At 45.4% G+C, this 56,573-nt stretch carries 63 protein-coding genes, 2 pseudogenes and 1 riboswitch (2 of these 66 running past the window's edge); of the genes and pseudogenes, 58 read left to right on the top strand and 7 right to left on the bottom strand.

Features of this window, described 5'->3' with window-relative positions:
• Nucleotides 1-466: pseudogene (locus tag DESYODRAFT_RS27765) on the top strand (IS1634 family transposase) (its annotated part extends 43 nt beyond the left edge of the window); the annotation flags it as partial.
• A 310-nt stretch (nt 467-776) separates the two neighbouring features.
• On the top strand, nt 777-1,025 hold the full coding sequence (locus DESYODRAFT_RS26100; protein WP_007787636.1) for a hypothetical protein: 249 nt from the start codon (nt 777-779) through the stop codon (nt 1,023-1,025).
• Nucleotides 1,026-1,145: 120 nt separating this feature from the next.
• On the opposite strand, the gene DESYODRAFT_RS27760 is transcribed toward DESYODRAFT_RS26100, so the two are convergent.
• Nucleotides 1,146-1,340, bottom strand: coding sequence for a DUF3102 domain-containing protein (locus DESYODRAFT_RS27760; RefSeq protein ID WP_242833518.1), 195 nt, complete (start codon nt 1,338-1,340; stop codon nt 1,146-1,148).
• A gap of 389 nt (nt 1,341-1,729) precedes the next feature.
• Between DESYODRAFT_RS27760 and DESYODRAFT_RS29440 the strand changes: the two are divergent.
• Nucleotides 1,730-1,950 (top strand): annotated as a pseudogene (locus tag DESYODRAFT_RS29440) (DUF1659 domain-containing protein).
• A 300-nt stretch (nt 1,951-2,250) separates the two neighbouring features.
• Nucleotides 2,251-2,727 (top strand): hypothetical protein, encoded by a 477-nt coding sequence (locus DESYODRAFT_RS26095; RefSeq protein WP_007787635.1) that lies wholly within the window; start codon nt 2,251-2,253, stop codon nt 2,725-2,727.
• A 3-nt stretch (nt 2,728-2,730) separates the two neighbouring features.
• On the opposite strand, the gene DESYODRAFT_RS26090 is transcribed toward DESYODRAFT_RS26095, so the two are convergent.
• The 3 genes from DESYODRAFT_RS26090 to DESYODRAFT_RS26080 all read right to left on the bottom strand — a co-directional run bounded on the left by DESYODRAFT_RS26090 (nt 2,731) and on the right by DESYODRAFT_RS26080 (nt 6,133).
• Complete coding sequence (locus DESYODRAFT_RS26090; RefSeq protein ID WP_007787634.1) at nt 2,731-3,426, bottom strand: DUF421 domain-containing protein; 696 nt, start codon at nt 3,424-3,426, stop codon at nt 2,731-2,733.
• Nucleotides 3,427-3,575: 149 nt separating this feature from the next.
• Nucleotides 3,576-4,838 (bottom strand): Nramp family divalent metal transporter, encoded by a 1,263-nt coding sequence (locus DESYODRAFT_RS26085; protein ID WP_007787633.1) that lies wholly within the window; start codon nt 4,836-4,838, stop codon nt 3,576-3,578.
• Nucleotides 4,835-6,133 carry a magnesium transporter gene (locus DESYODRAFT_RS26080; protein ID WP_007787632.1) on the bottom strand — a complete coding sequence of 433 codons (1,299 nt, stop codon included), beginning with the start codon at nt 6,131-6,133 and terminating at the stop codon, nt 4,835-4,837. The genes DESYODRAFT_RS26085 and DESYODRAFT_RS26080 overlap by 4 nt, the downstream gene beginning before the upstream one ends.
• Before the next feature lie 184 nt (nt 6,134-6,317).
• Nucleotides 6,318-6,483, bottom strand: a riboswitch (M-box (ykoK) riboswitch).
• Nucleotides 6,484-6,755: 272 nt separating this feature from the next.
• Between DESYODRAFT_RS26080 and scfA the strand changes: the two genes are divergently transcribed.
• The 7 genes from scfA (at nt 6,756) to DESYODRAFT_RS28875 (ending at nt 13,464) form a co-directional block, all read left to right on the top strand.
• On the top strand, nt 6,756-6,896 hold the full coding sequence (gene scfA / locus DESYODRAFT_RS27755; protein WP_007787631.1) for a six-cysteine ranthipeptide SCIFF: 141 nt from the start codon (nt 6,756-6,758) through the stop codon (nt 6,894-6,896).
• A gap of 102 nt (nt 6,897-6,998) precedes the next feature.
• The gene (gene scfB / locus DESYODRAFT_RS26075) at nt 6,999-8,486 is read left to right on the top strand and encodes a thioether cross-link-forming SCIFF peptide maturase (protein WP_007787629.1); all 1,488 of its coding nucleotides are present in this window, start codon (nt 6,999-7,001) and stop codon (nt 8,484-8,486) included.
• A 110-nt stretch (nt 8,487-8,596) separates the two neighbouring features.
• Entirely contained in the window at nt 8,597-9,262 is a 666-nt protein-coding gene (locus tag DESYODRAFT_RS26070) for a tetratricopeptide repeat protein (RefSeq protein ID WP_007787628.1), read from the top strand.
• An 81-nt stretch (nt 9,263-9,343) separates the two neighbouring features.
• On the top strand, nt 9,344-10,153 hold the full coding sequence (locus DESYODRAFT_RS26065; protein ID WP_007787627.1) for an MBL fold metallo-hydrolase: 810 nt from the start codon (nt 9,344-9,346) through the stop codon (nt 10,151-10,153).
• 19 nt (nt 10,154-10,172) lie between these two features.
• The gene (locus DESYODRAFT_RS26060; RefSeq protein ID WP_007787626.1) at nt 10,173-11,318 is read left to right on the top strand and encodes a S1C family serine protease; all 1,146 of its coding nucleotides are present in this window, start codon (nt 10,173-10,175) and stop codon (nt 11,316-11,318) included.
• Nucleotides 11,319-11,491: 173 nt separating this feature from the next.
• On the top strand, nt 11,492-13,147 hold the full coding sequence (locus tag DESYODRAFT_RS26055) for a glutamine--tRNA ligase/YqeY domain fusion protein (protein WP_007787625.1): 1,656 nt from the start codon (nt 11,492-11,494) through the stop codon (nt 13,145-13,147).
• A 155-nt stretch (nt 13,148-13,302) separates the two neighbouring features.
• The gene (locus DESYODRAFT_RS28875; protein ID WP_007787624.1) at nt 13,303-13,464 is read left to right on the top strand and encodes a hypothetical protein; all 162 of its coding nucleotides are present in this window, start codon (nt 13,303-13,305) and stop codon (nt 13,462-13,464) included.
• 331 nt (nt 13,465-13,795) lie between these two features.
• Here the strand turns inward: DESYODRAFT_RS28875 and DESYODRAFT_RS26050 are convergent, their stop codons facing one another.
• On the bottom strand, nt 13,796-14,881 hold the full coding sequence (locus tag DESYODRAFT_RS26050) for a putative NPN-dependent ornithine cyclodeaminase (protein ID WP_007787623.1): 1,086 nt from the start codon (nt 14,879-14,881) through the stop codon (nt 13,796-13,798).
• Nucleotides 14,882-15,198: 317 nt separating this feature from the next.
• Between DESYODRAFT_RS26050 and DESYODRAFT_RS26045 the strand changes: the two genes are divergently transcribed.
• Nucleotides 15,199-15,873 carry a C40 family peptidase gene (locus DESYODRAFT_RS26045; RefSeq protein ID WP_007787622.1) on the top strand — a complete coding sequence of 225 codons (675 nt, stop codon included), beginning with the start codon at nt 15,199-15,201 and terminating at the stop codon, nt 15,871-15,873.
• 108 nt (nt 15,874-15,981) lie between these two features.
• Here DESYODRAFT_RS26045 and ybaK read toward each other — a convergent pair whose 3' ends face one another.
• Nucleotides 15,982-16,458, bottom strand: a complete 477-nt coding sequence (ybaK, locus tag DESYODRAFT_RS26040) for a Cys-tRNA(Pro) deacylase (RefSeq protein ID WP_007787621.1) — start codon at nt 16,456-16,458, stop codon at nt 15,982-15,984.
• 184 nt (nt 16,459-16,642) lie between these two features.
• Here ybaK and DESYODRAFT_RS26035 point away from each other — a divergent pair, with 184 nt between their 5' ends.
• On the top strand, nt 16,643-17,782 hold the full coding sequence (locus DESYODRAFT_RS26035; protein WP_007787620.1) for an MGDG synthase family glycosyltransferase: 1,140 nt from the start codon (nt 16,643-16,645) through the stop codon (nt 17,780-17,782).
• Nucleotides 17,783-17,979: 197 nt separating this feature from the next.
• Here the strand turns inward: DESYODRAFT_RS26035 and DESYODRAFT_RS26030 are convergent, their stop codons facing one another.
• Nucleotides 17,980-18,855 (bottom strand): radical SAM protein, encoded by an 876-nt coding sequence (locus tag DESYODRAFT_RS26030; RefSeq protein WP_007787619.1) that lies wholly within the window; start codon nt 18,853-18,855, stop codon nt 17,980-17,982.
• A gap of 251 nt (nt 18,856-19,106) precedes the next feature.
• Between DESYODRAFT_RS26030 and DESYODRAFT_RS26025 the strand changes: the two genes are divergently transcribed.
• The 45 genes from DESYODRAFT_RS26025 to DESYODRAFT_RS29675 all read left to right on the top strand — a co-directional run.
• Complete coding sequence (locus tag DESYODRAFT_RS26025; protein ID WP_007787618.1) at nt 19,107-19,688, top strand: DUF1836 domain-containing protein; 582 nt, start codon at nt 19,107-19,109, stop codon at nt 19,686-19,688.
• A 36-nt stretch (nt 19,689-19,724) separates the two neighbouring features.
• Nucleotides 19,725-20,207, top strand: coding sequence for an NfeD family protein (locus DESYODRAFT_RS26020; RefSeq protein WP_007787616.1), 483 nt, complete (start codon nt 19,725-19,727; stop codon nt 20,205-20,207).
• A gap of 35 nt (nt 20,208-20,242) precedes the next feature.
• The gene (floA, locus tag DESYODRAFT_RS26015) at nt 20,243-21,238 is read left to right on the top strand and encodes a flotillin-like protein FloA (protein ID WP_007787614.1); all 996 of its coding nucleotides are present in this window, start codon (nt 20,243-20,245) and stop codon (nt 21,236-21,238) included.
• 8 nt (nt 21,239-21,246) lie between these two features.
• Nucleotides 21,247-21,765, top strand: coding sequence for a hypothetical protein (locus DESYODRAFT_RS26010; RefSeq protein WP_007787613.1), 519 nt, complete (start codon nt 21,247-21,249; stop codon nt 21,763-21,765).
• 210 nt (nt 21,766-21,975) lie between these two features.
• Nucleotides 21,976-22,107, top strand: coding sequence for a hypothetical protein (locus tag DESYODRAFT_RS29680; RefSeq protein WP_282433043.1), 132 nt, complete (start codon nt 21,976-21,978; stop codon nt 22,105-22,107).
• A gap of 217 nt (nt 22,108-22,324) precedes the next feature.
• Entirely contained in the window at nt 22,325-23,017 is a 693-nt protein-coding gene (gene sleB, locus DESYODRAFT_RS26000) for a spore cortex-lytic enzyme (protein ID WP_007787612.1), read from the top strand.
• 10 nt (nt 23,018-23,027) lie between these two features.
• On the top strand, nt 23,028-24,389 hold the full coding sequence (locus DESYODRAFT_RS25995; protein ID WP_007787611.1) for a PepSY1/2 domain-containing protein: 1,362 nt from the start codon (nt 23,028-23,030) through the stop codon (nt 24,387-24,389).
• 179 nt (nt 24,390-24,568) lie between these two features.
• Nucleotides 24,569-25,006, top strand: coding sequence for a YwiB family protein (locus tag DESYODRAFT_RS25990; protein ID WP_007787610.1), 438 nt, complete (start codon nt 24,569-24,571; stop codon nt 25,004-25,006).
• Nucleotides 25,003-26,685: an arginine--tRNA ligase gene (gene argS, locus DESYODRAFT_RS25985; protein WP_007787609.1), complete on the top strand. Its 1,683-nt coding sequence runs from the start codon at nt 25,003-25,005 to the stop codon at nt 26,683-26,685. Before DESYODRAFT_RS25990 ends, argS begins: the two co-directional genes overlap by 4 nt.
• 93 nt (nt 26,686-26,778) lie before the next feature.
• Nucleotides 26,779-27,186 carry a DNA-directed RNA polymerase subunit delta gene (rpoE, locus tag DESYODRAFT_RS25980; protein ID WP_007787608.1) on the top strand — a complete coding sequence of 136 codons (408 nt, stop codon included), beginning with the start codon at nt 26,779-26,781 and terminating at the stop codon, nt 27,184-27,186.
• A 269-nt stretch (nt 27,187-27,455) separates the two neighbouring features.
• Nucleotides 27,456-29,045, top strand: a complete 1,590-nt coding sequence (pyrG, locus tag DESYODRAFT_RS25975) for a CTP synthase (protein ID WP_007787607.1) — start codon at nt 27,456-27,458, stop codon at nt 29,043-29,045.
• A 159-nt stretch (nt 29,046-29,204) separates the two neighbouring features.
• Entirely contained in the window at nt 29,205-30,287 is a 1,083-nt protein-coding gene (locus tag DESYODRAFT_RS25970; RefSeq protein ID WP_007787606.1) for a lipid II:glycine glycyltransferase FemX, read from the top strand.
• Nucleotides 30,288-30,291: 4 nt separating this feature from the next.
• The gene (gene alr / locus DESYODRAFT_RS25965; RefSeq protein ID WP_007787605.1) at nt 30,292-31,479 is read left to right on the top strand and encodes an alanine racemase; all 1,188 of its coding nucleotides are present in this window, start codon (nt 30,292-30,294) and stop codon (nt 31,477-31,479) included.
• A gap of 19 nt (nt 31,480-31,498) precedes the next feature.
• Entirely contained in the window at nt 31,499-31,870 is a 372-nt protein-coding gene (locus DESYODRAFT_RS25960; protein WP_007787603.1) for a response regulator, read from the top strand.
• A gap of 305 nt (nt 31,871-32,175) precedes the next feature.
• Complete coding sequence (locus DESYODRAFT_RS25955) at nt 32,176-32,862, top strand: hypothetical protein (RefSeq protein ID WP_007787602.1); 687 nt, start codon at nt 32,176-32,178, stop codon at nt 32,860-32,862.
• Complete coding sequence (locus tag DESYODRAFT_RS25950) at nt 32,853-33,707, top strand: class II fructose-1,6-bisphosphate aldolase (protein ID WP_007787601.1); 855 nt, start codon at nt 32,853-32,855, stop codon at nt 33,705-33,707. The genes DESYODRAFT_RS25955 and DESYODRAFT_RS25950 overlap by 10 nt, the downstream gene beginning before the upstream one ends.
• 22 nt (nt 33,708-33,729) lie before the next feature.
• Complete coding sequence (gene fsa / locus DESYODRAFT_RS25945) at nt 33,730-34,368, top strand: fructose-6-phosphate aldolase (RefSeq protein ID WP_007787600.1); 639 nt, start codon at nt 33,730-33,732, stop codon at nt 34,366-34,368.
• Nucleotides 34,369-34,575: 207 nt separating this feature from the next.
• Nucleotides 34,576-35,547, top strand: coding sequence for a class II fructose-bisphosphatase (glpX, locus tag DESYODRAFT_RS25940; RefSeq protein ID WP_007787599.1), 972 nt, complete (start codon nt 34,576-34,578; stop codon nt 35,545-35,547).
• 112 nt (nt 35,548-35,659) lie between these two features.
• Nucleotides 35,660-35,857 carry a 50S ribosomal protein L31 gene (rpmE, locus tag DESYODRAFT_RS25935; RefSeq protein ID WP_007787598.1) on the top strand — a complete coding sequence of 66 codons (198 nt, stop codon included), beginning with the start codon at nt 35,660-35,662 and terminating at the stop codon, nt 35,855-35,857.
• A 200-nt stretch (nt 35,858-36,057) separates the two neighbouring features.
• Nucleotides 36,058-37,128, top strand: coding sequence for a peptide chain release factor 1 (gene prfA, locus DESYODRAFT_RS25930; RefSeq protein ID WP_007787597.1), 1,071 nt, complete (start codon nt 36,058-36,060; stop codon nt 37,126-37,128).
• Nucleotides 37,129-37,190: 62 nt separating this feature from the next.
• A complete protein-coding gene (gene prmC, locus DESYODRAFT_RS25925; protein WP_007787596.1) occupies nt 37,191-38,036 on the top strand; it encodes a peptide chain release factor N(5)-glutamine methyltransferase in 846 nt (281 codons plus the stop codon).
• Nucleotides 38,037-38,041: 5 nt separating this feature from the next.
• A complete protein-coding gene (locus DESYODRAFT_RS25920; RefSeq protein ID WP_007787595.1) occupies nt 38,042-39,088 on the top strand; it encodes an L-threonylcarbamoyladenylate synthase in 1,047 nt (348 codons plus the stop codon).
• Between the two features lie 61 nt (nt 39,089-39,149).
• Entirely contained in the window at nt 39,150-39,734 is a 585-nt protein-coding gene (locus DESYODRAFT_RS25915) for a manganese efflux pump MntP (protein WP_007787594.1), read from the top strand.
• A gap of 16 nt (nt 39,735-39,750) precedes the next feature.
• Complete coding sequence (locus tag DESYODRAFT_RS25910) at nt 39,751-40,188, top strand: low molecular weight protein arginine phosphatase (RefSeq protein ID WP_007787593.1); 438 nt, start codon at nt 39,751-39,753, stop codon at nt 40,186-40,188.
• A gap of 143 nt (nt 40,189-40,331) precedes the next feature.
• On the top strand, nt 40,332-40,781 hold the full coding sequence (gene rpiB, locus DESYODRAFT_RS25905) for a ribose 5-phosphate isomerase B (RefSeq protein WP_007787592.1): 450 nt from the start codon (nt 40,332-40,334) through the stop codon (nt 40,779-40,781).
• An 84-nt stretch (nt 40,782-40,865) separates the two neighbouring features.
• Complete coding sequence (locus DESYODRAFT_RS25900; protein ID WP_242833725.1) at nt 40,866-41,402, top strand: TIGR01440 family protein; 537 nt, start codon at nt 40,866-40,868, stop codon at nt 41,400-41,402.
• Nucleotides 41,403-41,446: 44 nt separating this feature from the next.
• The gene (locus DESYODRAFT_RS25895) at nt 41,447-42,703 is read left to right on the top strand and encodes a serine hydroxymethyltransferase (protein ID WP_007787587.1); all 1,257 of its coding nucleotides are present in this window, start codon (nt 41,447-41,449) and stop codon (nt 42,701-42,703) included.
• Nucleotides 42,704-42,715: 12 nt separating this feature from the next.
• On the top strand, nt 42,716-43,345 hold the full coding sequence (gene upp, locus DESYODRAFT_RS25890; protein WP_007787585.1) for a uracil phosphoribosyltransferase: 630 nt from the start codon (nt 42,716-42,718) through the stop codon (nt 43,343-43,345).
• Nucleotides 43,345-43,818, top strand: a complete 474-nt coding sequence (locus DESYODRAFT_RS25885; RefSeq protein WP_042339172.1) for a deoxycytidylate deaminase — start codon at nt 43,345-43,347, stop codon at nt 43,816-43,818. The genes upp and DESYODRAFT_RS25885 overlap by 1 nt, the downstream gene beginning before the upstream one ends.
• 56 nt (nt 43,819-43,874) lie before the next feature.
• Nucleotides 43,875-44,996 (top strand): non-hydrolyzing UDP-N-acetylglucosamine 2-epimerase, encoded by a 1,122-nt coding sequence (wecB, locus tag DESYODRAFT_RS25880; protein WP_007787581.1) that lies wholly within the window; start codon nt 43,875-43,877, stop codon nt 44,994-44,996.
• A gap of 178 nt (nt 44,997-45,174) precedes the next feature.
• Nucleotides 45,175-45,405: an AtpZ/AtpI family protein gene (locus tag DESYODRAFT_RS25875; RefSeq protein WP_007787579.1), complete on the top strand. Its 231-nt coding sequence runs from the start codon at nt 45,175-45,177 to the stop codon at nt 45,403-45,405.
• The gene (locus DESYODRAFT_RS25870; RefSeq protein WP_007787578.1) at nt 45,392-45,763 is read left to right on the top strand and encodes a hypothetical protein; all 372 of its coding nucleotides are present in this window, start codon (nt 45,392-45,394) and stop codon (nt 45,761-45,763) included. The genes DESYODRAFT_RS25875 and DESYODRAFT_RS25870 overlap by 14 nt, the downstream gene beginning before the upstream one ends.
• Nucleotides 45,756-46,499 (top strand): F0F1 ATP synthase subunit A, encoded by a 744-nt coding sequence (gene atpB, locus DESYODRAFT_RS25865; protein ID WP_042340147.1) that lies wholly within the window; start codon nt 45,756-45,758, stop codon nt 46,497-46,499. Before DESYODRAFT_RS25870 ends, atpB begins: the two co-directional genes overlap by 8 nt.
• Nucleotides 46,500-46,591: 92 nt before the next feature.
• Nucleotides 46,592-46,822 carry a F0F1 ATP synthase subunit C gene (gene atpE, locus DESYODRAFT_RS25860; RefSeq protein ID WP_007787575.1) on the top strand — a complete coding sequence of 77 codons (231 nt, stop codon included), beginning with the start codon at nt 46,592-46,594 and terminating at the stop codon, nt 46,820-46,822.
• Nucleotides 46,823-46,932: 110 nt separating this feature from the next.
• Nucleotides 46,933-47,430: a F0F1 ATP synthase subunit B gene (gene atpF / locus DESYODRAFT_RS25855; protein WP_007787569.1), complete on the top strand. Its 498-nt coding sequence runs from the start codon at nt 46,933-46,935 to the stop codon at nt 47,428-47,430.
• On the top strand, nt 47,427-47,993 hold the full coding sequence (gene atpH / locus DESYODRAFT_RS25850) for an ATP synthase F1 subunit delta (protein WP_007787567.1): 567 nt from the start codon (nt 47,427-47,429) through the stop codon (nt 47,991-47,993). The genes atpF and atpH overlap by 4 nt, the downstream gene beginning before the upstream one ends.
• Before the next feature lie 4 nt (nt 47,994-47,997).
• Nucleotides 47,998-49,506 carry a F0F1 ATP synthase subunit alpha gene (gene atpA, locus DESYODRAFT_RS25845; RefSeq protein ID WP_007787565.1) on the top strand — a complete coding sequence of 503 codons (1,509 nt, stop codon included), beginning with the start codon at nt 47,998-48,000 and terminating at the stop codon, nt 49,504-49,506.
• Nucleotides 49,507-49,530: 24 nt separating this feature from the next.
• Nucleotides 49,531-50,376 carry an ATP synthase F1 subunit gamma gene (gene atpG / locus DESYODRAFT_RS25840; RefSeq protein WP_007787564.1) on the top strand — a complete coding sequence of 282 codons (846 nt, stop codon included), beginning with the start codon at nt 49,531-49,533 and terminating at the stop codon, nt 50,374-50,376.
• 36 nt (nt 50,377-50,412) lie between these two features.
• The gene (gene atpD / locus DESYODRAFT_RS25835) at nt 50,413-51,810 is read left to right on the top strand and encodes a F0F1 ATP synthase subunit beta (protein WP_007787563.1); all 1,398 of its coding nucleotides are present in this window, start codon (nt 50,413-50,415) and stop codon (nt 51,808-51,810) included.
• Between the two features lie 3 nt (nt 51,811-51,813).
• Nucleotides 51,814-52,227 carry a F0F1 ATP synthase subunit epsilon gene (locus tag DESYODRAFT_RS25830; RefSeq protein WP_007787562.1) on the top strand — a complete coding sequence of 138 codons (414 nt, stop codon included), beginning with the start codon at nt 51,814-51,816 and terminating at the stop codon, nt 52,225-52,227.
• A gap of 179 nt (nt 52,228-52,406) precedes the next feature.
• Nucleotides 52,407-53,075 (top strand): hypothetical protein, encoded by a 669-nt coding sequence (locus DESYODRAFT_RS25825; protein ID WP_007787561.1) that lies wholly within the window; start codon nt 52,407-52,409, stop codon nt 53,073-53,075.
• 104 nt (nt 53,076-53,179) lie between these two features.
• Nucleotides 53,180-54,442, top strand: a complete 1,263-nt coding sequence (gene murA, locus DESYODRAFT_RS25820; protein WP_007787560.1) for a UDP-N-acetylglucosamine 1-carboxyvinyltransferase — start codon at nt 53,180-53,182, stop codon at nt 54,440-54,442.
• 166 nt (nt 54,443-54,608) lie between these two features.
• The gene (gene spoIID / locus DESYODRAFT_RS25815) at nt 54,609-55,547 is read left to right on the top strand and encodes a stage II sporulation protein D (protein WP_007787559.1); all 939 of its coding nucleotides are present in this window, start codon (nt 54,609-54,611) and stop codon (nt 55,545-55,547) included.
• Nucleotides 55,548-55,624: 77 nt separating this feature from the next.
• The gene (locus DESYODRAFT_RS25810) at nt 55,625-56,335 is read left to right on the top strand and encodes a M23 family metallopeptidase (RefSeq protein ID WP_007787558.1); all 711 of its coding nucleotides are present in this window, start codon (nt 55,625-55,627) and stop codon (nt 56,333-56,335) included.
• Nucleotides 56,336-56,506: 171 nt separating this feature from the next.
• Nucleotides 56,507-56,573 carry the 5' portion of a hypothetical protein gene (locus DESYODRAFT_RS29675; RefSeq protein ID WP_282433041.1) on the top strand. The gene runs 65 nt beyond the window's last position, so the window shows 67 of its 132 coding nt (coding positions 1-67); it begins with the start codon at nt 56,507-56,509; its stop codon lies beyond the right edge, outside the window.

Genomic DNA, 56,573 nt, shown 5'->3' with positions numbered 1-56,573 from the left:
ATGTCGTGGATGAAGCAGCAACGATTAATGAAGAGAGAAGCTAAAGCAGGCAACGTTATTTGATGGACTGTATATTCTGCAGACCAATACTCAGTTGCCAACGGCAGAAGTAGCTACGGCTTATCGCAGCTTATGACAAATTGAACGTGCCTTTAGACATCTTAAAAGCACCTTAGATTTACGGATTGTTTTCCATTGGACAGAGAAACGAATTGCCGGCCACATCATGCTTTGCTTCTTAGCCTTGGTTGTTCAGATTAAGTTTCAAAAGCTCCTGACCGATTGTAACAGCGAATACGGATACACTGAAGTCATTCGGGAATTACGTAAGGTGCATATCGTGAAATTAAACACCAAAAACAAGGAACATTTAGTTCGTACGGAAGTCCATGGCGCTGCTGCAGTAGCGTTTAAAGCCGTAGGAGCCAGAGTTCCGGATCGAGTTCAAACCTCAATGCACAGCTAATTACTATAAAAAGCTAATTGTAGTGGCACGCCCATTTTTGATTTTCTTGAACCCTTGTGTAACAAGGGTTCAAATTAATTGACTGTCAAACACCAGTCTAGTTGTAGGCTAATCGTTTAGAAGATAAAGAATCTAGCAATGGTCTTGTACGGCCTATTTCAATAATCTTAGTAACTTTTAGTTTGTTATGAATTAAAATAAATCTCCTTTACTGGAAGGAAATTTACAGAAAGCGTTGTATAATTAAATGTTTTGTTTTAAGAAAATTTCGCTAATTTAAAATCAAAAATTGAAAAATAATTCCATAGACATGGGAATTGTCGATCCTGACCTAGCTTATGACTCAGATCAGGTTGGTGAAAATGGGTTTCCAGTTCCTGAATCAGAATTAACTGAAATTGAGAGTATCGTAGGAGAAAAGATGAGAAAACAAAACAAACATAAAATAGGCATTAAGGTTTTTAGAAAAATGCCACAAAGAACGTTCATTGAACGACCGCATACACCAGTTGAAGAAAAAGAATATGACGAAGAAGGATATGAAATACTACATTACTAACCATTTGGCAGACAGTTGACTCATTATGTGTAGCAAGCGTTTGCCTGGCCGCCCTCGGCCATTATCAAGCCTGGGATATTTTATCCGAACCCCTCAGAATCCGCCATGATACCCTCCTGGCTAGAGCCTCAAAGATCCATAAGACCATGGTAGAAGCCTTAGAAGCAGACCCCTTCGCCGTTCAAATTCGGAACCGATTCCGAATTTGGACTGTCCTCTGGGTCGGCAGTCAGCTTGGCCCCATACTCCATGATTGACCATGGATTTAGCCTCCGTCAGGTGCCCTCCGATCTTGACTGAGATGTAAAGCAGCACTCTGCCGTTCTGATCTTTAATACGGTTAATTTGACCGCGATAATCTGCGGCCTTCGCTCAGTTAATCCGTTTGCCATGGTTTCGAGCTTCTCTTCTTATTCATAAGCTTTTCCTAAGGAAAAGCTCCCATAAGACAAGACGGATTTGAACAATCTTACTCATAGCCTATGTGTTCAAGCCCTCACTTGTGACAAAAATAAGGGCAAGACCGTAAAGAGTATATCACACTTTGCGGTCTTGCCCTTATTTTGTCACAAGTATCCCGGACAAGGGTAACCCCTGCCGGACAAGGTGCATAAGATGAAAAGACCGGCCAAAGGCTTGGTCAGGTAAAATCCAAAACAAGGAAATTATTAAAGTTTATCATTTCGTTAGGGGCGGAAATCGGGATGATTGTCCGTTATCAGACCGGTATGGCCAACGGTTTCCCGGTTATCCGTCAAAAGGCGTTTTCGGGCTGAAAATGGGCATTTCTGATGAGAATCTCAATTTGCTGGAATATCCGTTGGTATCCATGACTTGGAATAACCGCTTTGACCTGACTGGCAAACGAGATATCAAAATCACGGATTCAACAACAACCGATTTGTATGATCCGCCCCTGTATTAAGACCCGCCGGACGGGAAATGCACCGCCTGCCGATGGCCGTTGATTTTTTGCGGCCCGGCTCCGACCATGGCAGTTCAAATTCGGAATCGATTCCGAATTTGAACAGAGATCAGACGGCGATCCTCCCCACTCTCGAACAGGCATTAACAACATTTGAACGAAGTGGAATCATAAAGTCTATATTTCGGACAGTCAACGAACGATTAAGAAAAAATCCGGGGATTATCCATAGAAATGGAATAAATTATTAGCTCAACGGAAAAATAATTGAGTGAATAATTTATAGAAGAAGGTGATACGGTGGCATTTGATCTGAATTTTATATTTTGGCCGGGTTTAGCCATTGCGTTTGGTATTCCGACATTAATATTTATCCCCAGAGAAAACTATAAGAAGTTCTTATTATTTGGATTTGTTCTAGGTGGGTTTATTGATGTATTTACAATTATTATTTTAGGAAATTTTCTTGGAGAATTTACTTACATTGCCGGCCCGCTTGAAGCGTTTGGGATACCTGTTTTTGTGCCGATAGCCTTTACATTTGTTTGGATGCTTTTTTTCTTTTTCTTACCCGTTAGAGTGGAGTTTCTAATCCCTTACATATTAGGATTTTCCGGGTTTGCAGTAATGCTTGGCTTTATAGAACAAAATCTGGGATTTTTTAAATTCAATCACGGTGATACTCGTGGAGCGATAGTCACAATCATAACATTTATCCTCTGGTTTGCAGGCTCTGCATTAGTTTATCGAAGTTACGACAACAAACTTCCTGAGTAGGACTTAACGGCCATTGTTTAACTGATTTTTTTCTATAACATATAAACCGTCTTCCTCTCTCCATTCAGCATAGAAAATGTTATCTGGATTATCATGCCCTTGCTGTTTTAGCTCAGCCTCAAGCCAAGCCGTGCTTTTGTTGATATTCAGCAAGGCTTGGTTGATTATTTTTCCATCACTGATAAGAAGCTCAGGCAGGGACTTTTTAGTGACAGCAATATTGAGATCTTTAAGTGTAGGGGTATCGAATTCAGGTTTCCGCAAAACGGTTAAAGACCCATTGGGTTCGAGTATAGCGTACTCAACTTCTCGAACGGAGAAAATATCCTTATCCCTTAATAAGGTTAAAAGCTCATTAATATTCGTACGATTTTTTTTAAGCTCTTGGCGGTTAATGACCCCTTTTTGAATGACTAAGGAAGGTTTGCCTTCGAAAAGATTTCTTAATGTAATGGACTTTTGTCCCACGACCTGTATGGCAAAGATCAGGAGGCCCCAAACAGCGATGGCAAATAGAATTTTCGTGACTCCCGTGTCATCATCATAGATGGCATTACCTAGAAGCTCACCCATAATTAAGGCTGAGATAAAGTCAAAAGCCGTAAGCTGGGTAATTTGAGTTTTACCTAAAATCCTGGTCATAAATAATAAACTAAAAAATCCTATAACAAGTTCTAATGCTAATTGCCCTAAACCCATATTAATTCACTCCTTAGTTTACGTCTTTAGGTAGAGTAAACGTTATTCTAAGGAATATACATATGAATTTAGTTTAAGAAGGGAAAAGGGACAAGGTTGGCCGGAAAGAATCCTATTAAAAAAACAAGCTGCCGAAGCAGCTTGTCATTTTAAAATTCTAATAACTCCAAAAAGCTGGTAATAAACTCGGGGAATAACGTTGATAGAAGCAAAAGCAGAGAAAGCAGCACTAAGATCAAGGTAAATGTCCAGGATATAATATTAAAAAACTTGCTATTAGCGTAGTCTCCCATAATACTTTTCTTACTGGCGATCAGGACCATGAAGATGAGAATCGGGGGCAAAAGAATGCCATTAACGACTTGAGTTGTCAACATGACGTGGTATAAGGATAAACCCGGCCATAAAACGATCGCCGCCCCTAAGACGATCAGAACCGTATATAAGCTGAAGAAGACAGGGGCCTCTTTATGGGATTTACTGATTCCATGTTCAAAGCCAAAGGCTTCACAAACAGCATAGGCAGTACTCAGCGGCAGTACAAAAGCCGCCAGCATAGATGCCCCAAGCAATCCAAAGCCAAAAAGCAAACTGGCATACTCGCCAGCCAAAGGTTTTAGGGCGAGGGCAACATCCTTGGCAGTTTCAATGGGAATATTATTCTCAAAAAGCGTAGCCGCAGTGGACACAATAATAAAGAAGGCAATGAACCCGGTAAAAAATGTTCCGATCAGAACATCCCAGCGTGTGTAGCGATAATCCTGGGCTGTGATCCCCTTATCCACGACGGAAGACTGAACATAGAACTGTCCCCAAGGAGTAATGGTCGTTCCAATCACGCCGACCACCATTAGCAGAAAGGCAGGGGTACCCAAAAGGGTGGGCGTAATGGATTCTACGAAGACATGAGGCCAGGGGGGTTTGACCATAATGCCCGAAATGACATAACTAAAGAAGGTCAAGCAGAGGAACAACAGAATTTTCTCCATTTTGGCATAGTCGGTCTTGATAACAAGCCACCAGATAATAAAAGCCATGATTGGAACGGATATATATTTACTCACACCAAAAATTTCAAAACTAGTGGCTATCCCGGAAAATTCCGAGGCAGTTGTCCCCAGGTTGGCTATCAGGAGGACACTCATTGCAAAAAATGCCCATTTCACTCCATAATTTTCCCGTATTAAGTCGGAGAGTCCCCGGCCGGTAACGGCTCCTGTACGAGCGGAGATTTCTTGGGCTATGGCCAGAAGTACAGTGCTGATAAGCATGGTAAAGATAAGTGAATAGCCATATTTAGCGCCTGCAGCGGCGTAAGTTGCAATTCCGCCGGCATCATTATCCGCAAAGGCGGTGACCATTCCTGGCCCCATGATGGCAAAAAACAAGGTGAAACGTGCTTTTAGGTTCATTCACCATGCCCTCCTTTCGCTTGGCGTCGGCGGGCAATCAAGGTGGAGTAAATTTCCACACGAGGACGATCCGGCATCAATAATTCCAAGACATCATCCACTGTGATGATCCCTAAGATCTGATCCTCGGAATTCACGACAGGCACAGCCAGTAATCCATATTTATGGATCAGATCGGCGACTTTTTGGTGGTCGTCATAGGGAGAGATCTTCACTATTTTGGTGTGCATTAAGTCTTTTAAGGTAGTTTCAGGAGAAGCAATAATTAGTTCCCGCAGAGACAGGACCCCTTCCAGGGTTTCTTGTTCGTCCACTACGTAAAGATAATAGATAGTTTCAGCTTCCGGAGCCAAGCGTCTCAATTCATTGATAGCCTGTTCAGCAGTAATCCAAATGGGTAAGCCGATATATTCAGTTGTCATAAGAGAACCGGCGGTGTTTTCTTCATACTGCATTAACTCCCGAACATCTTCTGCATCGTCCGATTCCATCAAGCTTAGAAGTTCTTCGGATTTTTCTGAGGATAATTCGCTCAAAATATCTGCGGCTTCATCGGGGGGCATCTCTTCTAAGATATCAGAGGCCCGCTCCTCATCCATTTGAGTAATCACTTCAACCTGAGTATCTAATTCCATCTCAGCCAGGGCATCGATTGCTTGTTGGGAATCCAGCACATTAAGGAAATCCGCCCGCTGCTTATAGTCCATGTCTTCAATAAGATCTGCAATATCTGCGGGATGAAGCTGACGAAGCTGTTCTTTTTCCCTGGTGAGCTGAAGGGCTGAGGTTCGATTTTCGAGAGGTTTGATATACTGGCTGCCCACAAACTTATTCTCGATTCGGCTTAAGAGAAATTCAACCCCCAAGCGGCGGAATAAGCCTCGTACACCAATATCAACTGCCAGCAGAACCATATAGTTCTGCTGTTCATGAGACACCCAAGATAACGAAATATCATTCACCCGTACCAATCTTGAGCCTTCTAAATCAATGATCTGTTTATCTAATAGCCATTTGCCGATAAATGTTTCATCCTCCTGAAGAGGGCATGTAAGCCGGGGATCAAAGGTGATATTCAGACGCATGTCATTTTGATCCCAAGAAGAGACTAATTTAATGGGAATTAAGTCGTGAATCCCTTTGGTATATCGAATTCCTGTAACATGAGGGGAGACACCATCCCAACGTATAGCCAGGTCCAGCAAGCGGCCAATTCGACGGCCTTCTGCATCCCGAATAGGCTTATTCAGCAATTGACTGAAATAAAATTCTCCCAGAACTTTTAAGTCCTCCATTTAATTTCCTCCTCTCACGACGGAGTCTGGCACCTTTTGTCCCATTGACTCAGTCCGGTATAAATAATAGAACGACACGAATGATAAGGGCCAGAATCCATAAACTCACCTCCTAGTTTCCGAATGGAATTCGGGAAAATAAAAAGACCTCTACGGCAAAATAGAAGGTCTGCAAACAAAAGTTTGACCTCCCTACTCGTTGAGCTTTAGCACTGCATGGCGTAGAGTATTCTCAGCCACCTTAAGTAAAACCTTATGTCGGCAATACCTGTTCTACCCAATTGGCGTCTCTCGACATTTCTGGGCAGTGGCCTATGTCTATGCAGGAGCCTCACCTAACAGAGATTTATTTAGACACTTTATTATATGTATAATCTAGTAAATTCGTCAACATTTTATACAAATAATTGATGCTTTCTGGAGAGGGAGTTAGATAGGCAGCATTTTCTTAATCAATCTGCTTGCTTGTGCAACGATTTAAGGGGTTAGGGAATTATTTAAGATAAAATGTACTCAGAAAGTGCTATTTGCTGAAGGTTGGGCTTTGCCTTTCTTCTTGTCTCTGTGTTATAATCGAGAATGAAATTAGAAGACGTGATAGTTTCGAGAGGAGGGTGTTTGAATGGCAAAACACATTCAGACAATTGTTAAAGCAAATCTAAGTGCTACCGTGAAAACCGGTGGGTGTGGCAAGTGCCAGACCTCTTGTCAGTCTGCTTGTAAGACGTCGTGCACAGTTGGAAACCAAGTGTGTGTTAAATAAGTCAGCCGGCTTAATTTCAACATAGGATCTCAGAACCCACCCCAAAATACGGGGCGGGTTCTGTTTCTGTTTACTAAGAAAAAGAGAGGATCTGGAGTGTGAATGTTAGATTTATTGTATTTTGAGAACTATCCCTTAAAGAAAAATGTCCATAGTTACTGTCAAGGAGATCGCTTGATCGCTCATGATGTAAATTCCGGATCCTTACATGTTCTGGATGAGGGGACCTTTAATGTTCTCAAGAGCATTGAAGAATTGCAGGAGTTATCGGGGAGTCTTAGTGTAGCGGGACTTAGCCGGGTTCTTAGGCAAGCAGGCAAAACAGTAAAGGAAGAAGAACTCACTGAGATTTTAGAAGAACTGGAGGAACTCCGTAAGGAAGGAACCCTTTTTTCGGCGGAGGCGGAAGGCGTGCTCCCTGTTTATCCCGCTAAGCCGATTGTTAAGGCTATTTGCCTTCATGTGGCTCATGACTGCAATCTGCGCTGTGAGTATTGCTTTGCGGGAACAGGTGCTTTTGGCGGAAGCAGAACGATGATGGATTTGGAGACAGGTAAAAAGGGGATCGACTTTGTTTTAGAATCATCGGGACATAGGAACCATTGTGAAGTCGATTTCTTCGGAGGTGAACCCCTGCTCAATTTTGGGCTGGTTAAGGCCCTGGTGGAATACGGCAGAAAGGCAGGGGCAGAGCGGGGTAAAACCATTAAATTCACGCTGACGACCAATGGAGTATTGCTGACTGATAAAATTCAGGAATTTCTCGAACAAGAGGATATAAGCGTTGTTTTGAGCTTGGATGGCCGCCCGGAAGTACACGATCGGATGAGGCCTTATGCAGATGGCCGGGGGAGTTATGCCAAAGTTACGCCGCTGATTAAGCAATTCGCAGCGAAACGGCCGGAAAGCTCAGCCTATGCGCTGGGAACCTATTACTATGTGCGGGGGACCTATACCCATTTTAATTTGGATTTTGATCAGGATGTTTTGCATATGGCGGATTTAGGAATCAAACAAATTTCCGTGGAGCCCGTCGTAGCAGGTCCTGAGGCTGCTTATGCCTTTCAAGAGGGAGATCTGGATAAACTAGGTGAAGCCTACGATCGTCTTGGCGAGGAGCTGTTATTACGCCGTGCCCAAGGACGGGAGTTTAACTTCTTCCATTTTAACGTTGCTTTGGATCAGGGCCCCTGCATGGTCAAACGACTTTCGGGATGTGGAGCCGGTCATGAGTATGTGGCAATTTCCCCCGAGGGGGATCTATACCCCTGTCACCAGTTTGTGGGGCAGGAGATCTACAAACTTGGTTCACTCTATGACGAAAACCCGCTTCAATTAAAGGAAGACCTGGTTAAGGACTTTCGTTCCGCCCATGTCTACGCTAAGCCGTCCTGCCGGGAGTGTTGGGCACGCTTTGTCTGCAGCGGAGGATGTCATGCAGCCAATGTTTCCTTTACTCAGAACCTGACAGAGGTTTATACCTTGGGATGTGAGCTTCAGAAAAAGCGTTTGGAAGTCGCACTTTATGTAAAGATTAAAGAACTTCAAGACAATCTTGAGCCGGCGCCTGTTCAGGATATCCGCTGTTAGCACACCCATTCCCGCTGGGAGAAGTCATACATTAAATATTTGAGGTTGGACGGGTTGAGAAGACATGGTACAATGTTATTTGGGATTAAATGGGCAAGGGGGAGAACTGTTTGAATAAACGATCACAAAGAATTTTTGCGGGTGTACTTGCTGTTCTTGTTAGTATTGCTATGGTTGGTTCGGCATTTATCGGTTATTTTATTGGCGGGGATACACCGTCTGCCAACCCAGGTGCTTATAATACTGCCCAGGCTGAAGCAGAATACCAAGACCAGAAGCAGCGTATAGATGCCATGGTTCAGCAAGCTAAAGTAGACCCTGACAATGTACAATTACAAACTGCCCTTGGAAATGAATACTATGATGCTGCAATAAAAGCTCAAGTTGCAGCGCCCGGTGAGATGCAAGATAACTTCAAAAAAGCGGTTGAGGCCTACCAACAGGTTTTGAAAACAAATAAAGATCCGAATATCATGGTGGATATGGCGACATCTGCTTTTTACAGCGGAGATTATGATTTAGCGGAAAAGAGCTATAATGAGGCCATAGCCCTTCAGCCTGATTTCATAAATGCACTGTTCAACTATGGTATTTTCCTTTCCCAAGCCAAGCAGGATTGGGCCGGGGCTCTTAATCAGTGGCAAAAGGCTCTGCCCTTGGCCCGGAATGATCAAGAAAAAGAGGAGATCCAAGCCATGATTAATATGGCTCAAAGTCAGCTCCAAGCTAAAACCACAGACGGTGTGTCAAATCCTAATTTACAGAAGGGCGAGTGAGGCAGGGCATTTTAGCAGGATGCTGCTTCTCTTCAATGTTTATTGAATCGCTTAAATGCTGCCGGAAGGGAGGGAATATAATTGCATTTTACAACCTTGGCGAGCGGAAGTTCCGGAAATGCAATTCTTGTTGGGGAAGATAACCGGCATCTGCTTGTGGATTGCGGAATTAGCGGGAAGAGTTTATTACATAACCTTTCCCAGGTTAACCTATTGTGTTCGGAAATTGAAGGAATTGTAGTTACCCATGAACATGTGGATCATATTCGTGGAGTAGGGATACTGGCCAGGAAGTTAAAAATACCAATTTACGCTACTGCGGGGCTTTGGAAGGTTATGAGTCCTTCCTTGGGAAAGCTTGCAGAAAATCAACGTATAGAAGTTCGGGAGTCTTTTTCTTGTGCAGGCCTTAATGTTTTGCTCTATCCTACCTCTCACGATAGTCGTGAAAGCTACGGACTAAAGGTTTCACGTCCCAAGCAAAAGGATAAGAGGGACTTGGCAATCGGAATTGCCACTGACAGCGGTATGATCACTGAAGAAATGCACCGGCATTTGCAAGGGTGTGATGCCCTTGTCGTAGAGGCTAATTATGATAAAGACCGCTTGCAGAATGGGCCGTATCCAGCCTATCTAAAACGACGGATCAGCGGAAACTACGGGCATTTGGATAATAAACAGCTGGCAGAAGGACTCCTTGAGTGGATTAACGAAAATACTCAACGGGTCATGCTGGCCCATCTAAGTGAGGAAAACAATACTCCGGAAATCGCTTTGTCTACGGTTTTGGGTATCCTTAGAAACTCGAAGAGAGCTAAAAAGTACTCTGATGTCCATGTACATGTTGCTCCGCGTCATTCACCGCATGAATTGATGATGTTAATGGAATAATAGGCAGAGGAGGTTAGTTATGGACTACTATAAAGATAATAATTATTCACGGAGAGGGCACGGTTTTTTTTCGACCATTGTAATAGCTTTAATTAGTGCCGTGCTGGGTGGAATCGTTGCCGTGGCATTAGTTCCATCAGTGTACGGGAACAAGCAAGTGACCTCTGCAAACCAAGTCGTTTTAAATGAAGGACCAACGACCCAGGCTATCGAAACAGACGGAGTCAATTTCCCGGTAACTCAAATTGCTAAAGTCACTGGACCGGCAGTTGTCGGAATTGCTAACTTTCAATCACGGGGGGCCTTTTTCGGAGGAAGCAGTTTTGCTGAAGTGGGAAGTGGCTCAGGTTTTATTATTGATGCTAAAAATGGCTACATTGTCACCAATAATCATGTGATTGCCGGAGCAGAAAAACTGATTGTGAGTCTGGCTGATGGCCGCAATCTTGATGCAAAACTTGTGGGCGGTGATGAACGTACTGATTTAGCCGTGGTTCAGATTGCAGATACCAAAGATCTTGTAGCGACCCAACTGGGAGATTCTTCAAAACTCCAAGTCGGTGAACCGGTAGTAGCTATCGGAAATCCCGGCGGACAGGAATTTGCCCGCTCTGTGACGACAGGCGTTGTATCTGCAACCAATCGTATCTTGAATATTCCGGGAGAAGCAAGCTTTAATCTCATTCAAACAGATGCTGCTATAAACCCTGGAAACAGCGGAGGCCCGCTTGTCAATTACCAAGGTCAGGTGATTGGGATAAATTCCGCCAAGAATCAGGAACCTGGATTTGAAGGAATGGGTTTTGCTATCCCGATTTCAGATGCTTTACCAACCATTAAACAATTGATTGAGAAAGGATATGCCAGTCATCCCGGACTTAATGTTCAAATCGATCCCCGCTATACGGCCGAATATGCCAGTCAGCGAGGATGGCCGGAAGGAGCCTATATTTCTAAGGTCACTCCGGGCGGTCCGGCAGAAAAAGCAGGAATTCGGACCGGGGATGTTTTGACAAAGATTAATGGTATAGCAATCAAGAATTCTTTGGAATTAACCCATCAGTTATTGAAATATAAGCCGGGAGATACGGTTACAGTCACGATTTACCGGGATAACAAGGCTATAGATGTTTCATTAGTACTTACGGAAATTAAGTCACAATAACCAACAAACTTGGCAGGCCTGTAACTTAGCGGTTAAGCATACTAAGTTACAGGCTTTTTAGTATAAACCATATTTTTGGGGCTGAAGTTGAACTCTGACCATGAATGAAGTATTATTGAGGGTAAAGATAAAATTGGCAGAAACAGGATTATCTAGCGAGAAAGGTTGATACGATGGAAAACAAGTCCACCTCAAATTTTCTTAAGAATATTGTTAATGAGGATCTAAAAGCCGGTAACGTAGATCAGATTATCACACGGTTCCCACCGGAACCCAATGGTTATTTACATATTGGACATGCCAAATCGATTATTTTAAATTTTGAATTGGCGGACGAATTCAAAGGCAAGACCCACCTGCGCTTTGATGATACGAATCCCACCAAAGAGGACACAGAATATGTAGAATCCATCAAGGAAGATGTAGCGTGGCTGGGATATGAATGGGATAACTTATTTTTTGCCTCAGATTACTTTGAGGAAATGTATAAGCGTGCCATTTTGCTGATCAAAAAAGGCAAGGCTTATGTTTGTGATTTAACGGCTGAGGAAATCAGGAAAATGCGGGGCTCTCTGACAGAGGCGGGACAAAAAAGCCCGTACCGCGATCGGTCGGTTGAAGAAAACTTAGAGTTGTTTGAGCGTATGCGTCAAGGGGAATTCAAAGACGGACAAAAGGTCTTGCGCGCTAAGATAGATATGGCTTCTCCCAACATTAATATGCGGGACCCTGTCCTTTACAGGATTGCGCATGCCAACCACCATAATACGGGGGATAAGTGGTGTATTTACCCCATGTATGATTTTGCCCATCCCTTAGAGGATGCCATAGAAGGAATCACTCATTCGATTTGTACGTTGGAGTTTGAGGATCATCGTCCCTTATATGATTGGGTTGTCCGGGAATGTGAAATGGAGAAGGTTCCTCATCAATATGAATTTGCCCGCTTAAACATTACGAATACGGTGATGAGTAAGCGGAAGCTAAAGCAATTGGTTGACGAAAAGGTCGTAGACGGTTGGGATGACCCCCGGATGCCTACGATCTCGGGACTTCGGCGCAGGGGGTATACAGCAGAGGCGATTCGAAACTTTGCCCGGGAAATCGGAGTGGCTAAAGCAGATAGTGTTGTTGATAGCAAGATGCTCGAACATTTTATCCGGGAAGACTTAAAACTTAAGGCACCGAGGACCATGGCGGTGCTTGAGCCCCTTAAGGTGGTTATTACAAATTACCCCGAAGGTCAGACAGAGATGCTGGAGGCTGAAAATAATCCGGAAAATCCCGAGATGGGTTCCCGGCTAATTCCTTTTTCACGTGAAATTTATATTGAGCAAGATGATTTTATGGAGAATCCGCCGGCCAAGTACCATAGGCTTTTCGTGGGTAATGAAGTCCGGCTGAAAAACGCTTATTTTATTAAATGCAATGATATTATTAAAGATGAGGGCGGAAACGTCATTGAACTTCACTGTACCTATGATCCGGAGACGAAGAGCGGATCAGGGTTCACGGGGCGGAAAGTCAAAGGGACGATTCATTGGCTGGAGGCCTCCCAAGCAGTATCTGCGGAGTTCCGATTATATGAACCCTTAATTTTGGATCAGGATAAGGATGATGAGACCTCCTTTCTGGATAACATAAATTCCAAGTCTTTAGAGATCGTACAGGGTTTCGTTGAGCCAAATATGAAAGACGCCAAGCCCCAGGATAAGTTTCAATTCTTTAGACATGGGTACTTTAATGTTGATCCTTTGAGTTCAGAACAAGGCAAGCTTATTTTTAATAGAATTGTATCATTGAAGAGTTCGTTTCAGTTGCCGAAATAATTCGTTCGGCTAAGCCTGAGCATTGAGCTTCGGGCGGGGGGACTGTTTAATTAAACAAAGAATTCTCCGGCTGAACGCTGGGGAATTCTTTGTTTACGGTAATGAGTTTTTTCGTTCCTTCGGGAATACTAGAAGAAATTTCTAGGGGGTATGGTATGCAAAACGAAGGAATTGAAGGAGTTGCGCCTACTCAGGGTCAAATCAATGAGAATGGGAGCGACAATAACGAAGGTTTGACGAGCCGGCTGGATGATTCTATCGGGCTTAGTGAAAAGAAACTAAGAAATTCTGAGATAAAAGAGCTAACCTTTTCTTAAGAAGTCCTAAGTTCGGAGACCTAGCGAATAGGAATAGAGGCTGAATGGAATTCAGCCTCTACTCCTATTTATATTGGATGTTAGATATTATGGTCGGTTAACCATTGAATAACTGTCGCGGCAGTTTTCTCGTACTATCAGACTCCCATGCCGCTGTGCGGCACCACTGATGAATGGAAATAGGTCCCTCGTGTTGGGCATCTTCTCCCACATCCTGTAAGAAAAGCTAATTCGTGCGAAGACAGTGTCTCGTGGGCAGCGCCAGCCAAGTTTTCTTTATCGGAGCAGTAGGAATCAAGGGAGGATCAGCTCAGGAGGAAGTGTTTCCTGATTAAACTAAATTATTTTTTAGATGAACCAGGAAATCCTGAACATTGGTTACCAGAGTAGTTACTTCTAAGGAGCCCCTATCCCTAAGCTTGTTGACAGCAAATTCCGCAATGTCGATGCAGTAAATATAGACGGGTCGAATAGTCCCATTTTTTTGAATGTATGACGGGGTCATATTTCCTGCGGCAATGGTATGAAGCTGTGTGGCAAGACAGATGAGTGTTGTCGCTTTACGAGTGTGTTTGCGCATTTCATCTTGAGCTTGATAAACATCAGGGATGACCGGGGGAAGGGGGCCGTCGTCCCGAATTGAGCCGGCAAGGATTAAAGGAACCTTATTTTTAATGCTGGAATACACAATTCCATCCTGAATAGATTCTTTTTCTATAAGGGTCTTTAGAGAGCCCGCTTCCCGGGCTTTGTTAATCAGGTCCAGGTGATGATAATGCGCATTAGGCGGAGATTGTTGGTTATAGGTATTTTGGCCTAAGGCAGTTCCAAACAAAGCAGCTTCTAAATCATGAGTTGCCATAGCATTACCGGCCAGGATCGCATGAGCATACCCCTCGGAAATCAGGGCGGAGAGTGCCTGCCTGGAATCATAGTCAAAGACAACAGCCGGGCCTAAGACCCAGACGATATAGCCGTTATCTCTTTCATAGTTTAAGAGCTCATAAAGTTCGTTATAGTCCTTAGAGTAAGCGGTCTCTCTGGAGCGGCCGGAACGAAAAGCAAACAGATCAGAATTAGGATCATGCGAACGAAAGCCATTGGCATAGACATAGATTCCCTCATGGCCGTCTTCTGTCCGGCCGACGATTACCTGATCACTAACCTGGAGATTTCTAAATTCAACAACCTGAATAGTACCGTCTGTTCTTAAGACAGGGACTCCGTCCATCCGGCTTTCGCTTGCTAAAATCCATTCACCATTAAGTTTAAAGTACTCCGGATAAATGGAAAGGCCATGATAGTTCTGGGGTGCCACCCCTTCCTTTTCTACCACAACAATTTGGGCATTTGGTGCGGATCGAAAGGGTTCTTGTTCAAAATCAGGGTGCTTATAGCTTGGTAATTGAAAGGCCATCCAGCGTCCTCCTTAAAGGTTTTTTTTATTCTGCCCAAATAAACGAAATAAAGTAGTCCTTTTAGAAGTTCACTTAAGGATAGTGTGACAAAGGGGACGTGGTTGCCGGCACATTGATCAATCTGCCGGCAACCACGTCCCCTTGTTACGCCCTGGAATGTAAATAAGTTGAAAAGCTGCTACATTTTAATGATAGACACCTGTCCCGGACTATTGAATAATAGAGGCAGGGGACAGGTCTGTCATATTACAGGGCTGGGACTTATGAGAGAAAGCGAACATCTCGAACATCTAAAATGAATACGAGGAGGAAAAGAATGAAAAACAAAGTTATGCTTGCCCTTGTTTTAATTTGTTTCATGCTTTCTTTTACTGCCATCGCCCAGGCATCACTTGGAGATAGTTTGCTGAAGGTTGGTTCAAGAGGAACGGATGTTGTAGAGCTGCAGACAAAACTTAATAATTTGGGCTACAACGTTGGAAAAGCCGATGGAATCTTTGGTCCCATGACCAAAGAAGGTGTCATGAATTTTCAAAAAGCACATAGCTTGGCCGTTGACGGAATCGTTGGTCCTATGACAGTAAAGTCCCTGAATAATGCTTACTTACCAAAACAGCCCCAGGCAAAGGTTACAAACATTATAAGCACCGCAAAAAAGTATCTTGGGGTTCGGTATCAATGGGGAGGGTCTACACCTCAAACTGGTTTTGACTGTTCCGGATTTGTTGCTTATGTATTCCAACAAAATGGGATAACCCTGCCGAGGGTCTCGCGTGATCAATACACGGTAGGAACAAAGGTTTCATTTGATAATCTTCAACCTGGAGATTTAGTGTTTTTCTCGTTTGCTGGAAACGGGGTTGTGGATCATGATGGGATCTATCTGGGCGGAGGAGAATTCATTAATGCTTCGTCATCTAAAGGAGTTACCATCTATTCGTTGGGACCATACTGGAAATCTGTTTATGTTGGGGCTAAACGAGTCATTTAAGTTGATTTGTAAAGTAAATTTTTAATAAACCCTTAATACATAGAAAAAAATTTATTGTTTGGGGTGCCGGTGGGCACCCTTTTTCTGTGCGTCAGGCAGGCACCCCTGTCATTCTGTTGAGATATTTCCCAGTTTTGCCTTGGTCACATTGATTAAATCCTGGGGATTTAATAAGAGCTGAAGCCCGCGTAAACCTGCGCTGACTGAAACTTTTTCTAGTTTTGTTAGGGCAGAATCCATGAAAACCGGATAGTTTTTCTTCATTCCGATGGGAGATACACCGCCTCGGATATAGCCGGTCAGCGGTTGAACTTCCTTAAGAGGGACAACCTCAACTTTTTTATTGCCGCTAAGTGCAGCTAATCCTTTGAGATAGAGCTCATGATCTCCTTGGATACAAGCGACGATGACCCCTGTTTTGTCACCGCGGGCTACTAAGGTTTTGTAGACTTGTTCTATGTTCAGGCCAACCTTTTGAGCAGCAGTAACGGCGGATAAATCAGATTCATCGAACGCGTATTCTTTTAATTCATAGGGTATTCTACTCTTATCTAAAATACGTGCCGCGTTTGTTTTATGAGACATTCATGTATACTCCTTCTAAGCTTATAAAGGCTGTTGTTTCGGGGTAGTTCGGATGGAAATAGCTAATTATCCGCTTTCCTTTTAAGAAGGATATCCCTATAATAGAATTTATAACCTTCTAACTTGTCCTGATTTGGTTTTTAATGGGTATTTATTATAAGGCTGAAAGGGGGATGTAACAGCTTTGAAACAATTAAAGGTTCTCGTATTCTCCGCATCGTTTGGGAATGGACATTTGCGGGCGGCTGAAGCCGTTATTGAGGGGATACGAATTCAGGAACCTTCCGCTAAAATTATACACCTTGATTTTGGGGATTTTTTGAATAAAACGATTAATACAATGATTAAAAATATTTATGGAGAAATTATTAATCATATCCCCAAACTCTGGGGGAGATTTTATTATAAAACATCGATGGTTCAGCCACAATCAGTGAGCCAGCGTTTTTTGAATAAATTAGGCAGAAATGAATTTCTTAAATACATTCGAGAGCTTGAGCCGGATTTTATTGTCTGTACTTATCCCACGGTTTCTTCCGTCTTAGCCCAATTAAGATATGAAAAGCTTCTGCAGGTTCCTGTGATCACGGTCATTACGGATTATACGCTACACAGTCATTGGGTGCATCCTAGTGTTGATCTCTATATTGTGGCTTGTTCAGAGGTCAGGGATAGTTTATTAGCCTGGGGAATTGAGAGTTCACGTATAAATGTGACAGGGATACCGGTAAGCTTAAAATTCGAAGAAAAAATTGAGCGGGAGGACATCCTGGCTGAATTAGGTCTAAAATTGGATCGTCCTACTTTTTTAGTAATGGGAGGGTCATATGGAGTTTTAAAAAGTGCCAATAGGATTTGCAAAAAGTTGGCAGATTCCTCTGTCCCGGTTCAGGCAATTATTGTATGTGGCAAAAACAAAAATTTATATCATTCTCTAAACGCCGTAATCTCCCAGGCGCGTAACCCGATTAAACGGTTAAACTATGTTCATAATGTGGAGGAATTAATGACGGCTTCTGACCTGATTATTACTAAGGCGGGTGGGTTAACGGTTTCTGAGGCCTTGACCAAGCAGCTGCCGCTGATTATTTACAAACCAATACCTGGTCAGGAAGAGGAAAATGCTCACTATGTTCAAAAGATTGGCGCAGGGATCGTCGCCGAAACCGAAGCGGAATTAGGCCGGCTTATAAACTATTTTTTAAGGAATCCTGAGGAAGTCGAGAAAATGCGAAGGAAAGCAGTCGGCGCTTTGCCAGGCCATTCTACGGAACGTGCTGTGGAAGGGATGTTTAGATTGGTCAATAGAAGAAGGCTTGGCTAGAGTATCAGGGTATCCGGAAAGGTTGTCCAGGTGTAAGCCCCAACCATTCAAAGGGTTTCAAATTAGTTAAGTCATAATGGATCCATTGAATGGGGAGAGTAAGGCTGTAATATACGCTGAAGAAGTTATAAAACATAAAAGCAAAAGCAAAAATTGAGTTGATCAATTTTTGTTTTTTGTTTTCTCAGTCCGCAGTTCTAGAGCCCCCTCCAATAATCCGGGCGAAGACGCTCTGTGGCTTGATCGTTTATCACACTATCAAGTGTTTGCAAAATATGATCGCGGTCTTGGGGAAGGGTTGCCCGCAGCGGCAAGTAATTAGAGGCATGGTTGCTCCTAAACACGCAGTGGGATACATTAAGCGCTCCGAGGAGGGTCCGAAGCTCGGTTAAGGATTCGAAGGGAGTAAGGAGCTGGAAAGTACCTTTTTCAATGGCTTTAGCCAAGGGTGCCTGCGGCTCTATCATTAAGGTTAAAGCCCCTAAGTATTCAGGGTCTATCTCACTGATAACCTTAGCGGTATCAAGGGCATGCTCATGTGAGCGGGCTTTTCCTCCCAGTCCAAGAATAACAGTGCATGATAGAATCAGACCGCTGGCTTTAGCCTTTTGCCCGGCTTCTACCATTTGCTGAGCAGTAACCCCTTTGCAAATCGATTTCAAAATGTCTTCGTTGCCGCTTTCGACGCCCAAATAAACAATTTGAAGACCGTGGGCTTTTAATTCTGATAATTCCTGGGGGGTCTTAGCAAGAATGTCTTTTGGGCCTCCGTAAATTCCAACCCGTTTAAGACGGGGAAATTTTTCATAAAGTTGATCAAGTATCTCAATTAATAGTGGAGTATCAACCGCGAGCGCGTCTCCATCCGCTAAAAAAATTCGCTCTGCATCCGAGTCTTGGGCTTGGGCTAGATCGATAATCTCCTTAATTTCTGCGCGGGTTTTAATCCGAAAGGATTTGTCCTTGTACATCGAACAGAATGTACAAGCGTTGTGCCGGCATCCGACAGTGATCTGTAAAATAAAACTTTTCGCCTCACTTGGCGGGCGATAAATAGTTCCTTCATAAAACATAGTTTCTCAACTCCTAACTAGTTTAGTATTAAAATCTCTTTCTACAAAGATGAGGTGAGTACCTGCCGATTTTCAGGGGATTAAAACTTTATTTTAGAATCGAATTAATCACCAAAAATCTAATTAATGATCTTGACATGTGATCATGATAATCATATAATATATTTAAGGAAGTTGATTATCAATCAATCGGCAGAATTAAGGCAGAATAATTAATCTCAACCTAAGACAAACATAAGTAGGTGAAATTTGTGTCAAAGCACTTTGAAGCTATTCGCAAGGTATTAAATAACTTTGAGCCTAAGCAAAAGGCACTGCCTTATTTAGAATTGGATACGATGATGCTCGCCCAGGTTGTTGAAGTTGCTAAGCGTGTCAGTCAGAACGATATTAATCCCACTCAAGTACAGAATTGGGTTAGACGTAAGTATCTTCCCCACCCTCTGAAGAAAAAATATAATCGTGAACAAGTAGCCAATGTTTTGCTGATCAATGATTTGCGCAATATCCTGTCTCTGGAAGAGGTTTCCCATTTACTAGGATATGTTAATGAAAATCTTTTAGACACCTCAGATGACCGTATTAATCCGACCAAGCTTTATCGATACTATAGTGAAATTTTTGATTGGTCTCAGATGGACTGGGAGAAATCTCTCCAGGAATTAGAGAAAGAAGTGGAAGAACTACTTGCCGGCGAGGAGATGATTGAGGAGGACAAAGAAAAAGTCGCGACCACCCTGGTTATTCTAAATTTATTGGCAAGAGCCAATTTATATAAACAAATTGCTAAGCGGTGGTTAAATAACCTGGGTTCCAAAAACGAAACCATATAAATAGAATGCTTAGCTTAAAGGAAGGAGGAGATGGCAGTGTCACAGGGCATTATTGTCGCATTAATTTTGGTAGGAGTTGCTCTGTTGGCGATTGAGGTGTTCGTCATCCCTGGTTTTGGAGTTAGCGGCATACTTGGGATGGCCGCCTTAATTACAGGAATCTTTCTAGTGACAGATTCATTATTAGAAGGATTAATTTTTACAGCCGGGGCCATAACTGTCTTAGGGTTTATCATCTACCTGAGTTTTCGCTTACCCAGGACACGGCGCATATGGAAAAAGTTCTCTTTAAGCACACGCCAAACATCTAATGAGGGATATGTCGCTCCTAAACCCCAATACGAAATGTATTTGGGACAAGTCGGCATAGCTCTTACACAATTACGTCCGGCTGGAACCGGCGATTTTAACGGTGTGCATTTGGATGTCGTAACGGAAGGAGGATTTATCGGAATCGGAACCTCAATCAGAATCATTGGGGTTGAAGGGACCCGGATCATTGTTAGGGAAGAAAAGTAATAAGGAGGTGAAGCTCGGTTTCGGCCGGGCAAACTATGAGTCCATTATTTGTAACGCTTGCTCTGTTTTTTTTAGGTATAGTCTTCTTAAGTGTACTTCTCACCTTTATTCCTGTAGGGCTTTGGATATCGGCCTTAGCCGCAGGGGTTAATGTAGGGATCTTTACCTTAGTTGGTATGAGATTACGTCGGGTAGTTCCATCGAAAATCGTAAATCCTTTGATTAAAGCCCATAAAGCAGGATTGTCAATTACAACCAATCAACTTGAAGCCCACTATCTGGCGGGCGGAAATGTTGATAGAGTGGTCAATGCCTTAATTGCAGCAGAACGTGCAGCGATTCCGCTTCAGTTTGAACGGGCGGCGGCTATCGACCTGGCAGGCCGGGACGTCCTGGAAGCCGTTCAAATGTCTGTTAACCCAAAGGTTATTGAAACTCCTACTGTTTCCGCTGTGGCGCAAAATGGAATTGAGCTGAAAGTAAGCGCCAAGGTGACAGTGCGGGCTAATATTGACCGGCTTGTGGGTGGTGCCGGTGAAGAAACGATTATTGCCCGTGTTGGGGAAGGAATTGTAACAAGTATTGGATCTTCGTCCTCACATAAAGATGTCTTAGAGAAGCCGGATTCAATTTCTCGTACAGTTTTAGATAAAGGGCTGGATGCGGGGACTGCATTTGAAATCTTATCCATTGATATTGCGGATGTAGAAGTCGGCAAAAACATTGGTGCAGAGCTGCAAATGGACCAAGCTGAAGCTGATAAACGTATTGCCCAGGCTAAGGCAGAAGAGCGTCGTGCGATGGCCGTTGCTAAAGAACAAGAAATGAGAGCATCGGTAGAAGAGATGCGGGCAAAGGTTGTCGAAGCGGAAGCCGAAGTTCCCAGAGCTATGGCTCAAGCCTTGCGTGAAGGCAAGCTGGGGGTTATGGATTATTACAACATGCAAAATATAATATCGGATACTGAGATGAGGGGAAACATTGCTCAGACGGGTAAAGTGAAACCTGAAAATGATAGTCAGAAGAAGTAGGTGAGGTCATGACATCCTTCACAGTTGTAATCATCATTTGGGTGATTTATCAGTTGGTCCTCTCCCTTCTGAAGAAGGATAATCGAAAGCCGGCCGGGAAATTCCCCGATCCGCCTAAATCGCCGGATGGCCGCTCAATCAGAGAGGTTTGGCAGGAAGCGTCCCGGGGGTCTTGGCGCGAACAGATGCAGCAGGCCTTGAAAGAGGCCTCCCGACAAGCGGAAGAGTGGACTGCCTATGCGGAACCTTCGAAAGCAGACGAAGCCGAGAATCGTCCGAAGGATCCTATGCAAACGGAAGGGATACTTGACAGCGGGGGAATTCAAGGGGCCGGGATTACTCAAGGAAGTAAAGGAACAAGTGCCGGTGAAGAGATGCCCGGTATAGATACAATGCCCAGAGGTGCTCAGGTCCCGAGCACTCCCTGTTTTTCTCTGAGAGATACTGATCTTGTTCAGGGGGTCATCTGGTCGGAAATTCTAGGGAAACCAAGGGCCCTGCGTCCTTTCAGAGGTCCTCGGTCCTAAATCAAAAAGTTTGTACAAATAATTGCCATGGGGTTTAACCCTGTGGCTTTTTAATTTCTGCGATCAGATCCCCATGCTGCATTTTTCATCATCTGATGGTGCTGCGGCGGCAGCATGGCAGGCTACTCTGAAAAATTAAAGACCCGAAAGACATGCAGAAAAATCCCCAGACCCGTAAGCAGGGCAGCTTCGTCCACAGAAGCGAACCCATTGCATGGAGAGGCGGTAAAAGCCCACAAGACAGTGCGGGGAAACGGAGCCACGGGTTCACATCAGGTATTACCCGGAGGTTTGGCGGAGTCCCGCACCGGCGAGTGGGCGAGCCTCGGAGTGCTGCGGTGAGCGGATGTGGACGAAGCCGCCCGACCCGGGAGTACTCTACTCCCGTTTTCATCCTCTGCTGGTGCCGCCTTAGCGGCATGGCAGACTAAGGCAGGCCGGACTTTCCGGGGCCCGCGGACCCGGCACCGGGAAAGTTTTCTTTAAATTAGGGGGATGTTGGATAATTTCTTCGAACTTTTGCCACACTAAAGACTATTAAATAAAGTGAGGTGAGGGTATGAAAGTACACATCAAACCGTGGGGGATGGTTATCGCCATCGGATTAGCACTAAGCATCGCTCTGTCCGGGTTTGCCTATGCGGCTTTAGGGGATCGTTTGCTGGGCAGAGGGAGTAAGGGGTCTGAAGTCACTGAGCTGCAAAAGAGACTAGTCCAGTTAGGTTACGTCGTGGGAACGGTTGACGGAAAGTACGGATCAAAAACCGAGGCGGCCGTTAAACGCTTTCAAAAGGAACACGGGCTAAGAGTGGATGGATTGGCCGGAGCCCAGACCGTCAAAGAATTAAAGCGCCTGACAGGGCAGAGTACCAATGCTTCAGGCAAGGCAGTCGGGTACAAAAACATTGATACCAATCTCTTAGCCCGAGCGGTCAATGCTGAGGCCAGAGGAGAACCCTATATTGGGCAAGTTGCCGTAGCTGCAGTCATCCTGAACCGGATTTCGGACCCGGCATTTCCCAAAACAGTTGCCGATATCATTTATCAGCCAAGGGCCTTTTCCAGTGTGGATGATGGTCAAATCAATTTACCCCCATCAGCATCTGCGATTCGAGCCGCTCAAGAAGCCATCAATGGGTCCGACCCTTCCGGCGGAGCACTCTTCTTTTTTAATCCAGCCAAAACATCCAATAAGTATATTTGGTCAAGACCACAGATAAAACAGATCGGAAATCATATGTTTACAAAATAGGGGGTAAAGCATGCACAGAAAATTTTGGATCGGTGCTTTAGCATTAGCCTTGTTAATAGCCTTGGGTTGGGGATGGAATGAATATCGTTTGGCGGGGGAATATCGTCTTGCCGCAGAAAATAATAATCGCCGGGCCTTAAACGATTTTGCCAGTCATCTTGATCAGCTGGAGACGGATATGGCCAAAGGGAATGTTGCCGGTAATCCGTCCCAAAAGGTTCTTTACCTGAGCCAAGTCTCAAGCGGCAGTGACGCAGCACTTAAGGATTTTGCTCAAATTCCCGCCCAGCAGGCAGGGCTTAGTTATGTTGGTCAGTTTTTAACACAATCCGGGGATTTTGCCCGGACGTTAGCCCAGAGAATTGCCGGAGGCGGGACGATTTCCGCCGAAGAAGAAAAGACGCTCAATGATATGCATGAACGTCTTATGCCGGTCAACCTAAAGGTTCAGGATTTAGTCGTCAGAATGGATACAGAAAACTTAGTTTGGACGGACCCTGATCCAACCTTAAGGCAACGGCTCGGTTTAGGAACCCAAGTTGCTGAAGCGGCCGCTGACGGGTCGGAGGCGCCTTCTAAATCCGTTCGTTCCGGACTGGACCAGTTGGATGCCAGTTTGCAAAAGCTTCCCCCCTTTTCGTATACAGGGGAGTACTCTTCCCGTGTTGTGGATAAGCCATTAGGGCTTCCGACCGGGGATGTAACGCGAGATCAGGCCTTAGAAAAGGCCCGGGACTTTTTGAATAAAGTCGGTTACTCTGATGCAGCCCCGGAATTTGGGGGGGAGTCTCAAGGCGCACTGGGCGGGTATATCTGGAAATTTAAAGATGCTTATTTGGAAGTGAGCCGTCAAGGCGGCGTGATTACGCTGTATCGGGATCAACGCGGGATTGAGCCCCGGACTATAAATATTGATGAAGCCGCTAACAAAGCCCGGGAGGCTTTACAAAGGTTAGGCTGGCAATTAGTGATAACTTCAAGTGAAGAGTTCGGTGCCTATGTACAGCTTGATGCTGTTGTGGAAAAGGACGGGGTAAGGATTTACCCGGATAAAGTTCGCTTAATGATCGCTTTAGATAATGGCCAGCTGATTGGATTAGATGCCTCACCCTATTATGCCTTCCATCACACACGGAATTTCCCTGCGAAAATAACTATGGATCAAGCCCTGCGCAAGCTGCGGCCGAATTTTGAGGTCCTCGAAAGACGCTTGGCAGTCATTGCTAAAAGCGGAAATCAAGAAGTTTATTGTTATGAGTTCAAAGGGCGGTATCAGGGAGAAGAATATCTCGTCTACCTGAATGCAGCAACAGGTGCAGAAGAAAAGATTCAAAGAATTATTAAAACGCCCCAGGGTGAATATCTTAAGTAACCTTGGAAACTAAGCGAGAGGGGAGTTGCCCTCTCGCACTTAATATTCTTAGAGTAATTTTATTCAGCATAATAAAGGATTTCATTAAATTAGCGAGAATAGGCATTTATGCACTTATACATCTATATTAAATTCAAAAACACTGTGAGTTCATAACTTCCCTTGAAAGGAGTAACCTATTGCAAAAGAATGTAACCATCGAACTTATTGGTAAACAGAACTATCCGGAAGGGCATGACGATCAGCAAGAATTGCTTGTCTCCGGCAAACTTTACAAAAGCAGCGGGGTTTTCTATATTTATTATAAAGAAGCCGGAACTAAAACGACCGACCTCGGAGAAGTGACAACGCTTCTGACAATTGAAGGAGAAATAATTACCCTAACCCGTAAAGGTGCCGTAAATGTAAAGCAAGAATTTAAGGTGGGAGTGCTTAATCGAAGTAAGTACACTACTTGTTATGGTGATATTTTGATGAGTATTATGCCCCGCCGGGTAGAGTCTGACTTGACAGGCAGTGGGGGACGTATTAGTCTAGAATATGACCTTTTTGTCGATGATAAATTGGTAAGCTATAATGTTCTGTCGCTAAACGTAAAGGAGGATATCCCCCAATGAGTCTCTACGAGAATATAAAGACCATGATTACCGACCGGTTAATAGAAGCTGCGAATGATGCCAAAGCGGCGGGAGAGTTAAATTTTGAGGAATTGCCGGGTTTTGTTTTGGAAGAACCGAGGGAAAAGCAACGCGGGGATTTGGCCACAAATCTGGCAATGGTGCTGGCCAAACAAGCAAAACGTTCCCCTCGTGATATAGCTGCTGCACTTATAAAACACCTGAAAACCAGCCAGACATGGATAGAATCCTCTGAGATTGCCGGGGCAGGGTTTATTAACTTTCGCCTGAATCCCGCCTGGCTGACAGGGGTTATTGATGAGGTATTGAAGGCTGGTGACCGTTACGGTCAAGTGGATATCGGAAAGGGCCAGAAGGTTCAAGTAGAGTTTGTCAGCGCCAATCCTACAGGGCTTCTGCATATGGGTAATGCCCGGGGTGCTGCCTTGGGTGATAGTTTGGCTTCCTTGTTATCAGCTGCAGGGTATGAAGTTACCCGGGAATTTTATATTAATGACGCCGGGAACCAGATTCATAATTTCGGCTTGTCTCTGGAAGCGAGGTATCTACAGCAGCTGGGTCAGGATGTTCCCTTCCCTGAAGGGGGATATCATGGTCAGGACTTGATTGACACCGTAAAAGGGCTCATTGACAAAGTCGGAGATAAGTATCTTTCCGTTGAACCCGGGTTAAGGCGGGAATTTCTTGTCCGGTATGCCTTAGATGAAAAAATGCGGAATATCCGGGAAACCCTCCATGATTTCGGAGTGGAATATGATGTTTGGTTTAGCGAACAATCCCTCCATGATTCTGGAGCTGTTCGTTCAAGTATGGAAGAACTGGAGAAAAAAGGGTATATTTACGAAAAGGAAGGTGCCCATTGGCTTAAATCCACTCAATTTGGAGATGAGAAAGATGAGGTAGTGATCAGAAGCAACGGATCTCCAACCTATTTTGCGGCGGATATTGCCTACCATCGTGATAAATTTGAGCGTGGATTTAACCGGGTTATTAATATTTGGGGAGCGGACCATCATGGACATGTCGCCCGCATGAAAGGAGCCATGTCTGCTTTAGGGTATGATTCAGATAATCTGCAAATTATCCTGATGCAGCTTGTGCGTCTTATCCAAAATGGTGAGGTTGTGAAAATGTCCAAACGTTCCGGTCAGTACATCACCTTACGGGAATTGATGGACGAAGTAGGAAAAGATGCCGCCCGGTTCTTCTTTAATCTGCGGGACCCGGATTCGACCGTGGAATTTGATATGGACCTGGCAAAATCCCAATCTTCGGATAATCCTGTCTACTATGTCCAGTATGCCCATGCCCGTTTATGCAGTATTTTACGGCAGGCTGAAGACTTAGGCGACCTTGAAACACCCATATCCGAAGAGGATCTAAAACGCCTGGACAGCAGCGAAGAACGGGACTTACTCAAGAAAATGGCCGACTTGCCCAGTGAAATCATAGTGGCGGCACGTCTCATGGAACCCCATCGCTTAGCCCGTTATGTGCTGGACCTGGCGGGGCTTTTCCATACCTTTTATAATAGCCAGCGGGTTCTTGTTGACGATCAGGGACTGCGCAGGGCCCGGCTCAATTTAGTTCGGGCTGTGAAACAAATCGTTGCCAATGTCTTAAGTATCCTGGGTGTATCAGCCCCGGAAAGAATGTAAAATTTACAATGTTTAAACTTACGACAAGCAGGAAATATTTAGGGGTGGGCCGAATATAGTGATATTCAAAATGACGAAGGGCGGTGGAGATATTTGACCCACTCTTTAAGTAAAAAAGACAAACCGACGGAAGCTGATATAGCTTTTGAGATTTTAAAAGCACAAGGCAATCCCATGCATTACCAAAACTTAATTGAAGAGGTACTTCAGCGTTTGGGTATTTCTCAGGAAGCTATAAGGATTGCGGCAGCACTTACTCAGATAAACCTGGACACGAGATTTACCTTTCTTGGACGAGGGGAATGGGGTCTGAAGGTTTGGGATTCCGGAAAAACCCCTCGCCGGTCACCCGCAGTGGCCTTGATAAACAGGGATTATGCGGAAGAGGATGACAAATCAGATCCGGAAGAATTAGAGGAAGATTCCCTGGATGAGGATGCTTCGGAGACGGACGAAGTCTTTGATGAAGGGGATGAAGGACAACACGGAGAAAAGTGGTAATAGATAAATGCTCCGCGAGGATTCCTTTGCCTTGACATCCTTTATAAGTGTAGCTAAAATAGATCAGGAGTACTAAATAGTTAATTGACAAATAAAAGCTAGTGCGGCTCTCGGACTAGCTTTATTTATGTGTTTTGTTGCAGAAGGTAATCTTCGGGGGAGGTACCTATTGCCTGTAATAGTTATCTCCATTAGTTTACATGTATGTTTGAGATGAAGTCTCACCATTCAACGATTCACTTAAGTTCTGAAAGGAAATGGTAAAGCGCATGACAAAATTTATTTTCGTAACGGGTGGAGTAGTATCTTCCCTGGGAAAAGGAATCTCGGCCGCATCCCTAGGTTGTCTTCTGAAAAATAGGGGTTTTAAAGTGGCAATCCAAAAGTTCGATCCCTATATTAATATTGACCCTGGAACAATGAGCCCGTATCAGCATGGTGAAGTGTTTGTTACGGATGACGGGGCAGAGACCGATCTGGATTTAGGCCATTATGAGCGCTTTATTGATGTACCGGTTTCAAAAAACAGCAATGTTACAACTGGTAAGGTTTACTGGTCTGTCATCCGTAAGGAACGTAAAGGGGATTATCTGGGGGGAACCGTCCAAGTTATTCCTCATATTACCAATGAAATTAAAGAACGGGTTTATCGTGTTGCCCGGGAGAGTCATCCCGATTTTGTGATTACCGAGATCGGAGGAACGGTTGGGGATATAGAATCCCTGCCTTTTCTGGAAGCGATCCGGCAAATGAAAAATGACATTGGCCGGGATAATGTCATATATATTCATGTGACCCTTGTTCCCTATTTGGCAATGTCTGGGGAATTGAAAACAAAGCCAACTCAGCACTCTGTTAAAGAATTGCGAGGAATCGGGATTCAGCCGTCGATTATCGTTTGCCGCACCGAGAAGGCCCTCTCTAAAGAGATGAAGGAGAAATTGGCCTTGCTGTGTGATGTGGATTTAGAAGCGGTTGTCCAATGTATAGATGCCGCGACGATCTATGAAGTTCCTTTGAAGCTCCAGGCGGAAGGGTTTGACGATATCGTTCTGCGCTGCGCGGGTCTGGAAGCTCCTCCGGCTGATATGACGGCTTGGAAGGATATGGTGGAGAGAATCAAATCTCCTACCCGGGAAATCGAGATTGCGATTGTCGGCAAATATGTGGAACTTCCGGATGCCTATCTTAGTGTAGCGGAAGCTTTACGGTCAGCAGGGACTGAGCATGGTGCTAAAATTAAAATCCGTTGGATCGATTCCGAGAACATCGAAAAAGAATCCGTCGAAAACTATTTGGAAGGTGTTGATGGAATTCTTGTTCCCGGAGGTTTCGGAAATCGAGGGATTGAGGGGAAAATCGAAGCGATTCGTTATGCAAGAGTTCAAAAAATTCCTTTCCTGGGAATCTGTTTAGGTATGCAAACCGCCATCATAGAAGCCGCCCGCAATCTCTGCGGTATGGCAGGAGCGAATAGTACGGAATTTGATGCGGATACACCTTATCCGGTTATCGATATTCTCCCTGAACAAAAAGACATTGAAGATAAGGGAGGTACTATGCGCCTGGGCATTTCCCCGGCGAAGCTGATAGAGGGCAGCAAAGCCTTCGAGGCTTATCAGGACCAGGTTATTTACGAACGCCATCGTCATCGTTATGAGGTCAATAACCAGTTCCGTGAAGAATTGGAGAAGGTAGGCCTGAGGTTCTCCGGAACCTCACTGGATGGACGTTTAGTCGAAATTACTGAATACGTGGATCATCCATGGTTCGTAGCTTCCCAGTTCCATCCGGAATTCAAGTCCCGTCCCAATCGGGCACATCCTCTATTCAGAGAGTTTATACGTGCAACGCTATAGCGAGGCACGAAGTTCGAAGCTCGAAGCTCGAAATAAAATGCGATATTCGCGAAGCGCGAGGTTCAATCATCGAACCTCGCGCTTCGTGCTTCGAACCTCGACAGATGATTAGAGCAGAAGGGCCATGGAAAGAATGGTGAGAGGAAGGAGACTGAACCGATGACCTATGCTGCAAGGTGGATTGATGAAAGTGAACATAGACGCTTTAATGATTTTCTGGCGAAACATCCCAAGGGACACGTACTCCAGTCTTGGGAATGGGGAGAGATTAAAAGCAGAACAGGGTGGAAACCCTGGCGCTTGGTTATAGAAGAAAACCATGAAATAGTGGCGGCCGCCTCGATTCTTGAACGAAAGATTCCTGTTGTGGGGATCCCTATCTTTTACGCTTCCCGCGGGCCTGTAGCCGACTGGAAGAACGTCGAATTGTTTGATTTAGTCTTAGCGGAGATCCGATCCTTAGCCAAAGCCCGCGGAGCAATTTTTCTCAAAGTTGATCCTGATATACCGTCTTCGGAAAAAGAACTGGAACAGTATTTGCTCTCCAGAGGATTCCGCTCTGCGGAGAGCGGCAAAGGTTTTGAAGGGGTTCAGCCTAAATATGTGTTTCGCCTTGATATTTCCCCGGACGAGGAGACTCTGCTGAAAAATATGCAGCAAAAAACCAGGTACAATATTCGCCTGGCCCAGAAGAAAGGGGTTCATATTCGCAAAGGGACGCGGGAAGACTTGCCCGAGTTTTATCGTGTTCTTAAAGAAACTACCGAACGCGACCGTTTCTTGGTGCGGGCGTATTCTTATTTTGAGGACCTTTATGATTCCTTAGTCCCGGTGGGCTTGGGTGAATTATTTATTGCCGAGTATGAGGGGAATATCATATCCGGCACCTTGGCGTTTGTTATCGGGAATAAAGCCTGGTATATCTACGGAGCCTCCTCGAACGCACACCGGAATGTGATGCCCAACTACTTAATTCAGTGGGAAATGATACGGTGGGCTAAGTCGTTGGGATGTACCCTCTATGACTTCAGAGGAGTTCCGGGGCACTTGACCGAAGATAATCCACTTTACGGACTGTATCGTTTTAAGAAGGGATTTAATGGAGAGTATACAGAGTTCATAGGGGAATGGGACTTGGTGTATCGTCCGGTAACCTATTTCCTCTGGAATCATTTAGAACCTCTATATTCGGAGGTTATCAAGGGATTAATCTCTAAGCTGCGGCGAGCTCGGAGGGGGTAAAGCGATGGCTGGAACCTGGATAGAAGTCGATTTAGATGCCCTGGTCAATAATTATCAGGAAGTGACTAAGCATCTCCATCCTGAATCAAGATGCATGGCGGTTGTGAAAGCGGATGCCTACGGCTTAGGCGCCGTTGAAGTCGCGCTGGCCTTAGAGCAAGTTGGATGTGAAGCATTTGCGGTTACTAAGGTTGAAGAAGGGTTAATCTTGCGAATGCAAGGAATTAAAGGGATTATTCTAGTGTTAGGGCCGTCCGCCCCAGAAGAATGGCCGGAGGCTGTCAAGGCGGAATTGCAGTTGACGATCTCGGAAATCTCCTCGATTGCTGAGTTGAATAAGGTTTGTTCGGACTTAAATAAGGAGGTTTCTGTACAGCTCAAACTGGAGACAGGCATGGGCAGAACGGGGTTTCGGTTGTCTGAGCTGGAAGAGCTTGCGCTGACCTTAGCTGACACTCCCCGGCTTAAGGTTATGGGAGTGTATACTCATTTTGCCCGGGCGGCCCAGAGAGATAAGTCATATACCTTAGAGCAATATGAGCAGTTTAAATCCATGACCTCCCGTCTTGAAGAATTGGGGATTAACCCAATCTGGCAGCATGTTTGCAACAGCGCGGCTTTTTTGGACTATCCTGAGTGGCATCATGACTTTGTTCGCATCGGAACATTGCTGATCGGGCATTATCCAGGGCCCGGATTCGGCGGGAAATTGAACTTAAGAGATCCATGGACTGCTAAAAGCCGGATTGTTCACCTGCGCGAAGTACCAAAAGGGACCTGTGTAGGCTATCAAAGCATTTATTGCACAAAGTCGGCGACACAGCTGGCGGTAATTCCTGTGGGATATGCCGATGGATTTGGCTTGGCACCCCATTTTGTTCCCCAGGGCTGGCTTGATTTTCTCAAAATTATTATCAAGAATTTTGCGGCTTTGTTTGGCATATATCTTAGTCAGGAGCGAATAGACTTAAACGGGCGGACGGTTCCGGTTGCCGGTAAGATCGGTATGCAGCTTACAGTACTTGATGTGGGCATGCAGGAATGCTCATTAGGGGATGAGGTCAGAATCCCCTTGCGCAGGACAGTGGCAAACCCCAGGATACAGAGAAAGTATAAACAGAATGGAAGAATTTTCTCAGAAAGAATCCTAGAAGAAGGAGTTTCACGAGTGAGCACAGAATACTCCCGGTAGAGTAGATTTAAGGAAAGGGATGTGGGGAGTGGCTAAGATACTTGTAGTAGATGACCAACTTGGTGTGCGTCGCCTACTCTTTGAGACCTTCCGGGAGGATCAGCATGAAGTTGAAATGGCAGCTAACGGTGAAGAGGCCGTACAGCTGCTTAAAACCTTCAAGCCTGATCTTATAATGATGGACATGAAAATGCCGGGAATGAACGGAATTGAAACCTTAAAACAAATCCGGGCATTAGATCGTCAAGTTGGCGTAATTATGATGACAGCCTATGGTGATGCTCAGAACATGGAACAAGCTAAAGATCTTGGGATTCTCCATTACTTGGGGAAACCATTTGATTTATTTGAATTGAGAGACCGCGTGAGAACAATATTAACGGGCGTATAGTCTTGAGACAGTCGTTTCCGCCTGTGACTATCGCAGCCAATCCTGCTCGCCATCACGGTGCTTGCCATTACCATACATAAAGCCATTAGGGCAATGCTGAGATTTCAACGATCGTTGGTTGAGTCATGACGGGGTTTCTAACTTGAACCATTCTCGGATTAAGGTATGGCGGTGCCCAAGACTCGAACATCAGTTCGAGTCTTGGCTATGGTCTGATGGCTTGAACACTAGCAAGTTTTCTTTACTGAAAAGGCAGGAAAATCTTCTTGCATGACGAAGTATAGCTGTAGGAAGAGGTGGGAATTATGATTCTAACGACGAATACGACCATTGCCATACAGTGTTCCCAATGCGGGGAGCTAGAATTTCATGCCCTCTCTCTCTTTGCATTTTCTCGTCAAGGACGCAAGAATCTACATTGTGGATGTGGTCGGCAACTGATGTCGGTGACTAGTAAAAACCGCCGGCAGTTTAACATCACTTACGCTTGTGCTTACTGTGGGGAGACCCATTATTTAAGATTAAATCACCATGCAATTTGGGGAAAAGAAGCATTGCCGCTTGCTTGCCCTGATGTGGGGGCTTCGGTCGGATATATCGGACCGAAGCAGAAAGTGACCCAGGCCTGTCGTGAGCGTGAAAAATCCATTGGAGAATTAGCACTTGAGTTGGGATACGAGGAAGAGTTCGAAAATCCTGAAGTCATGCTGTGGGTTTTAGATCATCTTCATAGTTTAGCCAGGCAAGGAGATTTAGGGTGTGCTTGTGGAAATCATCAATTAACGTTTGAGTTATTGCCGGATCGTATCGAGCTTTATTGTGAATGTTGTGAAGCAATGGGGGTTATTTACGCAGACAGCGCAGATAATGTTTGTCAAATTGAAAGTATAAAATCTATTTATTTAGAAGAGAATAAGACTTGGCATATCAATAGTCCGCTGCGGGGTCAACATGTTTCCAGGACAATAGAGGAGGAGAAAAAATGGCGTTAGTATCGATGACCGGGTTATTAGCCAGAGCACAAAAGGAACACTATGCTGTTGGTGCTTTTAACTGCAATAATATGGAGATCGTCCAGGCCATAGTGGCTGCGGCAGAGGCTGAGCATGCGCCGGTAATCATCCAGGCCAGCCAGGGTGCGATAAAATATGCAGGCATTGAATATATTACAACGTTAACAAAGCTAGCCGCTGAAAAGGCAAGCGTCCCGATCGCCCTGCACCTTGACCATGGAACAAGCTTTGCACAAGTCATGCAGTGTACGCGCAATGGATTTTCGTCGGTGATGATTGACGGGTCTAAGCTCCCTCTGGAAGAAAATATTGCCTTAACCAACAAAGTGATCGAAGCTGTGCGGCTTTTAGGGGTTTCCGTAGAGGCTGAATTAGGTAAAATCGGCGGGACGGAAGATGATATTACGGTCAGTGAGCGGGAGGCATTGTTCACGGATCCTGCGGAAGCCGAGTACTTTGTTAAAGCCACTCAAGTGGATGCCCTGGCGATTGCTATTGGAACAGCCCATGGCCAATACAAGGGAATTCCCAAACTTGACTTCGAACGACTAACCCAAATCCGGGAACGGGTTTCAACTCCGCTGGTGCTGCACGGTTCTTCAGGAGTACCGGAGGATGCCCTTCGCGAAGCGATTTCCAGGGGCGTCTGCAAAGTCAACATTGATACAAATATCCGGGAAGCCTTTGTATTAGCTGCGCGCCAGGTACTGGACGGGAACCCTGCAGAGATTGATCCGCGCAAAATGTTAGGCCCGGCTCGTGAGGCGGCGACTGAAATAATCCGTGAAAAAATCCGGATTTTTGGCAGTAACGGGAAAGCCTAAACTTTAGAAAGAAGGTGGATGAATGCAGTTTTTTTTAGATTCTGCCAATATCGAAGAGATTAAGCAAGCTTGGGATATGGGAGTCATTGGCGGCTTGACGACAAACCCCAGTTTAGTCGCTAAAGAAGGAAAGGACTTTCACGAACTTCTTAGGATCGCGGCCGGGATTGTCGATGGCCCGATCAGTGCCGAAGTGATAGCGCTTGATCATAAAGGAATGCTGCAGGAAGCCCGTGTGTTAGCTGCTATTCATTCAAATATCGTCATTAAACTTCCGATGACTGAAGACGGCCTGAAAACTGCAAAAGTGTTGAGTTCCGAAGGAATTAAAACAAATGTTACCCTGGTGTTCACTGCCAACCAGGCTTTACTGGCAGCGCGGGCAGGTGCTACTTATGTCAGTCCTTTTCTTGGTCGGTTAGATGATATCGGAGAGAATGGACTGGACTTATTGGCGGACATATGTGAGATTTTTCAAGTTCATGACATCTCAACGATGACGATTGCAGCAAGTATTCGCAATCCGGTTCATGTAACAGAATCAGCAAAAATAGGAGCAGATTTCGCGACAGTTCCTTTTGGGGTATTAAGACAACTTTTTCGCCACCCATTGACAGACACGGGGATCGAAAAGTTTTTAGCAGATTGGAACAAACGTTAGATTTTGTTCTTAAGATATAATTTGGCATTAGCCTGTCTGAATAAGATGAGTTGATGCCAACTTTTATGCATTCAACAGAGTTTGCGTATAACCATGGTTGAAAAGCCCATAAAAGTATGTCACAATGTTATATATAGAGATTAAATGTGTTATATGATTAAGGAAAAATAGTTTTAGTGTTTTGCTTACTTTAAGGAGGAAACGAAATTGGAGAGAGAACTTACCATGGAATTTGCCCGGGTAACAGAAGCGGCGGCCCTGGCCTCAGCTCGTTGGGTAGGGATGGGGAATAAAGAAGCAGCAGACAATGCGGCAGTTGAAGCTATGCGTGCCGTTTTTGATACCATTCATATGGACGGTACGGTGGTCATTGGTGAAGGGGAAATGGATGAGGCGCCCATGCTCTACATTGGAGAACGGGTCGGAAACGGAGATAAACCTGAATTGGATGTGGCGGTTGACCCTCTCGAAGGAACAAATATTGTTGCCAAAGGAATGGCAGGAGCAATAGCGGTTGTGGCCATTGCCAAGAAGGGCTGCCTGCTTCATGCTCCCGATATGTATATGGATAAGATTGCCGTAGGCCCTGCTGCCGTCGGAAAGATTAATTTAGATGCGCCAGTAGCCGAGAACGTAGCGAATGTGGCCAAAGCCTTAGGCAAACGTATGGAAGATATAACCGTCGTGATTATGGACCGCCCGCGCCATCATAAGCTGATCCAGGATGTGCGCGCTTGCGGGGCGAAAATCCGTCTTATCACAGATGGGGATGTTTCTCCTGCAGTGGCTTGTGCCTTTGAAGATTCAGGTGTGGATATGATGATGGGAATTGGCGGGGCACCTGAAGGAGTTCTTGCCGCTGCGGCTCTCCGCTGTATGGGGGGAGAAATGCAAGGGCGTCTTTGGCCGGAAAACGAGGAAGATGTGGCTCGGGCCAAAGCCTTAGGGATTGAGGACGTTCATAAGTTATTGACGATGGACGATCTGGTAAGCGGTGATGATGTCTTTTTTGCTGCCACTGGGATTACAGAGGGTCCCTTGGTCCGAGGGGTAACCTTTACAGCCAAAGGGGCATTGACTCATACCGTGGTAGCCCGGGGGAAGACCGGTACCATTCGTTTTATCGAAGCACGGCACTGTTTTGATAAAAAGCCTCGTTATGCGATGAAAGGCTGCTAGCAATCCTTGACCATTTAATGCTCTTTATGCTAAAATAGTAAGAGTTGACTGGAATTGTATTCAAGGTGCGACAAAAGAGCGCCTCGATTCAAATGGGAAAGAAGGTGAAGACATGAAAGAAAAAATTCACCCAAAATATGAACAAACCACAGTGACATGTGCTTGCGGAGAAGTGATCCCGACAGGAAGCACACGATCAAACATCAAAGTGGAAATTTGTTCAAAATGCCATCCCTTCTATACCGGGGTACAGCGGTTTGTCGATGCCGGCGGACGGGTTGATCGGTTCAAAAGGAAATACGGGATGTAAACAACGGCCTGCGGTCGTTGCTGGTGGAAAAGCAGAGCGCAAGCTCTGCTTTTTACGTAATGCTGGCGAGGCACGATGTTCGATGCACGAAGCACGAAGTGTGAAGGGCGAATTTTATGATCGAACCTCGAACCTTGCGCATCGCGCCTCGATATAATGGATTCAGGTCAAGAACTTACGCAATTTTGAGGTGTGAAAAAATGTTAGAGAAACTTTATGAAGTAGAACGTAAATATGATGAATTAACAGAGCTCCTCAGTGACCCTGAAATCATTGCTAAGCAGAGTGAATGGCAAAAATACGCTAAAGCTCAGGCTGGGATGACCAATCTGGTGACAACATTCAGAGAATATCAGGGAGTACTTCGTGAACTGGAGGAGACGGAGAGTCTGCTCAAGGAAAAATTGGACTCTGATCTGCAGGAGATGGCTGAACAGGAACGGGAGGCATTATTAAAACAGTCTCAGGAATTAGAAGCTCAAATTCAGGTTCTTCTCTTGCCTAAAGATCCTTTAGATGAGAAGAACGTCATTATGGAAATTCGAGCCGGAGCCGGCGGGGATGAGGCTGGCTTATTTGCTGGAGATCTTTATAAGATGTACACCCGCTACGCGGAAGGACAGGGGTGGAAAGTCGAGCTGCTAAGTGCCAGTTACTCTGATATAGGGGGATATAAGGAGATTATTTTCCTTCTGGAAGGGCACGGAGCCTATAGTAAATTAAAGTTTGAAAGCGGCGTTCACCGGGTTCAGCGGATTCCGGCCACGGAGTCCGGAGGCAGGATTCATACCTCTACAGCCACGGTAGCTGTTCTTCCTGAAGCAGAAGAGGTGGAAGTAACCATCAATCCAAACGATTTGCGTATTGATATCTATTGTTCGAGCGGGCCGGGCGGCCAGTGTGTCAATACGACCCAATCGGCTGTGCGTATTACCCATCTGCCAACCGGAATTATTGCCTCCTGCCAGGATGAAAAATCTCAGCTCAAGAACAAAGAAAAGGCGTTGCGCGTTTTACGTGCCCGCATTTTAGAGAAGGCCCAAGAAGAAGCGAGCGGTGAGCAGGCATCTGAACGCCGAAGCCAAGTAGGGACAGGGGACCGGAGTGAGAGAATCCGAACCTACAACTTTCCCCAGGGAAGGGTGACGGACCATCGCATCAACTTAACCCTGCATCGCTTGGAGACAATACTGGCGGGGGATTTGGAAGAGATCATCCAGGCTCTCAGTGCGTCAGACCAGGCAGAGCGGCTGAAAAAGGAGATTCAGTAACTCCTGCTGAATAAAAGAAACTAACAGTACGAATCTCGAACATCGAATAGAGGTTTTTTGGGTTGAAGATAAGGGACAGTATGCGTTGGGGTGAGAGTGAACTTATAAAAAAAGGGATTGAAAATGCCCGCTTCGACGCAGACTTATTATTAGCTGAAGTTTTAAAGAAAAGGCGGGACCGGCTCTACCTGGAGTGGGACCGTAATTTGTCAGAGCAAGAGGAAGCCAGTTACCGGAAGGTTATTTTTCGTCGTGCGGCGAATGAGCCCTTACAATATATATTAAAACGGCAGGAATTTATGGGGCTTGAATTTTATGTTGATGAAAGGGTGCTGATTCCGCGCGCAGACAGCGAGATTCTGATTGAGAAGTGGCTGGAAATTGTCAAGAGTGAAAACGAACAAGGGCAGGGCAGATTGATCAAGGTTGCCGATTTGTGTACCGGAAGCGGGGCTCTTGCCATTTCTATAGCTCATTATTGTCCGTCTGCGGAGGTGGTCGGAACGGATCTTTCGTCAGGTGCGTTAGAGGTTGCCCGACAAAATGCCGAACGATTAGGGGTTCCGGTTCAGTGGCGTGAAGGTGACTTTGCAGATCCTATTAAGGGCGAGTATTGGGACTATATTATTACAAATCCTCCCTATGTTTCTGCTGAAGACTATGGGCAGTGCGCTCCTGAGATTTTCCATGAACCTTCTATAGCCTTTTTAGGAGGACCGGACGGGTTGGATTTTTATCGCCGCTTAGCGGAAGAGGCACGGCCTTTGTTAACCCCGCAAGGTAAGCTTCTGATGGAAATTGGATGGGATCAGGCGGAAGCCGTCTGTACTATGTTTAGAATGAAGGGTTTTGAAACACAGGTTTTCCCGGACTTAGCGGGCCGGGACCGAGTGATCTTAGCGAGGTGAGCATTATGCAGACAAAAAGGAGTTCTATCAATAGAGTTCATCCTGAAGCTCAACTCTTAAAAGAGGGTGCTGAATGGCTGAAAGCAGGAGAGTTGGTAGCCTTTCCGACAGAAACCGTCTATGGGTTAGGAGCAAATGCTCTTGATGCAGGTGCTTGTGCCAAGATCTTTGCAGCAAAAGGGAGGCCTCAGGATAATCCCTTAATTGTCCATGTCTGCGACCAAGCTATGGCGAACCCTTTGGTTAGAAATTGGACACCGGCGGCAGAACGTTGTGTTGAACATTTTTGGCCGGGGCCCTTAACCCTGATCCTGCCCAAAACAGCCTTGGTTCCGGATATTGTTACGGCGGGGCTGGACAATGTGGCAATACGTATGCCCAGTCATCCCGTAGCCCTTGGTTTGATCAAAGAAGCAGGATTTCCGGTTGCCGCGCCTAGTGCCAATCTTTCAGGCAAACCAAGTCCAACCAGGGGAAGTCATGTCTGGAGGGATATGAAGGGGAAGATCCCGTTAATTTTAGACGGAGGGGCATGTGAAGTCGGCTTAGAATCAACCGTGCTTGATGTAAGCGAAGGTATTCCCACGATCCTTCGTCCCGGGGGGACGACTAAAGAACAATTGGAAGAGGTTTTAGGGGAAGTCCGTGTAGACACTCCTTCGGTAAACCAGGTGCCTAAAGCACCGGGCATGAAATACAGGCACTATGCTCCGCAAGGTGAGCTGTTCCTGGTGAGCGGACTTCAAGAGAGAGTCGTACAGCGGATCGGACATGAAATTCAGAGAGGACATGCCAGGTTTAAACGGGTCGGTGTTCTTTGTACCTTAGAGAGTGCACCCTATTTGCAGAACTGCTTTCCGGAACTGTTGTTTGTGTTAGGTTCGAAGGCCAGGCCCCAGGAAGTAGCCAGTAACTTATTTGAAGGGTTACGGTTGTGTGATGAACGAAAAATGGATTTGATTTTAGTTGAAGGTATTGAAGAAGAAGGTTTAGGGAGCGCCGTTATGAACCGTCTGCAGAAAGCGGCCGACCGGCGAACCCGGCACATCTGACAGTAATTCCGTCTAATCCGCCCTTCCCCGTGCATATATATAGGGGAACGGAGGTAAGGGTATGAATTTAGCGTGGGTTGTGGCTGTGGCAACTGCTTTAGGTGCAGATGCGTTCTCCTTGGCTTTGGCAATTGGTTTAGCTGGAATCAGGAAAAGCATGATGGTACGTTTGTCGTTAGTGGTTGCTGTTTTCCATGTTTTTATGCCATTAGGCGGGATGTTGCTGGGTCAGGCTTTAGGGACGATTCTGGGTCAATTTGCAAGTCTGATAGGGGCCTTAGTTTTAATTGTTTTGGGCGGACGAATGCTCTACAAGGTCTATCGGCCAACCACTGAAAGTTTCTCGTTCAGGGAAGCCAGGGAAGCCCTTTTCCATAAGAACGTATCAAACAATCCTTCCTTAAATGGGTATGGTATTTATATCCTGGCGGCAAGCGTAAGCTTAGATGCTTTGAGTGTAGGATTTACATTAGGGACGATCAGAGCAGACATGGTTATGACGGTTATGATTATGGGTTTGATTGCCGGGTTAATGACGGGAATGGGCCTGATTTTGGGACGTGTCATGGGAACAAGGCTGGGAGATAAAGCTGAATTGCTCGGTGGACTGGCCTTAGTGCTAATTGGAGTTAAACTGCTTGTTTAAAAATGAGGTGAGATTATTGGGACTGAAACTTTTGTTTGTATGTACGGGAAACACCTGTCGAAGTCCGCTGGCGGAGGGAATGGCCCGGGCAATGTTCGGAGACTTGGCTCAGATCAGCTCAGCGGGAATAGCGGCCTGGGAGGGCGAACATGCCAGCCCTCATGTGGTGAGGATTCTAAAAGATCAAAAAATTGATGGTTCTTTGCACCGCGCTCGAAGAATTAAAGAGGAGCTAATAGCGGATGCCGATTGGATTATCCCAATGACCCAAATGCAGGAAGATGTCTTAAAGCGTCAATTCCCCCGCCATATACATAAAATTCGATGCTTAGGAAATTGGGGAGACGTAAAACGGGATATCCAAGATCCCTACATGGGTTCTCTCGAAGTTTACCGCCAAACCGCTCAGGAAATCAAAGAGTTGCTGAATTGTTTGAAAGAGCAGCTGATTTAAATTGTGAATAGGCGGCAAATAGGCATAAGATTATGGAAAAATGTTTAAACTAGCGGCGTAAAATGTCGCTTTTTTCTGGTTTTTGCAGGAATTTTGCAGCTATCTATAGAAATAAGAAATAAATAGAAGAGGGAGGTAACGGAGTGAGAGTTGCACTAGGAGCCGATCACGGTGGTTATGAACTAAAAGAAGCTATTCTTTGTCATTTGGAAAAACAAGGGATAGAGGTCCAGGACTTTGGAACTCATTCCAAGGACTCTGTGGATTATCCAAAGTATGGATTTGCCGTGGGAAGTGCGATTATAAAAGAAAAAGCAGATTTAGGAATTGTTGTCTGCGGAACCGGATTGGGCATTTCCATGGCTGCTAACAAAATCCCTGGAATTCGTGCCGCAGTTTGCACGGAGACGTTTTCCGCACGGATGGCTAGAGAACATAATAATGCTAATATTTTAGCTCTGGGTGCTCGGGTGATTGGTGTAGGACTTGCTCTTGAAATTGTTGATATTTTCCTGAAAACAGAGTTCTCAGGCGGCCGGCATGCCCTCCGTGTAAATTTGATCTCAGATATTGAACGAGGCGAGGAAATCTAGAGTTAAGGGCCTGTTCGAGTAATGTCAAAGGAGAGGAGGTCTGCTTTTCGCGTGGAAAAAAATGTTGCAGGCAAATTGCAGGAGATGGCTGAAGTATGGAATGGTGTACTGGATTCCTTTTTTTTGAAGGCTGATTTACGTCCGAAGCAAATCCTGATTTTAGGGTGCAGTACCAGCGAGGTTATCGGTCATCGAATTGGACAAGGGAGCAGTCTGGAAGTCGCCGAGGTGCTGCTTCCGCCTTTGCTGGAGCGGGTTCGCCGGCAGGGTATTTTCTTAGCTGTTCAAGGATGTGAACATATTAACCGTGCCTTAGTAATAGAAGAGGCTTGTTTAGACCATTATAGATTAGAGGAAGTTACCGTACTTCCGGCACTGCATGCCGGGGGAGCCATGACTGTAAAGGCGTGGGAAAGGTTTTCATCCCCAGTCATGGTAGAGCAAATTCAAGGGCATGCCGGAATCGATATTGGGGATACATTTATTGGTATGCACCTCAGACCGGTGGCAATCCCTATACGTGTTCATGTCAAAGAGCTGGGTGAGGCGCATTTGACTATGGCACGCACACGGCCGCGTCTTATTGGCGGTCCGAGAGCGGCGTATAGTGAAAACAAATAACATAATAATCTGCCTAAAAATTTTGACAGGAGTGAATTTAACCAATGGATTATATTAATCAATGGGTGAAAAACCAAGACCCCGAAGTCGCTAAAGCCATCGAGCAAGAGGAAAAACGTCAAACCAATACCATCGAGTTAATAGCCTCTGAAAACTTCGTCAGCCGGGCAGTAATGGCTGCCCAAGGTTCGGTATTAACCAATAAGTATGCTGAAGGATATCCCGGCAAACGATATTATGGCGGATGTGAATTTGTCGATGTGGTTGAGGATCTGGCCCGGGAACGTGTTAAGAAGATTTTCGGCGCGGAGCATGCTAATGTTCAGCCTCATTCAGGGTCTCAAGCCAATATGGCTGTCTATTTTTCATTTTTAAAACCGGGAGACACCATACTGGGCATGAATTTATCCCATGGAGGGCACTTAACTCATGGGAGCCCGGTAAATATTTCGGGTGTTTATTTTAATGTTGTTCCTTACGGAGTGGATTCAAAAACAGAACGAATTGACTATGATCAGGTTCGGCAGCTGGCTAAGGAACATCATCCGAAAATGATTGTTGCCGGAGCAAGCGCCTATCCAAGAATCATCGACTTTGTTAAAATGCGTGAAATCGCAGATGAAACCGGTGCCTTATTAATGGTTGATATGGCACACTTCGCCGGGCTTGTAGCCGCAGGATTACATCCATCGCCAGTGCCCTATGCGGATTTTGTGACCTCTACAACCCATAAAACATTGAGAGGACCGCGCGGTGGCTTAATTCTCTGTAAGGCTGAGAATGCGCAAGCCATTGATAAGGCTATTTTCCCCGGTATTCAGGGCGGACCGCTGATGCATGTCATCGCGGCTAAAGCAGTTGCTTTTGGCGAAGCCCTTCAGCCGGAGTTTAAAACCTATCAAACCAATATTGTGGAAAATGCCAAAGCATTAGCTCAAGAGTTGACAGCCCGGGGATTCCGGCTTGTTTCCGGAGGAACGGACAACCATGTCATGCTTGTCGATGTAAGAACTAAACAGTTAACCGGTAAAGAAGCGGAAAGTATCCTGCATGAAGCAGGAATTACGGTCAATAAAAATACGATTCCCTTTGATACGGCAAGTCCTTTCGTGACCAGCGGAATTCGGCTTGGAACCCCTGCAGTCACATCCCGTGGTATGACACCTGAGGCCATGAAACGGATTGCGGAAGCTATTGACATTGCCTTGACCTCACATCATGAACCTGATAAACTTACAAAAGCGCGGGAAATCGTCAGTTCTTTATGCGCTGAGTTTCCCTTATATACAAATTTAGATTAGGAGAGCCAAACGATGCCAAAGCTTCAAGTACTTGATCATCCCCTGATTCAACACAAGTTGTCTCTGATTCGGGATGAGGAAACAGGCTCAAAGGAGTTCAGGGAATTAGTTGAAGAAGTTTCCATGTTGATGGCCTATGAGGTAACCCGTGACTTTCCCCTTCAGGAAATCGAGGTTAAGACTCCGGTGGCAATAGCCAAGAGCAAGGTTTTAGCCGGCCGGAAGGTTGGACTGGTGCCAATTCTTCGTGCGGGGTTAGGGATGGTTGATGGCATGCTCCGTCTGATTCCGGCCGCAAAGGTCGGGCATGTCGGACTTTATCGGGATCCGGAAACCCTCTTGCCTGTGGAATACTATTGTAAGTTACCCCCCGACATTGCGGAACGGGATCTTATCGTAATTGATCCTATGCTGGCAACAGGCGGCTCGGCGGCGGCAGCAATAACCTTCTTAAAAGACCGTGGGGCAAAGAATATTAAATTGATGTGCTTGATTGCAGCTCCGGAGGGAATTAAAGCCGTACAAGATGCCCATGCTGATGTGGATATTTTTGTCGCGGCAGTGGATGAACGTTTGAACGATCATGGCTATATTGTGCCTGGTCTCGGAGATGCCGGAGACCGGCTGTTCGGCACGAAATGATGAGCCGTGAAAAGCGCCCCAGCTGGGATAGTTACTTTATGCAAATGGCCCAAGTGGTAGCAGGACGCTCAACTTGTCTTCGCCGCCAGGTTGGGGCGGTTATAGTTAAGGATAAACAAATTTTAAGTACAGGTTATAATGGGAGTCCTTCAGGATTACAACATTGTGATGAAATTGGTTGTTTACGGCAGAGCTTAGGCGTTCCTTCAGGGGAACGCCATGAGATCTGCCGTGCTGTGCATGCAGAACAAAATGCTTTGGTGCAGGCAGCAAAGCATGGGGTGGCGATTAATGGAGCAGATCTCTACACCACGCATCAGCCTTGTGTATTGTGCACAAAACTATTAATTAACGCTGGAATTAAGCGGGTCGTCTTCGCGTATTTGTATCCGGACCAGCTTGCAGCAAGTATGGCTGAAGAAGCGGGATTGGATCTGGTGAAATTTGGAGAAGATAGAGAAGATAGTTCGTAATTATTAAATCAAGCGGGTAATTTCTTCGAGCTTTTTGAATCGAAGGGAGTAAGAAAGTGATTAAGCGCAAAAAAGTGATGATCGTGTTTGGAACACGTCCGGAGGCAATAAAAATGGCGCCTGTGATCCAAGCACTGCGACAGAAAGAGTCAATCCTCTGTCAAGTTATCGTAACAGCTCAGCATCGTGAGATGTTGGATCAGGTTCTGCAGTTATTCAAGATCGATCCTGATTTTGATCTAAACCTTATGAAGCAGGGGCAAACGTTAACGGAAATCACAACCCGGGCCTTAAGCGGGCTGCATGATATCTTCCAACGTGAACGGCCTGATTTGGTTTTAGTACATGGAGACACAACCACCACATTTGCAGCGGCACTGGCAGCTTTTTATGCGCAAATAGCGGTGGGCCATGTTGAAGCCGGACTAAGAACCGGCAATAAGTATTCTCCTTATCCGGAAGAGATGAATCGAAAACTGGCGAGTGCTCTGACGGATTTTCATTTTGCCCCAACGGAAACAGCCAAAAGGAATCTTGAGCAGGAAGGGGTTCCGCCGGAACGGATTATTGTTACGGGTAATACGGTGATTGATGCCTTGCTCGCTACAGTAAACCCGGAGTTTAGTTTTGCCGGCAGTGAACTTCAGACGATCTTTGAACAGCGGGAGAGGTTCCGGATGATTCTTGTCACGACCCATCGCAGGGAGAATCTCGGTGAGCCGATGCGTCAGATTTATCAGGCCTTAAAAAGCACTCTTGAGACCTATCCGGATACCTATATAATTTTTCCCGTCCATAAAAACCCCAACGTTCGGAAAGTGGTCACAGAGGTTCTCGGGTCCCACCCAAGGGTCCATCTTATAGAACCCTTAGAGTATGAGCCCTTTGTCAATCTTATGGCGCGGGCACATTTGATTTTGACCGACTCCGGGGGGATTCAGGAAGAAGCTCCATCCTTAGGCAAACCGGTACTGGTTGTCCGGGATACCACGGAACGTCCTGAAGCGGTGGCGGCAGGTACTGTATCACTTGTGGGGACAGAGTATGAACGGGTATTTTCGGAACTGCAGAATTTGCTGGGGGACGAGAAGGCGTATCAAAAAATGACAATGGCCAGTAATCCTTATGGAGACGGGTCCGCAGCCTTGCGAATAACCGAGATAATTGACGAGAATTAGAGTGGACATAAAATTCTTCAATGCTGTAAAAAAAAGCACAAAGTCTTGTCAAAGTATGCTAATATATTAAATATAGTATGAACTGTTAAAATGTAGCATGCTAACCAATATTCATGCTTAAGTTCAGTTACATAGTTGGCCTGTCTTAATAAATTCATATAATTAAGGAAAGAATGATATGGCTGGGGAACGAAAGTCATGGCAAAAAGCCTTTGTAGTCGGAACGAGTATATCGTCAACTCTGGCAATTGTCGTCGGGGGAGGATTCTACTTAGGCAGATATCTTGATGGACTCTGGAAAACAGAACCCTTGTTCACCATAGGTTTAATGTTGGCAGGACTAGGACTTGGAGGGAGCTACTTAGTGATCACGTTAAAGAAGTTTGGAGCATCCGATGATAAGAAGTAGCTTTATCGCTTTATTAAGTGGGACCGCTTGTGTTTTTTTTGGAATTGCTTTGACGGGTGAGCAAGTTTTCTTGGGCAGTTTGCTGGGTTACTGGGTAGGGTTTGCTTATACTTTATGGTTCTATCGCGAAGCACTGCTTAGTTCTGAACTTGATGTTCATTCAGCTATTAAACGGATGCGCAGGAACCTAATGGCGCGGCTGGGAATGGTTACTCTCGTTATTGTTGCCGTTGCTCGCTTTCAGCAAAGCTGGTTGTTCAATTTAGCTTTAGGGATTGTTACAGGGGTGATAATATCATTTATCATTGTGGCAATACAAAAAAACTATGGAGAAAGGGGTGATAAAAGAAGTGCATGAAACAGTATTGTGGCATTGGGGGAGTATGACATTTCATGGTAAAACCTTAATCATGACCTGGATTTCAATGGCTGCCGTTATGATTTTCGTTTTCGCGGGGGTACGCAATTTAACCAGTGGCAAACCTGGTAAAATGCAGAACGTTTTAGAGTGGATCATAGATTTCGTTCGTGGGATCATCAATGATAATATGGAATATGAAAAGGGACGTCCATTGCTGAGCTATTTGGTGACGTTGTTCATGTTTGTTTTCTTTTCCAATATGCTTGGCCTTATTCCAAACTTCACGTTTAATCTATTGCATGATGTTCATTTTGCCCAGTTAGGTCATATTTTCGAGACACCGGGCATGATGTCACCGACCGCAGATATTAACACAACATTTTCCTTAGCCCTGTTAACCATTATTTTGGTTGTCTCTTTAGGTATCAAACATAAAGGAGCCCATTATTTCCATCACTTTATTGAGCCGAATCCAGTGTTCGTGATCATTCACGCCATCGACTTGCTCGCCAAACCAATGACACTCGCCTTTCGTCTATTCGGTAACATCTTTGCGGGTGAAATTTTATTAGGGGTTATCTTAATGCTGCCCGGCATCTGGGTTTTGCCGGGGATTTTGCCGACGACTATTTGGCTGGCGTTCAGTATTTTCATCGGAGCAATTCAATCATACGTGTTTGTGGTTTTGACGACAGCTTATGTTTCTCAAGCTGTTACCTCAGACGCTCATTAAGCACTTCTCAATGTGCTGGTTTTCAGTGATGCTCGACACCACTGAGGGAATAATATTTTAAAATTATTGGAAACAAGAAAGGAGGAAATCCCATGGACGTGTCTGCTGCTGCTGCACTTGGTGCAGGAATTGCTGCTGGCTTGGCAGCTCTTGGGGCATCAATCGGTAATGGTAATGTTATTAGTAAAACGGTGGAGGGCATTGGTCGTCAACCGGAAGCTAAAGCCACATTACAAGCTACCATGTTTATTGGTGTCGGTTTGATCGAGGCTTTGCCACTCCTTAGCTGGGTACTTGCCCTGCTGCTCATGTTTACAAAGTAATTCGTATGATGGGCAGAGGGTTAAGCCCATCTTAATTCAAGGGGGAACGAGAGTTCTCCCTTGAAAAAAATCATCCCGACGTCAATTAGACTCGAGAGGGGGGTAGACCATTGGGTGGGAATCCTATTCAATTTGATTATACGGTAGTCGCTACGGTCTTATCTTTCCTGTTGCTCGTTTGGTTGCTTAGTAAATATGCCTGGGGTCCGTTGATGAAAATGATGGAAGAACGGCGGACTAATATTGAGAATATGCTTAGTCAGGCAGAAAACGAGCGGAAACAGGCAGATCAAATAAAACGCGAATACCAGGAAGAAATGCGTAAAGCTCGCCAGGAAGCCCAAGAAGTAATCGCTAAGGCTACTAAGGTAAGCGAAGCTCGTTCGGCTGAGATTTTAACTGCGGCTCAGGAAGAAGCAGAGAAGATCAAAAAATCTGCCCTTGTGGATATTGAACGTGAACGAGATCGGGCCATTGCCGACGTTAAGTCACAAGTAGCGGATCTCTCAGTTTTAGTGGCTGAGAAAATTATTCGTCAAAAACTTGATATGAAGAATCAAGGGAAACTTGTAGAGCAGTTTATTCAAGAGGTAGGGGAAATGCAATGATAAATGGATCACTTGCGCGTAGGTACTCCCAAGCCTTGTTTGAAATTGCCTCTGAAACAGGCCTAGATCAAATTGATGCCGATTTACGTGACCTTACAAAGATGGTTGAGGAAAATGGAGAGGTTAAAGACACCCTGTTACATCCTCACATCTCCTTGAATGATAAAAAGTCCGTCATGGCTAAGTTGATGGGAGAAAGTTTTGGGGATATAACAAGACGTTTTCTTTATCTTTTGATTGACCGCAGAAGAGCTTATCTTTTGCCATTCATCCAACGTGAGTTTACAAGATTGGCTGATGAGGCACGTCAAGTTGTGGAAGCAAAAGTGACAAGCGCCATTGACCTAAGTTCCGCCCAACTTGATGATCTGAAAAAAGCGATTGTACGTATGACGGGGAAAGAGGTTCGTATTGTCAGCGAAGTTCGGGCTGAGCTTATCGGTGGGGTGCTGATTCAGATCGGAGATCGCGTAATCGATGGAACCGTTGCCCATGCTCTAGAACAAATGCGTAAGACTTTACGTAAAAACTCAGATAAACCTCAGGAAGTAGGGGTGAAATAACAGAATGAACTTGCGTCCAGAAGAAATAAGTTCCATTATTAAACAGCAAATCGAACGTTACGATAGTGCTGTTGATATCGTAGATGTCGGGACAGTTATCCAGGTTGGAGACGGAATTGCCCGTGTTTATGGACTTGAAAAGGCCATGGCAGGCGAACTTCTAGAGTTTCCCGGAAACATTTACGGCATGGCCATGAACCTTGAAGAAGACAATATTGGTTGCGTTATTCTTGGACCCTTTACGGGGATTAAAGAGGGCGATCAGGTTAAGAGAACAGGGCGGATCGTGGAGGTCCCGGTCGGCGAGGCTTTGATTGGCCGGGTCGTAAATGCTCTTGGTCAGCCCATTGATGGCAAAGGGGAGATTGTGACGGACAAGTATCGTCCGATTGAATCCCCGGCATCCGGTGTTATTGCGCGGAAATCCGTGCACCAACCGGTGCAGACCGGTCTCAAATCCATTGATGCTATGGTTCCCATTGGTCGTGGTCAGCGGGAGTTAATTATCGGTGACCGGGAAACAGGTAAAACCGCTGTAGCCATTGATACGATTATTAACCAAAAAGGCCAGGATATGATTTGTATTTACGTAGCTGTCGGACAAAAGGCCTCGACAGTTGCCAGCGTGGTTCAGAAGCTGGAAGAACACGATGCTATGAAATACACCATTGTTGTAGCTTCTACCGCCTCCGAATCGGCGCCAATGGTCTATATAGCACCTTATTCCGGTGCTGCTATGGGTGAAGAATTCATGTATAACGGCAGGGATGTTCTGATTGTTTATGATGACCTTTCTAAACAAGCGGTCGCCTACCGTGAACTTTCACTGCTTCTCAAACGCCCGCCAGGACGTGAAGCATACCCTGGAGACGTTTTCTACCTCCACTCCCGTCTCTTGGAGCGGGCCGCCAAGCTTTCTGATGATCTCGGCGGAGGTTCAATGACAGCACTCCCGATTATTGAGACCCAGGCGGGTGACGTGTCGGCCTATATTCCTACGAACGTTATTTCCATTACAGACGGTCAGATCTTTTTGGAATCAGACCTCTTTTACTCCGGCTTCCGGCCGGCCATCAACGTTGGTCTTTCCGTTTCCCGGGTAGGTGGAAGCGCGCAAATTAAAGCTATGAAACAGGTTGCCGGTCAGCTTCGTCTGGACCTCGCCAGCTATCGTGAATTAGCTGCATTTGCTCAATTTGGTTCCGACTTGGATAAAGTTACCCAGATGCGTCTCAACCGTGGAAAACGGACGATGGAAATTCTCAAACAAAATCAATATGCAACAATGCCCGTTGAGGAAGAAGTTGTCGTTATTTACGCGGCAGTTAAAGGGTTTACTGATGATATTGACGTTGAGAAAATCGGGAAATTTGAACAAGAATACCTGCGCTTCATGCGCTCCGTGAAGGCTGACCTGTTAACTAAAATCCGCACCGAGAAGGCGCTTTCCAATGAAATGATCGCCGATCTTGAGAAAGCAATTAATGAGTTTAAGCAGGGGTTTGTAGCCTAGATTAAAAAGGAGTAGGTGAACGAGGTGGCAGGAGTACGCGATATTCGTCGTCGGATCCGCGGTGTACGCAATATGCAGCAGATCACCAAGGCGATGAAAATGGTTTCCGCAGCCAAACTCAGAAAAGCCCAACAAAAACTTAGCGCTGCCCGTCCATATGCCAACCAATTACAAGGGGTTCTGGAACGTCTGGCACAAGCTCCCGGAGATACAGTTCATCCGCTTTTAGTCAAGCGGCCTGTGCAAAAGGTAGTTTATGTGTTGATTACGTCAGACCGTGGTCTTTGCGGAGGATATAATGCGAACCTGATTCGCATGACCTCCGGTTTGATTGCCGAAACACCGCAAGAAGTTAAGTTGGTGGCGGTAGGCCGCAGAGGTCGGGATTTCTTCCGACGCGGTAAAATCGAGTTTTTGGCTGAGTTTGTAGCGCTTGGAGATGAACCAAGTTATAATCAAGCGAAAGAAATAGCCCAGGAAGTAGTGCGACTCTATGAGCAAGGGGATGCTGATGAGGTCTATCTCATGTATACAGAGTTCGTAAGCGCCATTACTCAGAGACCTACACGAGTCAAATTACTTCCGATTGAAAAACCTGAAGGCAAACAAGGTAAACAGTATATTTTTGAGCCGTCTCCAGATGAGATCCTGGCAAGCTTGTTACCGAAGTATGTGGAAACGCAGATCTTCCGATCAATCCTTGAAGGAAAAGCAAGCGAACAAGGGGCTAGGATGACGGCCATGAGTTCGGCAACAGATAATGCCAAGGACGTGATTGAACGATTGTCGCTGGCCATGAACAGGGCCCGGCAGGCGGCGATTACTAAGGAAATATCTGAAATTGTCGGTGGAGCAGCTGCTTTAGAATAAGCTGCCGGAAATACCCAAAAAGGAGGTTTCGCGCCTGTGAAAAACGGCAAGGTTTTGCAAGTCTTGGGACCGGTAGTTGACGTTATTTTTGAGCCCGATGAACTGCCGGAAATATATACTGCCATTAAGGTCAAGGTTCCCGAGCAAAAAATTAATTTAACCTTAGAAGTAGCTCAGCATCTCGGGAACGATACAGTACGCTGTGTTGCAATGTCCTCGACTGATGGTTTGCAAAGGGGCATTGAGGCAATAAACACTGGTGCACCAATTACAGTTCCTGTCGGTCCGGCAACATTGGGCCGTATGGTTAGTGTTTTAGGTGAGCAAATCGATGGCGTTGGGGAGATTAACTCTGATCATACTTACCCGATTCATCGCCCGGCTCCGGCCTTTGCAGATCAAGAGCCATCTACCCGTATTTTGGAGACCGGCATTAAGGTCATCGACTTATTGGCACCCTATTCAAAGGGCGGAAAGATTGGACTCTTCGGCGGTGCCGGTGTTGGTAAGACTGTCTTAATTATGGAACTTATTAACAATATTGCTAAGCAACACGGTGGTATCTCCGTATTCGCCGGTGTTGGAGAGCGGACTCGTGAAGGAAATGACCTTTATCATGAAATGAAAGAGTCTGGCGTTATTGATAAGACTGCTATGGTGTTCGGTCAAATGAACGAACCCCCTGGAGCTCGTCTCCGTGTAGGTCTGACAGGCTTAACAATGGCAGAGTATTTCCGTGATGAACAAGGTCAGGACGTGTTGCTCTTTATTGACAACATCTTCCGCTTCACCCAAGCCGGATCTGAGGTTTCGGCTTTGCTTGGCCGGATGCCTTCGGCCGTTGGTTATCAGCCGACACTGGCCACAGAAATGGGTCAATTGCAAGAGCGGATCACCTCCACTCGCAACGGATCTATTACATCGGTACAAGCTATTTACGTGCCTGCTGACGACCTGACTGACCCAGCTCCGGCAACAGCATTTGCCCACTTGGATGCCAAAACAGTTTTGTCCCGGGCTATTGCTGAAATCGGGATTTATCCAGCTGTGGACCCCTTGGACTCCACGTCACGGATTCTTTCACCTTTAGTACTGGGTGAAGAGCATTATGCAGTTGCCCGGCAAGTTCAGCAAATTCTGCAAAAATACAAAGAGCTCCAGGATATCATCGCAATTCTGGGTATGGATGAGCTCTCTGAAGAAGAAAAACTCATTGTGGCCCGGGCCCGTAAGATCCAGCGTTTCTTGTCACAACCATTCTTTGTTGCAGAAAACTTTACGGGTTCACCTGGAAAGTATGTGCCCTTGAAAGACACAATTCGTGGCTTTAAAGAAATTGCGGATGGGAAATACGATCACATTTCAGAGGCAGCCTTCCTGATGGTAGGCCCGATTGAAGAGGTCGTAGAAAAAGCCAAGAAAATGGAGGCGTAAGCCATGGCGGGAACATTCTCTCTACGCATTGTCTCCCCAGGGGGGAACTTATTAAATGAAGATGTTGAGTTTGTTGTTTTCCCCGGCGCAATGGGTGAGTTAGGTGTATTGCCAAACCACGCGCCTTTAATTGCAGGCTTGGATATAGGCGTTATACGTTACACCCTCAAAGGTACGGTTAAACATGCTGCTATAGCCGGAGGTTTTGTCGAAGTTGTTGATAATTCGGCTATTGTCCTGGCAGACACCGCGGAGCTTGGCGAAGGAATCGATCTTAAACGTGCCATGGAAGCAAAAGAACGTGCCTTGAAACGCTTATCCGCTCGTACCAATGAAATTGATGTGCGGCGCGCTGAATATGCCTTGCGACGAGCTGTAGCACGGATCAGTGCTTCAGGTGATAAACGAATAAGCTGATACAGCTCAAACTTCATTGTTGAATGATGAAGGCCCTCTTAAATGGGGGCTTTTTTCTATGTGATAAAAAGTTTTAAATAATACTTGAATACTTGGCTAAAAATACCTTTAGGCATGTTAGCTTTCTCACTATTTGGCAAGACTAAGATTAATACCAAGAGAGAGAAAGAGGCAAAAATATGTTCAAGGGTAATAGAGGATATAATAGTTATCGAATAAGGTATATTCGGGAAATAATAATAGTTGCAGCTATAATATTAATGATCAGCTTTGCAGTTCATGCTCTAAGTGCGCTGGCACAGAGCAAAGAGACTGTTCAGATGAAAAAATCGGGAGTCCCCTTGCTCTTGAATTCAGAGTTAGTAGAGGCAGATAAAGCAGAACTCAGCCTCACTCTTTGGTTTGAAGATCGAGAAATCCCGGAGAGTATTCGGGCAACCAGACCTATACCTGAGTGGACATGGATATATAAAGAATCCCAGATGAATAGCGAAAAGGTTTCAGCTACACTAACAGGTCAGCATTTAGTCAATAAAAGTGAGGAAAGTAATCTGTTTGCATGGTATACTACAATGGTCCCGCAAATTGAAAAGGCAGGCGGGAGAATCTATTTGGATGAGCGTATTCCGCAGACAATCGATATAGCTGCCTACCTGAGCCATATTAATGCAATTCCTAAACAATGGCTTCTCTTAGGAACTATGATTTCCACAGCAGCTCATCAGGACAAAATAGATACGAGCGTTCTTGCCGGTCAAGACCAGATCAACATTCAACTATTAAGCCGGGGAAAAAGCTCAGAGGGACAATCTGTCCTGGCAATTCCTGCTTTGCTTGAGGAATTCTGAGTTATCTTGAATAAGAAAAAAGTCGAATTAGGCAGGAATAGTAATAGGGTAAAGAGAATAATAACAAGTCACAAAAAACCTAGGATAGGGGGTGTCTCCAGAATTTGAGTAAGCTTACAGTTACAGGCGGTAGACCACTGGAAGGGACAATTACAGTAAGCGGGGCAAAGAATGCTGTTCTTCCGATTATTGCAGCAAGTTTGCTATGTAAAGAGCCAGTACGGCTAGATGACGCTCCGGACTTGTTAGATGTAAATGTAATGAATCGGGTTATTTCAGCGTTGGGAGCAACTGTGGAGCGCAATGGCTCAACCCTGAACATTCATGCCCGTGAAATAGAATGTATTGAGGCTCCGTATAATCTTGTTTCTCAGATGAGAGCATCGATCGTCACTATGGGGCCGCTTCTAGCCCGAAAAGGACACGTTAGGATTTCTCATCCCGGAGGATGTGCTATCGGATCGAGGCCTATCAATTGGCATCTCAAAGGCTTAGAAGCCTTAGGTGCAGAAGTCAAAATGGATCATGGTTTTTTAGATGTATCGACGAAAGGTTTAAAAGGTGCACGCATTTACTTAGACTATCCAAGCGTTGGAGCTACAGAAAATATTATGATGGCTGCCTCAATGGCTCAAGGGACAACTCTTATAGAAAATGCGGCTCAAGAACCGGAAATTGTCGATCTGGCAACCTTTCTGAACGAGATGGGCGGTAAGGTGCGCGGAGCAGGGACCAGTATTATTTATATTGAAGGAGTTCCTGAATTTCACGGTACGACTCATACAGTGATTCCTGATCGTATAGAGGCTGGAAGCTATTTGCTTTTAGCGGCGGCAACCGGCGGGGATGTCACAGTACAGAATGTCATTGCCGACCATTTAAAGCCTTTGATTGCCAAAATGGAAGAAGCAGGAATCCGCATGATGGAACAAGACGATGGGATTCGGATCATTGGGGACGGCATCTATAATGCGGTGGATATCAAAACTCAAGTTCACCCTGGATTCCCGACGGATTTACAAGCACCCTTTATGGCGTTTTTGACCAGAGCAAAGGGTACGGGCTTGATTACAGAGACCGTCTTTGAAAATCGCTTTATGCATGTTGATGAGTTAAAACGCATGGGCGCGGATATTAAGATTGAAGGACGAAGTGCCATTGTTCAAGGAATACAACGTTTAAACGCTGCGCCGGTAACCGCAACAGATTTACGGGCCGGAGCAGCTTTAATCCTGGCAGCCTTGACGTCTGAAGGTACAACAACCATTCGGGGGATTCATCACATTGATCGGGGTTATGAAATGGTAGAAGAAAAACTATCCCGATTGGGCGCTAATATCATTCGCGAGGAAGAGGAAGTTTCATAGTACGATTCTTTTTTAATATTCTCGTAGGGCAATTCATGAATTTCTCCCTCTAAGGAACAAGAGTAGGAACAACTCTTGTTCTTTTTTCTTTATTTCAATCTCAGCCATATTCCAGAATCCTCTTGCATAGATTTAAGCAAAATGCTTGTACTGCAGGAGGTTTTCAATGAAAAAAGATTGGCTATGGCTTATTGTATTATCACTCTGCATTGTATTTGTGATTCCATGGAGTGTTATGCGTTGGCAAAAGGAAAAGGTTAATACGGATGAGCTTCAAATTAGAGTATTGATGCCTAACGGAAACGTAGAAAAGCTACCCCTTGAAGACTATCTGATGGGGGTCGTGGCGGCAGAAATGCCCGCAGCGTTTGAAGTTGAAGCCTTAAAGGCTCAGGCGATTGCATCCCGGACCTATGCAGCAAAACGAATGGCTCAAAAGAATCATTCAGAGGTAGGGTATGATGTAGATACAACGGTGCAGACACAAGCGTGGTTATCAGATGCACAAATGAGGAAAAACTGGGGATGGGTTAATTACTGGAGATATCACAGCAAAATCCAAAAAGCAGTCCAAGAAACACGAGGGATGGTCATAGTATTCAATGGAGATTATATCGAGGCGTTCTATCATAGCAGCAGCGGAAGAAAACCGACTGAACGATCAGAAGAAGTATGGAGTTCATCCCGGCCATATTTGCAAAATGTAAGTTCGGAAGAAGAAAATGTTCAGCGGTATGTTAAAAAGATTTCCTATACTCCTCAAGAACTATATAAGAAGCTGGGGCTTAAAGAGTCACCAAGGGCCTTAACTGCAAAGGATTTTCAAGTACTGGCACGGACTTCGGCCGGGAGAGCCAAAAGCGTACAAGTATTGGGGAAGGTGTATACAGCACCCCAGCTCCGAACATTATTAGGGCTTACCTCAACAGATATTGAATGGGATATTACCCCCGAACGCCTGACATTAACAATGTATGGCAACGGACATGGGGTCGGAATGTCACAATGGGGAGCTAATGACCTGGCAAAAAAGAATAGCAAAGTGGAAGAAATCTTAGCCCACTTTTATCCGGGCACAAAGCTTATAGCTATAGAGAATATGTAAGGAACTCATAGATCAGGCGTATCTATTGAGTCTAAAACCATCGACATTCGGCAAAAATATCCTTAGAGGTGAGTTGAATGAACCGTTGGCAATTACCGAAGGGACGAATTTTAGCCTGGAGTTTTATTCCTGTATTGGTAGGTCTAATCGTGTATAGTGGTTATCGAGGTACAGTATCGAATAGTTCCTCAGATGTTCCACAAGGTGTAATGAATGAGTCTGCTAATTCTGCTAATGAAATACCCGTACCTGCTCCTCAGAGCACAGGAGGTACTATAGTTAATGTTATTAAGCCAAATCAGCAAGAAACACATTTGGACAAAATTACACAAGAACGTCAATTTGAGAGAGAGCTCGAATTAGTATTTGGTCAGCATAAGCCAGTCGCTGAGTCTCTGGAGCTTAAGAACTTTCCAAGCCCGGTAGAGGGGAAGGTTATAAGAAATGTTGGCAATTATTACTCCAAAGCATTTAAGAATTACATCTTTCATGCAGGCATAGATTACGCCTTATCAGAAGGAACCGTGATCCGGGCAACACGGGGAGGGAAGGTCGTATTTGCCGGACCGGATGCATTCCTGGGTCAGAAGGTGACTTTAGACTGCGGAGAGGGATGGTTTGTTACGTATGGAGGCTTAGATAACCTTCGTGTACAGGAAGGTGAGGTTGTTGAAAGCCAGGATGCGCTGGGGCAGATTGGATTTTTCCCAGGGTCTGAAGGAGAAAGTGATCAGCCTCAGCTGCATTACGAAGTGTGGCACGACGGACAGGTGCAAAGGCCTTCTTAGGAGCAGTCGATGAAGTACCATACTTTGAAAAAGTAAAGTCTCATTTTCATTCTCTGGTGGTGCCACCTTAGCGGCATGGGCGGCCACTCTGAAAAATTAAAGCCCCTAAAAACACGCGGAAGAATCCCCAGACCCGCAAGCAGGGCAGCTTCGTCCACAGAAGCGAACCCATTGCATGGAGAGGCGGTAAAAGCCCACAAGACGGTGCGGGGAGACGGAGACACGGGTTCACATCAGG

The sequence above is a fragment of the Desulfosporosinus youngiae DSM 17734 genome, assembly GCF_000244895.1.
GTDB classification, from domain to species: Bacteria; Bacillota; Desulfitobacteriia; order Desulfitobacteriales; family Desulfitobacteriaceae; genus Desulfosporosinus; species Desulfosporosinus youngiae.
The sequence above is the reverse complement of the archived record's forward strand: the minus strand, read 5'-3'. Positions and strand labels throughout refer to the sequence as shown.

Excerpts from the sequence above, each read along its gene's own strand:
- DESYODRAFT_RS26090 (WP_007787634.1), bottom strand. The coding sequence starts at position 3,426 with ATGGGTTTAGGGCAATTAGCATTAGAACTTGTTATAGGATTTTTTAGT.
- DESYODRAFT_RS26010 (WP_007787613.1), top strand. The coding sequence starts at position 21,247 with ATGACATCCTTCACAGTTGTAATCATCATTTGGGTGATTTATCAGTTG.
- DESYODRAFT_RS25950 (WP_007787601.1), top strand. The coding sequence starts at position 32,853 with ATGGCGTTAGTATCGATGACCGGGTTATTAGCCAGAGCACAAAAGGAA.
- DESYODRAFT_RS28875 (WP_007787624.1), top strand. The coding sequence starts at position 13,303 with ATGCAAAACGAAGGAATTGAAGGAGTTGCGCCTACTCAGGGTCAAATC.
- DESYODRAFT_RS25830 (WP_007787562.1), top strand. The coding sequence starts at position 51,814 with ATGGCGGGAACATTCTCTCTACGCATTGTCTCCCCAGGGGGGAACTTA.
- DESYODRAFT_RS26100 (WP_007787636.1), top strand. The coding sequence starts at position 777 with ATGGGAATTGTCGATCCTGACCTAGCTTATGACTCAGATCAGGTTGGT.
- DESYODRAFT_RS26060 (WP_007787626.1), top strand. The coding sequence starts at position 10,173 with ATGGACTACTATAAAGATAATAATTATTCACGGAGAGGGCACGGTTTT.
- DESYODRAFT_RS26085 (WP_007787633.1), bottom strand. The coding sequence starts at position 4,838 with ATGAACCTAAAAGCACGTTTCACCTTGTTTTTTGCCATCATGGGGCCA.
- DESYODRAFT_RS26050 (WP_007787623.1), bottom strand. The coding sequence starts at position 14,881 with ATGGCCTTTCAATTACCAAGCTATAAGCACCCTGATTTTGAACAAGAA.
- DESYODRAFT_RS25870 (WP_007787578.1), top strand. The coding sequence starts at position 45,392 with ATGATAAGAAGTAGCTTTATCGCTTTATTAAGTGGGACCGCTTGTGTT.
- DESYODRAFT_RS25895 (WP_007787587.1), top strand. The coding sequence starts at position 41,447 with ATGGATTATATTAATCAATGGGTGAAAAACCAAGACCCCGAAGTCGCT.
- sleB (WP_007787612.1), top strand. The coding sequence starts at position 22,325 with ATGAAAGTACACATCAAACCGTGGGGGATGGTTATCGCCATCGGATTA.
- argS (WP_007787609.1), top strand. The coding sequence starts at position 25,003 with ATGAGTCTCTACGAGAATATAAAGACCATGATTACCGACCGGTTAATA.
- rpmE (WP_007787598.1), top strand. The coding sequence starts at position 35,660 with ATGAAAGAAAAAATTCACCCAAAATATGAACAAACCACAGTGACATGT.
- DESYODRAFT_RS26030 (WP_007787619.1), bottom strand. The coding sequence starts at position 18,855 with ATGTTTTATGAAGGAACTATTTATCGCCCGCCAAGTGAGGCGAAAAGT.
- DESYODRAFT_RS25875 (WP_007787579.1), top strand. The coding sequence starts at position 45,175 with ATGGCTGGGGAACGAAAGTCATGGCAAAAAGCCTTTGTAGTCGGAACG.
- DESYODRAFT_RS25955 (WP_007787602.1), top strand. The coding sequence starts at position 32,176 with ATGATTCTAACGACGAATACGACCATTGCCATACAGTGTTCCCAATGC.
- DESYODRAFT_RS25960 (WP_007787603.1), top strand. The coding sequence starts at position 31,499 with ATGTGGGGAGTGGCTAAGATACTTGTAGTAGATGACCAACTTGGTGTG.
- DESYODRAFT_RS25885 (WP_042339172.1), top strand. The coding sequence starts at position 43,345 with ATGAGCCGTGAAAAGCGCCCCAGCTGGGATAGTTACTTTATGCAAATG.
- DESYODRAFT_RS25810 (WP_007787558.1), top strand. The coding sequence starts at position 55,625 with ATGAACCGTTGGCAATTACCGAAGGGACGAATTTTAGCCTGGAGTTTT.
- scfA (WP_007787631.1), top strand. The coding sequence starts at position 6,756 with ATGGCAAAACACATTCAGACAATTGTTAAAGCAAATCTAAGTGCTACC.
- spoIID (WP_007787559.1), top strand. The coding sequence starts at position 54,609 with ATGAAAAAAGATTGGCTATGGCTTATTGTATTATCACTCTGCATTGTA.
- fsa (WP_007787600.1), top strand. The coding sequence starts at position 33,730 with ATGCAGTTTTTTTTAGATTCTGCCAATATCGAAGAGATTAAGCAAGCT.
- DESYODRAFT_RS26045 (WP_007787622.1), top strand. The coding sequence starts at position 15,199 with ATGAAAAACAAAGTTATGCTTGCCCTTGTTTTAATTTGTTTCATGCTT.
- DESYODRAFT_RS25825 (WP_007787561.1), top strand. The coding sequence starts at position 52,407 with ATGTTCAAGGGTAATAGAGGATATAATAGTTATCGAATAAGGTATATT.
- DESYODRAFT_RS25920 (WP_007787595.1), top strand. The coding sequence starts at position 38,042 with ATGCAGACAAAAAGGAGTTCTATCAATAGAGTTCATCCTGAAGCTCAA.
- DESYODRAFT_RS26055 (WP_007787625.1), top strand. The coding sequence starts at position 11,492 with ATGGAAAACAAGTCCACCTCAAATTTTCTTAAGAATATTGTTAATGAG.
- atpE (WP_007787575.1), top strand. The coding sequence starts at position 46,592 with ATGGACGTGTCTGCTGCTGCTGCACTTGGTGCAGGAATTGCTGCTGGC.
- DESYODRAFT_RS26080 (WP_007787632.1), bottom strand. The coding sequence starts at position 6,133 with ATGGAGGACTTAAAAGTTCTGGGAGAATTTTATTTCAGTCAATTGCTG.
- DESYODRAFT_RS25900 (WP_242833725.1), top strand. The coding sequence starts at position 40,866 with ATGGCTGAAGTATGGAATGGTGTACTGGATTCCTTTTTTTTGAAGGCT.
- atpA (WP_007787565.1), top strand. The coding sequence starts at position 47,998 with ATGAACTTGCGTCCAGAAGAAATAAGTTCCATTATTAAACAGCAAATC.
- pyrG (WP_007787607.1), top strand. The coding sequence starts at position 27,456 with ATGACAAAATTTATTTTCGTAACGGGTGGAGTAGTATCTTCCCTGGGA.
- prfA (WP_007787597.1), top strand. The coding sequence starts at position 36,058 with ATGTTAGAGAAACTTTATGAAGTAGAACGTAAATATGATGAATTAACA.
- alr (WP_007787605.1), top strand. The coding sequence starts at position 30,292 with ATGGCTGGAACCTGGATAGAAGTCGATTTAGATGCCCTGGTCAATAAT.
- floA (WP_007787614.1), top strand. The coding sequence starts at position 20,243 with ATGAGTCCATTATTTGTAACGCTTGCTCTGTTTTTTTTAGGTATAGTC.
- DESYODRAFT_RS25970 (WP_007787606.1), top strand. The coding sequence starts at position 29,205 with ATGACCTATGCTGCAAGGTGGATTGATGAAAGTGAACATAGACGCTTT.
- DESYODRAFT_RS25915 (WP_007787594.1), top strand. The coding sequence starts at position 39,150 with ATGAATTTAGCGTGGGTTGTGGCTGTGGCAACTGCTTTAGGTGCAGAT.
- atpH (WP_007787567.1), top strand. The coding sequence starts at position 47,427 with ATGATAAATGGATCACTTGCGCGTAGGTACTCCCAAGCCTTGTTTGAA.
- scfB (WP_007787629.1), top strand. The coding sequence starts at position 6,999 with ATGTTAGATTTATTGTATTTTGAGAACTATCCCTTAAAGAAAAATGTC.
- DESYODRAFT_RS25995 (WP_007787611.1), top strand. The coding sequence starts at position 23,028 with ATGCACAGAAAATTTTGGATCGGTGCTTTAGCATTAGCCTTGTTAATA.
- ybaK (WP_007787621.1), bottom strand. The coding sequence starts at position 16,458 with ATGTCTCATAAAACAAACGCGGCACGTATTTTAGATAAGAGTAGAATA.
- upp (WP_007787585.1), top strand. The coding sequence starts at position 42,716 with ATGCCAAAGCTTCAAGTACTTGATCATCCCCTGATTCAACACAAGTTG.